A 56,797-nucleotide genomic window follows, 5' to 3' on the forward strand; every position below is an offset into this window, starting at 1 on the left:
GCCGTCGACGACGAGGCGCGCTGGCTCAGCGAGGACGAAGACGTCCAGACCCCCGGACCCATCCCGGCCCCGCACCTGAGCACCCCGACCCGGCCCAGCCGCGTCTACGACCTCGAGGCGGAGGGCGGCATCGCAGCCCCCACGCCCCGTCGTCGCGAGGGCGAGACCGTCGACCTCATGGCGGCGATGCGCGAGCGCAGCGCCCAGCGCGGTCGCCGCCGCCGACCGAAGTCCGCCGAGGTGCCGGGCATCGACTCGGTGCCCGAGGAGGCCCTGCCGCTCGAGGAGCTCGCGGGCGACCACCGCGACCAGCTGCCGCCACCGGCACACACCCACCCAGAGGACGACCCCGAGGTGGTCAAGACCGGGTCGGCCGAGGAGCGCGTGGGCCAGGAGGCTGTCGGGCGCCGCGCCCGCGCCACCGAGCGCACGCGACCGCTGCAGCAGGCACCGGCTGCGCCGGCGATCCCCGAGACCGCCGACGACGCCGACGAGACCGCCGACGAGATCGCGGACACCCGCGACCGCGGGGGAAAGGCCCCGGCGATCCGTGAGGACGCGGCTCCAGAAGCTGCCGAGGCTCTTGAGGTTGCAGGGATCTCCGACGAGCGCGACGCGCGCCCGAGGGCCGACGCCCCGGTCGCAGGCGACCGCGGCGGGCAGCAGGACGAGCCCGACGACGAGCCCGACGACGAGGACGACGACTACCGCGACGTCATCGCGCAACGGGCAGCCGCACCCGAGGCCCGGGCGACGCCGACGCCGAAGCCGGCGCCGCCTGCACGCAAGTCCGGCCGGCCGAGCGTCCCCAGCTGGGACGACATCATGTTCGGTCGCAAGACCGACTGACCACCCCCTGGCGTATGCCGTCAGTCGGCCTGCGTGATCGGCAGCGGCGGGAGGGGGCACACGTCGAGGTCGAAGGGCAGCACCTCGGGCGAGATGGCGGCGGCCTTCGCGGCGTGCGAGGTCATGCGCCGCATGTAGTGCCGGCGGCAGAGCACCTCGTACTCGACGAGTCCGGTCGTGCCCGGCTTGGTGTCTCCGACCACGACCTGCTCCCCCTCGACGACCATGACGCCGTCGAGCACACGGGCGTTGGTCGTGGCTCGGCGACCGCACCAGCAGAGCGCCTCGACCTGGAGCACCTGCACGCGGTCGGCCAGCTCGATGAGCCGCTTGCTGCCCGGGAACAGCTCGGTGCGGAAGTCGGCGGTGATGCCGAACGCGAAGACGTCGACGTCCATCTCGTCGACGATGCGGGCGAGCTGCTCGACCTGGTCGCAGGTGTAGAACTGCGCCTCGTCGCAGATGAGGTAGTCGATGCGGGTGCCCGCCGTCGCGCGACCCACGATCTCCTCCCAGAAGTCGAGGTCGTCGCCGACCTCGAGCGCACCCGTCGACAGCCCCAGACGGGAGCTGAGCACGTTGGTGCCGGCACGGTCCATCTTCGTGAAGATGAGGCCGACGCGGCCGCGTGCACCGTGGTTGTGGTCCATCTGCAGGGCGAGCGTCGACTTGCCGCAGTCCATGGTTCCGGAGAAGAAGACGAGCTCAGCCACGAGGCACCACCCTAGGTGTCACGACGGGGTGGCACCACGACCACGGGCACGGCGAGTTCCGCGTCGCTCGTCGAGCCGTGCAGGCCGAGCAGCGCGACGAGCTCCTTGCGCATCAGGCCCGAGTGGACGACGGCGAAAGACCCGCGCGTGACGACCACGAGGTCGCCGATGCGGCCCTCGACGCCGGCGCGCACCGGACCGAACCAGCCGTCGTCTACGGCCCCCTCACGGGTGAGGACCTGGACCCGGCCGCCGAGGCGCTCGGTCCAGGCCTGTCGCACGTGCTCGGTGGCGCCCGGCTCGGCATAGAGCTGGAGGTTGCGGGGCTCGCCGCCGAGGTGGCGGACCCCGTCCATGAGGGCCGGCTCGTCGACGAGGTCGATGCGGTCGCCGAAGGGGATGTCGACCATGCCGTGGTCGGCGGTCACGACGACCGAGGTGTCGTCGGGCACCCGGGCCGCGAGCTGGCGCAGCGCTGCGTCCACGGCCTCCAGCTCGTCGCCCCACTGCCACGACTGGCAGCCGTGCACGTGCCCGATCTTGTCGACCTCGCCCCAGTAGAGGTAGACGAGCGCGCGCGGCGTCGCCCGGACCGCGGCGACCGCCGCGTCGACGCGCTCGTCGAGGGTGCGCGCTGCGCGGAACTGGCCCCCGCGCAGGGTGGCGAGGGTGAGCCCGGAGCCGTCGAAGTAGTAGGGGCCGACCATCGTCACGGAGACCGCGGCGTTCTCGGCCGCCTCGAAGACCGTCTCGTTGGGCTGCCACGCCCGCGGGTCCGGTCCGTCCTCCCAGGACAGCTCGTTGAGCAGCCTGTCGGTGGCCGGGTCGAGCACCTGCATGCCGACGAGGCCGTGCGAGCCCGGCGGCAGCCCCGTGCCGAAGGTGCCCATCGACGTCGCCGTGGTGGTCGGGAAGCCGCAGGGCACCCGGTGCGCGGTGTCGAGGTGGCCGCGCAGGAAGGGGGCGTGGCCGCTGCGCTGGCGCAGCAGGTCGTGGCCGAGTCCGTCGACGAGGACGACGACGGTGCGTGGTGCCGCGGGCAGGTCGAAGACGTCGTGGCCGGCATACTTCTGCACCCCCAGCCGGTCGGCCACGGACGGGAGCACCGAGGCGAGCGTGCCACGCGACCAGTCGGTGGGACCGGGCACGTCGGCCGCCGAGGAGGCGGAGGCGATGTCTTCGGGCCCGACGGGAGTCGTCATCGGCAGCGGGTCAGTGCGCCGTGCCGCCGCCGATGCTGGCGGACAGCACCCGCGCGAAGCGCATGGCATTGCCCACGGCGCCCTCGCCGTCGGCGGCCGAGCTGATGCGCAGTGAGATGTCGTCGGAGGCGATGGTGCCCTCGAAACCGTGGTCGGCCGTGCAGTCGGGGTCGCCGCACTGGGCCGGGATCATGTCGAGGCGGCTCACGGCTCCCCACCCGAGGGTCAGCGTCAGGTCACGGCCGTGCGTGCCGGGCGTGAAGGTGTCGGGCTGCGCCACGACGTGGGTGAGCATGACGCCACGAACAGCCGCGAGCGGCACCGTCTCGGTGGTGGCGGTGGCCATGAGCTTGTCCTCCGACTCGGCGTGGTCGTCGGCGTGGGCGATGACGAGGCGCAGGGGTGTGACGACGAGGACCGTGACGTGGCGCCGCACCGTCTCGTGGTCGAAGGTCGTCTCCTGGTGCACCAGGTGCGACACGACCTCGTCGTCGGCGACCGCCGACTCGACGACGTCACAGACGAGGGACGGGTAGTAGCCGGCCCGGGTGATCGCCTCGGTGAGATCCTGGGGAAGGGCTTGGCCGGTGCCCTGGGTGGCGCGTCGCATGCCCCCCATCCTTGCACCCGTCGGCACCGGTCCCCTCCCCACAGCCCACAGGCGGCAGCCCGGACGGTCCCGGACGGCCCCGGACAGCCTCAGGTCATGCGACGACGACCGGGGTCCTTGCGCACGAGCGCGGGCCGGACCACCACCTCGGCACCCAGCACGTCGACCCCACCCGTCCACGCGTTGACGGGGTTGAGCTCGACGGACGACAGCTCCGGGTGGTCGTCGGCCATGACCGACAGGCGGGCGATGAGGTCGGCGAGCGCCGAGCGGTGCACCGGCGCCGCGCCCCGGTGGCCGTTCAGCAGCGGCGCGGCCTTGACGCCGTCCATGAGGTCGGTGACGTCGACGTCGGTCAGGGGCGGGATGCGGTGGGCCACGTCGTCGAGCAGCTCGGTGGGCGGACCCGCGACCGAGAAGCTGACGACGGGCCCGAAGAGCGGGTCCTCGCTCGCGCGGATGACGGTCGAGACGCCGGGCACGGCCATCCGCTGCACGACGAACCGGTCGGCGACGAGGGGGCCCAGCCGCTGGCTGAGCGACGCGTAGGCGTTGCGGACCGCGTCGGCGTCGACGAGGTCTCCGCGCACGCCCACCAGCCCCGGCTGGTGGCGTACGACGGGGGACGTCGACTTGAGGATGACCGGGTACGTCAGCTCGTCGGCCGCGGCCACTGCGGCGTCGGCGCTGGTGACCTCCACCGCCGGCCAGAGCCGTATGCCGTAGGCACCGAGCAGCTCGCGCGCCTCCTCACGCGTGAGGGCTCGCCCCTCGTGGCTGTCGGCGAGGTAGCCGTCGATGAGCGCTTCGGCACGCAGCCGGTCGATGCCGTTGGGGGCCACGGGCGTTCCCCGGTCGCGCTGGCGCCACAACGCGTACCTCGTGACCGCGTTGAGCGCACGGATGCCGTCCTCGGGCATGGCGTAGACCGGAACCGAGCGGCGCGTGCCGTCCTGGTCGTAGGAGAGGTCCTCACCGACACCGCGCATGCCAAGGAACGTTGCGACACATGGTTTTTCGTAGTCAGCGACGATGCTGCGCACGGCGCGGTGGACGTCTTCGTCCTGGGTGACCAGCGGCGGGATGAACGCCGCCACGACGCTGTCGACCTCAGGGTCGGCGAAGGCGGCGTCGAGCGCAGCGGCGAACTCCTCGGCCGAGGCCTGCGGCGGCAACGACACGGGACCGTGGGTCACCCGCAGCCCCCAGCTGACGCAGGCACTCGCGCTGAGCGCCCCCAGCGCGTCGGAGTTGCCGACGATCGCGACCCGGTCGCCCTTGGGCAGCGGTTGGTGCAGAGTGAGCTGCGCGACGTCGAAGAGCTGGTGCACGTTCTCGACGCGGATGACTCCGGCTTGCCGCAGCAGCGCGTCGAAAGCCTGCGGCGGCACGTTGGTGACCCGGGTGCGGTGCCCGGGCGGGGCCGCGAAGCTCGACACGCCTGAGCTGACGACCACGACCGGCTTGACCGCCGCGAGCGCCCTAGCGATGCGCGAGAACTTGCGGGGGTTGCCCATCGACTCGAGGTAGAGCCCGACGGTGTCGGTCTCCTGGTCGTCGATCCAGTACTGCATGAGGTCGTTGCCCGACACGTCGACCCGGTTGCCCGCGGAGGCGAAGACCGAGATGCCGAGTCCTCGCCTGGCCGCCGACGCGAGCACCGCGACGCCCAGGGCGCCGCTCTGCGCGAAGAGTCCGAGGCGGCCCGACTCCGGGATCACCGAGGCGAGGGTGGCGTTGAGCCGGACGGCGGGGTCGTTGTTGACCAGGCCGAAGCTGTTCGGTCCGACGATACGCATGCCGGCGCGGCGGACCCGGCGACGCAGCTTCTCCTGCAACAGGATTCCCTCATCGCCCGCCTCGGCGAAGCCGGCGGAGAGGACGAGCAGGGCCTTGACCCCGGCCCTGCCGCAGTCCTTGACGACGTCGATCGCCTGGGCCGCCGGCACGACGACGATCGCGAGGTCGACGGGGTGCGGGGTCTCGAGGATGCTCGGGTAGGCCTTGATGCCCTGGACATTCTCGGCCACCCGATGGATCGGGTAGAGCTCGCCCTGGTAGCCGGCGTCGAGGATGTTGCGCATGACCAGAGCCCCGATTGACTCCTCGCGCCGGCTCGCCCCGATGATGGCGACCCGCTCGGGAAAGAGGATGGTGCGCACGCTGCGCGACTCGGCGCGGTGCTCGCGGGACAGCTGGACGGCCTTGCTCTGCTCGGTCGGCTTGATGTCGAAGGCGACCTCGACGACGCCGTCCTCGATGTGGTGCGTCACCTCGTAGCCGGCCTCCTTGAAGACGGTCAGCATCTTGCGGTTCTGCGGCAGCACCTCGGCGACGAACCGGGTGATCCCCATCTCCTGGGCGATGGCGGCGAGGTGCTCGAGCATGACCGAGCCGATTCCCTTGCCCTGGAAGTGGTCCGAGATGTTGAACGCCACCTCCGCCGACGTCGGGTCGATGCGGTCGTAGCGCCCGATGCCCGTGATCTCGCCGTCGAGGGTCGCGACGAGGGCGACGCGGTCGTGGTGGTCGACGTGCGTGAAGCGGTGGACGTCGCGCTCGCTCAGCTCGCGCAGAGGCGCGAAGAAGCGCAGGTAGATCGACTCATCCGACTGCTTGCTGTGGAAGGCGCGGATGCCGTCCGCGTCGTCGGGCGTGATCGGGCGGATGTGCGCGACGGAGCCGTCGCGGAGCACCACGTCGGCCTCCCACTCGACGGGCGCGCCCGTCGCCCGGGCCGAGACGCGCTCCATCGCAGCGGTGTCGTCGAGCTCGCCACCCTCCATGGCCCACATCCTGTCACCTCGCCCAGGCGCGGCCCCGGGACCTGCCGGGACATGCGGGGACGTCCACCGGCGGGTGGCAGGCTGTTCGCATGGAGTTCACCGAGGTCGTCCGCGCCCGGCGCATGGTCCGCCGCTACGACCCGGACCGGGCGGTCCCCAGGGAGGTCGTCGAACGCTGCCTTGCCAACGCGGTGCGCTCCCCCAGCGCCGGCTTCAGCCAGGGCTGGGACTTCCTCGTCCTGTCTGCCCCGGAGGAACGGGGCGCGTTCTGGACGGCCACGACGGAGGCCGGCGGCCCGAGCGACCGGTGGCTCGACGGCATACGCAAGGCACCGGTTCTCGTGCTGTGCCTCTCGCACAAGGACGCCTACCTCGACCGGTACGCCGCGCCCGACAAGGGCTGGACCGATCGCGACGAGCGGCGCTGGCCGGTCCCCTACTGGGACGTCGACACGGGCATGGCGTCCCTGCTCATCCTGCTCACGGCCACCGACGAGGGCCTCGGCAGCCTCTTCTTCGGCGTACCCCCGGAGCGTCACGCCGACGTGCACGAGGCGTTCGGGATCCCGCGGTCGCGCACGATCGTCGGCGTCGTCTCCCTCGGGTATGCGGTCCCCGGGCCCAGGAGCCCCAGCCTCCGCCGCCACCGGCGGAGCGGTCGCGAAGTGGCGCACTGGGGCCGTTTCGGCGTGGCAGGTGAGGACGCGTGAGCGTCCTGCGCGAAGATGGGGCGTTGACCCGCTAGCGGCAAGGAGCACCACCCGGCATGGCCCGTCGAACGACCACCCCGCCTCCGCCCGAGGACTTCGAGGAGAAGATCGTCGGGATCGACGTCGAGGAGGAGATGCAGAACGCCTTCCTCGAGTACTCCTACAGCGTCATCTACAGCCGCGCCCTGCCCGACGCGCGCGACGGCCTCAAGCCGGTGCAGCGGCGCATCCTCTACGGCGCGAACGAGCTCGGGCTGCGCCCCGACCGCGGCCACGTCAAGAGCCAGCGCGTCGTCGGCGAGGTGATGGGCAAGTACCACCCGCACGGCGACCAGGCCATCTACGACGCCCTCGTGCGCATGGCCCAGCCGTTCACGCTGCGCCTGCCCCTCATCGACGGCCACGGCAACTTCGGCTCCCTCGACGACGGGCCGGCCGCGGCGCGCTACACCGAGGCGCGCATGGCCAGCTCCGCCCTGCTCATGGTCGGCTCGCTCGACGAGGACACCGTCGACTTCGTCCCGAACTACGACGACACGCAGTACCAGCCGAGCGTCCTGCCGGCCGCCTACCCGAACCTCCTCGTCAACGGGGCCGCCGGCATCGCGGTCGGCATGGCGACGAACATGCCGCCCCACAACCTCGTCGAGGTCATCGGCGCCGCCCGCCATCTCATCGCCAACCCCACGTGCTCGCTCGACGAGCTGATGAAGTTCGTGCCGGGACCCGACCTGCCCTGCGGCGGCAAGATCGTCGGCCTCGAGGGCATCCGTGACGCGTACCTCACCGGGCGCGGCAGCTTCCGCACCCGCGCCACGGCGCGCATCGAGTCGATCACCCCCCGTCGCAAGGGCATCGTCGTCACCGAGCTGCCCTACCTCGTCGGCCCCGAGAAGGTCATCGACAAGGTCAAGGACCTCGTGCAGGGCAAGAAGCTGCAGGGCATCGCCGACCTCAAGGACCTCTCCGACCGGCAGCACGGACTCCGCCTCGTCATCGAGGTGAAGAACGGCTTCAACCCCGACGCCGTGCTCGAGCAGCTGTACAAGCTGACGCCGATGGAGGAGAACTTCGGCATCAACAACGTGGCCCTCGTCGACGGCCAGCCCCGCACGATGGGGCTCAAGGACCTGCTCAAGGTCTACGTCGACTTCCGCACCGACGTCGTGCGCCGGCGCTGCGACCACCGCATGCGCAAGGCACAGGAGCGCCTGCACCTCGTCGACGGCCTGCTGGTCGCGATCCTCGACATCGACGAGGTCATCCAGCTCATCCGCGGCTCCGACGACGCCGGCACCGCACGCACCCGGCTCATGGACGTCTTCGAGCTCTCCGAGGCACAGGCCAACTACATCCTCGAGCTGCAGCTGCGCCGCCTGACGAAGTTCTCTCGCATCGAGCTCGAGAAGGAGAAGGAGGAGCTCGAACGCACGATCGAGGAGCTTCGGGCGATCCTCGAGAACGAGAAGCTGCTGCTCAAGCTCGTGTCGACCGAGCTCGCCGACGTCGCCAAGGCGCACGGCACCCCGCGACGCACCGTGCTGCTCGAGGGCTCCGGCGCGAGCGCGACCGCCAGCGCGAGCTCCCCCCTCGAGATCGCCGACGACCCCTGCTGGGTGCTGCTGTCGTCCACGGGGCTGCTCGCACGCACCGGGTCCGCCGAGCCCGTCCTCGCCGACGGGTCCCGGTCCAAGCACGACGTCGTCATCGGCGCCGTGCCCACGACGGCCCGCGGCGAGTTCGGGCTCGTCACGAGCGCGGGGCGCATGGTGCGCCTCTCGGCCCTCGACCTGCCGACACTTCCGCCGACCAACGGCGCACCCAGCCTCTCCGGCGGAGCGCCGCTCGCGGCCTACGTCGACCTCGCCAAGGGTGAGGAGCCGGTGACGATCGTCCCGATCGGTGGCGACGCCCCCGTCGTCGCGCTCGGCACGGCCGCGGGCGTCGTCAAGCGCGTGACGCCCGACGCGCCCAGGGGCAACGACTGGGACGTCATCAGCCTCAAGGACGGCGACCGGGTCGTCGGCGCCGGGGTCGCCGACCGGGACGACCTCGACCTCGTGTTCGTGACGAGCGACGCGCAGCTGCTGCGCTTCCCAGCCAGGTCGGTGCGCCCGCAGGGCCGCTCGGCGGGCGGCATGGCCGGCATCAAGCTCGGCGCCGGCGCTCGAGCCGCCTTCTTCGGTGTCGTCGACCCGTCACGTGACGGCATCGTCGTCACCTCGTCCGGGTCGTCGGGCGCCTTGCCGGGCACCGAGGGCGGGTCGCTCAAGGTCACCCCGTACGCCGAGTACCCCGCCAAGGGTCGCGCCACCGGCGGGGTCCGGTGCCACCGGTTCCTCAAGGGCGAGGACACGCTCGTGCTCGCCTTCGCCGGCAACTCCCCCGCGCGCGCCGCGGCGGCCAACGGCGTCGCGATCGAGCTGCCGGCTGCGGATGGGCGACGCGACGGGTCGGGGGTGCCGACCACGACGGTCATCGCGCACGTCGCCGCCCCGCCGGCCACCGAACCCACGAGCGCCGGCTCCGGTGCAGGGTCACAGGACCCCGGGTCCTCGCCGGCCGTCGACGGGTCGGTCCCGGACGGTGAGCAGGCATGAGCGACTCCCGGCCCGCCCCCTCCGACAGCGCTGACGTCTCAGACGCTCCCGCGGTCGACGACTTCGACGAGCACCCTGCCACCAGCGGGCACGGTCGCCCTGCGTCCGACGCCTGCTCGGTCCAGTGGGACCGCGACGGCACGAGCGCCTACGGCACTGCCGCCACCGCCCGGTTCTTCGTGGTCGTCGAGCAGCCGGGGCCCTGGGGCCGCGACGCCGCTCGTGAGTCGCACCTCGACCGTGACCTCGGTGCGGAGCTCGACGCGCGCACGAGCCACGCCGGCGGACGCTTCATGCTCATCCGCCGTCCCGGGGGCCACCCCGCGCACGACGGCCCCAGGCGGGTCCTGCTCGCCCACGCCGGTGTGCGGCCCGCCGACGCCTGGCTGCTCTCGGCCGAGCTCGACGACATCGGCAGCCTGCTCGGCCTGGACTGGGGCGGTCTCGCCCGCGGCAGCCGTGCCCTCGTGCAGGCGTCCCTGCCGGGGTCACAGCCCGCCGAGCCCACCCTGCTCGTCTGCACGAACGGACGCCGCGACGTCTGCTGCGCCGTGAGGGGCCGTCCTCTCGCGGCACACGCAGCGCGGGTGGCCCCGGGGCGCGTCTGGGAGGTGTCGCACACCGGCGGACACCGGTTCGCCCCGACGGCGGTGCTCCTGCCCTGGGGAGTGAACCTGGCGCGGCTCGACGACCACGGCGCCGAGCTCGCGCTCTCCGCGAGCGACACCGGTCACCTCCCGGTCGAGCTCCTCGGGCCGCTGCACGACCGCGGACGCTCCGGCGTGGCCGGTCCGGCGCAGTGCGCCGAGTCGCACGTCCGGGTGGAGTCCGGCGAGACGCGGCTGGCGGCCCTGTGGGCCGACGAGCCCGTGTCGGTCGAGGACGCCGCGGCGTCGGGTGCGCACGGCAACGGCTGGGACGTCATCGTCAACCACGTCGACGGGCGGCGCTGGCGGGTCGCGGTCACCCGGGTGCCGGCCGACCGGACGCGGCCCGAGTCGTGCGGCAAGAAGGCGGTCGACGTGCTGGAGCACCGTGCCTCCACCGTGGAGGCGTGGTTCTAGCCACCCGACGCGGGGGCCGTCACCAGGGCTTGGGGTAGGACTGTGACCCGTCGCCCGGCACGGTCTGGTCGCCCTGCTGTTGCTGCTGGTTGCGCTCGATGGTGTTCTGGCGCTGCTGCTCCTGCAGGTAGTCCTGCTCCTCCTGGCTCGGGGTGTTGCCCGGGTCTGGTGCCGGCTGCGGGGGCTGGCTGGTCCCGGGCTGGGACTGCGGGTCCTCCTGCTGCGGCTGTGGGTCCTGTGGCGGCGCGTCCGAGCTCTTCTGCTCCATGCGCTGCTGGGCCTGCTGCAGCTCGTCGCCCGTCTGGCCCCCCTCGGGCGCGTCGCACAGGGGCGGGCGCTCCTTGGTGATCTTGATGCCCTTGTCGTAGAACTGCTTCCACTCGTCGGTGCGCTCGCGGGCCTTGGCGGCGTCGCCCAGGGCCTCGTAGGTGAGGCCGAGGTTGACGCGCACCCTGCAGTCGTCGATGCCGCCCTCGGGCACCTGTGCGAAGGCCTGCTCGAACCACGGCCGCGCTAGCTCGAAGTGGCCAGAGAGGACGTGGGCGTCGCCGATGGCGAACGGTGACCGGAACTGCTCGACGACGTTGACCCAGCCCTGCCGCTCGCCCCAGGCCAGAGTGCGGGGCTTGTCACCGGCCTCGTAGGCTGACAGCGTCTGGGCGTGGACGACGTTGAGCGAGAGCAGCCGTGCCGCCACGAGGACGAGGAGCACGACCACCGGCGCCGAGGCGAGCAGGAGACGGCGGCGACGACGCCGAAGGTGCGGCGGCAGCGGGTGCCGCGGGGTGCGGCCGAGCCGGAGCCGGCGGCGCAGCCGACCGCCGGGGCCACCCGGTGGCGGGTCGGTGTCAGCGTCGGTCATGCCGCGCGGCGCCGGTTCGGGACCGGCCGCGCGGTCGTCCAGGAGCGTCACGGGCGGGCCTCCTTGCGTCGGCGTGTCTGCAGCAGCGCAGTCGCGGCCGCCCCGACCTCCCACGCGGCGATCCCGGCGACCCCGATGAGCAGGGGCCAGTAGAGCTCACGCCGGGCTAGCACCTTCTGCTTCTCGATCTCCTCGCTCGTGCCGAACCGCTCGAGGTCGATCCCGGCGACGGCCGGGTCGATCGAGTCGCCCGACGTGCGGTGCACGTAGGGCACGCCGAGCTGCTCGGCGATCGCTCGCAGGGTGTCCTCGCCGATGACCGATCTCGCGTCCTCACCGGTCGCGGGGTCCTTGATGTAGTCGCGGGTGGAGTCGAACCGCGACCGCGTCGCCTTCATGCGACCGCCCTCGGTGGTGCCGTACCCGAGCACCGCTCCCCCGTTGACCAGCCCCTTGGCGATGTCGAAGGGCTGCGGCGGGTCAGCGGCGGTCTGCTCGCCGTCGCCCAGGTAGTACACGACCCGTCCCCGTTCGGGCGCTCGGGCAGCGGCCTGCTCCAGCAGGGACTTGAGCCGGTCCTTGGCCTGGCTCACCGACGTGCCGCGGGACACCTCGTACGACTCGGGCAGCAGCGTCTCGACCGCAGCATCGAGGGCGGTCGTGTCGGTGGTCAGCGGCAGGCGTACGCGGGCGTCCTGGTCGAAGGTGACGACCGAGTAGCGGGCGCCGGGCAGGGACTCCGCGATGGCGGCGATGTCCGCCGCCACGCCCTCGATGCGCGGCCGCTCGTCGCCGTAGTCCTCGGCGATGATGCTGCTCGTGGTGTCGACGACGAAGTAGACGTTGAGGTTGGCGGCCGTCGTGTCGACCTGCTCGCCGGCGACGGCCGGTCGCACCGCGGCGACGCCGAGCAGCAACGCTGCCGCCGTGAGCCGCCAGTGCGTCGCCCGGGACTCCCCCGGCACGGTGCGGGAGGTCGGGTTCCACCAGACGGCAGCGAGGGCCGCCACGAGCAGCACGAGCAGGACCGGCCACGGCGCGATCGGAAGGAAGGTCACGTCGCCCACCTCCGGCTGGCCCCGACCACCCCGAGGAGGCCGACACCGGCGAGGGCGATCGGCAGGGTCGGGTTGTCGGAGTAGAGGGAGCGGGAGGCCGCGTCGATGAGGGTGGCCTCCTGGGCCTGCACCGAGTCGACGATGCCCTTGATGGCTGACTGGTCGCCCATCGCGTAGTAGTGCCCGGCGGTGCCGGTCACGACCTCGCGCATCTCGAGGGCCTCGTCGTCGGGGCCGTCCTCCTCGGGGTTGAGCCCGTAGACGCGCACCCCCTTGGCCTTCGCGAGCTCGCCCGCCTCGTCGACGTCGATGATGGGGCGGCCGGCGAGGTGGTTGTCGGTGGCGAAGACGACGGAGCGCGCACGCTGCAGGTCGACCTTGTCGAAGCTCGACACGCAGGTGGCGAGCCCGTCTCCGATGAGCGAGGTGCCGCGCCCGTTGAAGGTGCCGGCGAAGAAGGACTCGAACTCCGGGTCGCCGCTCAGGGCCTTGGTGGCGGTGTCGAGCTCGTCGTTGATGAAGTCGTAGTCGTCGGTCAGGGGGAAGACCGTGGCCGCCGACGAGTTGAAGATGACGAGGCCGATGCGTTCGCCCTCGAAGCTCTTGACGAGGGACTTGAAGGTCGCGACGAGCGTGGCGTCGTAGGCCGCCATCGAGCCCGAGATGTCGAGGCACAGCATGATGTCGCGGCTGCGGGTCTGCGGCTTGTCGACGGTCGTGTCCAGCGGTCGTGCGGCACCGACGAGGGCGGCACCCCCGAGCAGCACGGCACTCAGGGCGAGCACCGCCATGCGGATGCGGTGCAGCCGCAGGGCCCGGCGGTACTCGGGCAGCTCGGTCAGTGCGGTGGAGTTGGCCACGGCCGCCGCGGCCCTGGCGGATCGCCGCGACACCATGCGGTGCACGAGGAAGGCCAGCGCCACGGCGACGAGGACGCCGAGCGACAGGACGCCGGGCCACTTGAGGTCGAGTCCGTTCAGCTCCACCGCGCCACCACCTGCTTCGCCACGGCGCCGGCTCCGACGAGCGTGGCGGTCTCACGGGGACCGAACTCGCCGGGGTAGAGCGTGCCGACGACCTCGGACACCGGGGTGAGCCGGGAACCTCGGGCGTTGAGCTCGGTGAGAGTCATGGTCGGGGCATGGATGCCCGAGACCTCCTGGACGAAGTGGCGCACGAGCACGCTGAGCTGCTGGTGGGCGCGGCGCTGGGTGATCTCGCCTGCCGCGGCCCGGGAGAGCACAAGGTCGATCTGCCGGGTGTAGTCGGCCCGGAGCCGGCTCAGGCGGTCGGTGGTGACCCGCGGTGGCACGACGACCTTCTTCTCGCGGGTCGACCACCACACCCAGGCGTACCAGGCAGCGACGACGGCGAGGACGCCGATGCCGATCCACAGCCACCGGGCGGCATACGGGTCTGGGGCGTAGAAACCCGGTGGGGGCGCGTCAGCGGCGGGCACGACGCTGCCTCTCCAGGAGCGCGAACATCGTCTGGACGACCTCGTCGGAGGACCCGAGCCGCGCATGGTTGATGCCGCGGCGGTCGAGCAGCTCGGTGGTTCGACGCACGCGCTCGGCCACCGAGGCGGCATAGGCCGCCCGCACCTTCGGGTCGAGGCGTACGAGCGTGGGCAGGGTGTACGTGTCGGAGACGTCGTATGCCGTGCGGTCGCCGCCGATGGCGGTCGGGTCGGCGTCCTCGACGGTGATCCAGAGGATCTCGTGCTGGACGTGCAGACGGCGCAGGAGGTCGTCGAGCGCTGGGTCGAGCTCCTTGTCGTCGGCGACGACGAGCAGCACGAGCCGGCGGCGCACGTTGCGCACGATCCAGCGCAGCTGGGTGGCGAGGTTGCTCTGGTCACCGTCGACGACGGTGGCCGAGTCGATCGCGCGGAGCAGCAGCTCGAGATGCGTCTCGCTGCCGCGCAGGTCGTGCGCGACGGTGGAGCCGGCGGTGCCCCGGACGAGGCCGACGAGGTCGCCGTGACGCTGGGCGAGGTATCCGACGAGCCCGGCCGCCGCCACCGCCACGGCCTTCTTCGGCTCACCGCTGCGGGTCGTGGCCGCCATGCCGCGCCCGGTGTCGATGACGAGCATGAGGTTCTGCTTGCGGTTGGCGACGTAGCGCTTGACGAGCGGTGCCTGGTGACGAGCGGTGGCCCGCCAGTCGATGTCGCGCACCTCGTCGCCGGGCACGTAGTCGCGCAGGTCGTCGTAGTCGAGGCTGCGTCCGTGGAAGACCGAGGCGTACTCGCCCTCCAGCAGGCTGCGCGACTTGCGGCGCGCGTGGACGAAGAGCTTGCTCTTCACCCGCGTCAGCAGCGTCGTCGTCATGTCGCGTTCCTCGTGAGTCCGGTCCGGCTCGTTCGTGTCGGGTCTATGGGGTCCTGATCCCGCCGACCATCGCGTCGATGATGTTCTCGACGGCCACCTCGTCGGCGGCGGCCTCGAACCCGAGCGTGACCCGGTGGCGCAGCACGCGGTGGGTCAGTGCCTTGACGTCGTCGGGGACGACGTGGTTGCGCCCGTCGACGAGGGCCCTGGCCCGGGCCGCGCTCGTGAAGGCGATGCTCGCGCGCGGGCTCGCACCGAAGTCCACGTAGCCGGCGAGACGCGGCTCGATGTAGTCGTGCGGGTGACGCGTGACGTAGCCGATGCCGACGATGTAGTTGATGATGGCGGGGTCGACGTAGACGCGGGCGACCAACGCCTGCAGTCGCTTGACGTCGGCGACGGACACCACCGGGTCGGCAGCCGTGGAGAAGATGCCGGAGTCGATGCGCCGCAGCACCTCGGCCTCCTCGGCGGGCGACGGGTAGTCGAGGACGTCCTTGAGCATGAACCGGTCCATCTGGGCCTCGGGCAGCGGATAGGTGCCCTCCTGCTCGATGGGGTTCTGCGTCGCCAGCACGAGGAACGGGTCGGGCAGCGCGTAGCTCTTGTCACCGATCGAGGTCTGCCGCTCCTGCATCGCCTCGAGCATCGCGGACTGGGTCTTCGCGCTGCTGCGGTTGATCTCGTCGAGCAGCACGAAGTTGGCGTGCACGGGGCCCAGCTGGGTCTCGAAGGTGCCCGAGTGCTGGTTGTAGACCTGGGTGCCGACGATGTCACTCGGCAGCAGGTCGGGCGTGCACTGGATGCGGTGGAACCGGCCGCCGACGGCTTGGGCGATGGTCTGCGCCGCCGTCGTCTTGGCCAGGCCGGGGACGCTCTCCAGCAGGACGTGCCCGCCGGTGAGCAGCGCGATCAGGAGGGTCTCCTGGAGGCGGGCCTGGCCCACGACCCTGGAGGCGAAGGCCGTCGAGATGGCCTCCACGGTCTCGGCGGCCCAGTGCAGCTCGTCGGGCGTCAGGTAGCGGGCCGGTGCAGGGACCGTGCGGTCGGGCGCGTTGTCGATGCCGGCGACCGCCACGTCGTCGTCGGGAGCCTCGGGCGGGCCGGCGAGCTGGTCGGGCTCCTCGGGGACGCCGGTGTCGTCGGTGTGACGGCCGGCTCGGGGCAGCTCGACGGTGAAGGTCTCTCCGTGCCCGTCGGCGCCCGCGACCGGGCCGTCGAGCCGGTCGTCGAGCCGGTGGTCGAGATCGCTCTCGGGCAGCCCCGATCGCTCGTCGGCGACCGACTCCTCGGCATTGACGTTGCCCACCATCGATCCCCTTCTCGACGTGTACCGGCGGAGGGAGTCGCGCCGGCAGGGACACATCGTAAGCACGGCATGCTGTGCCCCGTCGTGAGTCCCCTCAACCTCGGGACACCGCAGCGCGTCCCGACTGATGCGTCAGGCGTCGATGCGCTCGCGGTCGATCTCGGCCGCGGACTCGATGATGAAGTCCTTGCGCGGGGCGACCTCGTTGCCCATGAGCAGCTCGAAGACGCGCTCGGCGGCCTCGAGGTCGCGCATCGTCACCTTGCGCAGCGTGCGGTGGCGGGGGTCCATCGTGGTGTCGGCGAGCTGGTCGGCGTCCATCTCGCCGAGGCCCTTGTAGCGCTGCATCGGCTGCTTGATCTTCTTGCCCGACTTCTCGAGCCGCGCCACGGTGCGACGCATCTCGTTCTCGTTGTACGTGTAGATCAGCTCGTTCTTCTTCGCACCCGCGTTGATCACCTCGAGGCGGTGCAGCGGCGGCATCGCCGCGTAGACGCGCCCTGCGTCGACGAGCGGGCGCATGTAGCGGAAGAACAGCGTGAGCAGCAGAGTGCGGATGTGGGCGCCGTCGACGTCGGCGTCGGTCATGATGATGACCTTGCCGTAGCGGGCCGCCGCCAGGTCGAAGCTGCGCCCCGAGCCGGCGCCGATCACCTGGATGATCGAGGCGCACTCGGTGTTCTTGAGCATGTCGGAGACCGACGCCTTCTGGACGTTGAGGATCTTGCCGCGGATCGGCAGCAGCGCCTGGAACTCCGAGCTGCGGGCCTCCTTGGCGGTGCCCATGGCCGAGTCGCCCTCGACGATGAACAGCTCGGAGCGCTCGACGTCGGTGGTGCGGCAGTCGCGCAGCTTCGAGGGCAGCGTGGAGCTCTCGAGGGCGTTCTTGCGGCGCTGGGTCTCCTTGTGCATCCGCGCGCTGATGCGCGACTTCATCTCGGACACGACCTTCTCGAGCAGCAGCGCCGACTGCTGCTTGTCGCCACGCTTGGTCGACGTGAGCTGGGCCGTCAGCTCCTTCTCGACGACCCGGGCGACGATGGCGCGCACGGCGTTGGTGCCGAGGACCTCCTTGGTCTGGCCCTCGAACTGCGGCTCCGCCAGGCGCACGGTGACGACCGCCGTCATGCCGGCCAGGATGTCGTCCTTCTCCGGCTTGTCGTTGCCGACCTTGAGGCGGCGGGCGTTGACCTCGAGCTGCTTGCGGAACACCTTGAGCAGCGACTGCTCGAACCCCGTGACGTGGGTGCCGCCCTTCGGGGTGGTGATGATGTTGACGAACGACTGGACCTTGGTGTCGTAGCCCTGGCCCCACCGCAGGGCCACCTCGACGGCGCACTCGCGCTCGAGCTCGGTCGGCGTCATGTGGCCGTTGACGTCGAGCACGGGCACCGTCTCGGTGAACGTGCCCGAGCCCTCGAGACGCCACACGTCGGTGATCGGGGTGTCGGGCGCGAGGAACTCGACGAAGTCGGTGATGCCGCCGTCGTGCTGGAAGACCTCCTCGAGGGGGCCCTCCTCGCCGGCCGTGCCCTTGAGCCGACGCTCGTCGCGGATGACGAGGCGCAGCCCCGGCACGAGGAACGACGTCTGCCGTGCGCGCCCGAGAATGGCGGCGTAGTCGAGCTCGGCGTCCTTGAGGAAGATCTGGCGGTCGGGCCAGAAGCGGACGCGTGAGCCCGTGACTCCACGCTTGGCCTTGCCGACGACCGGGAGCGCACTCTTGCGCTCGTAGGGCGTGAAGGGGGCCTCCGGCGAGTGGTGTGCGCCCACGGCGTCGGTGAAGGTGCCGGGCTCACCCCGTCGGAAGCTCATGCCGTACGTCTTGCCGCCCCGGTCGACCTCGACGTCGAGCCGCGCGGACAACGCGTTGACGACCGACGCGCCGACGCCATGGAGACCACCCGTGGCCGCGTAGGACGCGCCACCGAACTTGCCGCCGGCGTGCAGCTTCGTGAAGACGACCTCGACGCCGGAGAGGCCCGTGCGGGGCTCGATGTCCACGGGGATGCCTCGGCCGTTGTCGCGCACCTCGATGGACCCGTCGGCGGCCAGGATGACCTCGATGCCGGTGCAGACGCCCGCGAGGGCCTCGTCGACGGCGTTGTCGATGATCTCCCAGAGGCAGTGCATGAGACCGCGCTGGTCGGTGGAGCCGATGTACATGCCCGGGCGCTTGCGCACGGCCTCGAGGCCCTCGAGGACCTGGAGGTGGCGGGCGGTGTAGTCGCCGTTGCCGGTGGGAGCGGGACGGGAGGCGGAGGCCACGGGTGTCGATCTCTTTCGGTCGGTGTGCGGCCAGCGGTCGGGCTGTGGAGAGGCTGGCAGTGGCAGCCTAGTCACCGGGGCTGACGGCCCCGTGGAGGCTCGCTGGGCCCGGCCCGAGCGCCTGCCGTCGAGCTCGGCGGGTATGGGAAGGGTGACCACCAATCCGTATCGCGGGCGCTCGGCGAATCTCTGACACGTAACGATGTTGGTCCGAAGGCGTCTCACTCACCGAGCCTGACCATCGGGAAGCATTCAGCGTGATTCACTGTTGGAACGTCCGCGAGGCGAGAGCGGTGCACCGAAAGGACCACTCGAGCGTCGTAGGTACATGGCAGGGTTTCCCTCCGGGGACCCCCGAGGGAGGAAAGAGGCGAAATACAAATGACGACAGCACTGGCACCCGAACTGACCGCTGCTGACCGCTGCGACCGATGTGGGGCTCAGGCCTACATCCGCGCCCGCCTCGTTTCCGGCGGAGAGCTGCTCTTCTGCGCGCACCACGGACGGGAGCACCTCCCGGCCCTGAAGGACAAGGCACTCGACATCCGCGACGAGACGGACCGGCTCAACGAGATCCCGGCCTCCGCCCCGGTCGACGAGCGCTGAGACCAGCAGAGACACCAGACCCGGCCCTTCCTGACCCCATCTCGACCCGAACGCCGCCGACGGCGCACCTGTGATCACCGCGACGAACGTCATCGTCCTGCTCGCGATGCTCGTGGGCACCGTGGGCATCGTCGTCCCGGTGCTACCGGGACTGTTCGTTGTCTGGGGGGCGACGCTCGTGTGGGCGTTCGAACGTCAGGACGGGCCGGGTTGGCTCGTCTTCGGCATCGCCACGCTCGCGTATGCCGTGGGCCTGGTCGGGCAGTACCTCCTCCCCGGGCGCCGGATGAGGTCGGCGGGGGTGCAGGGGTGGATCGTGGCGGTCGCGCTCGCTGTGGCCGTGGTGGGGTTCTTCGTCGTCCCGGTCGTCGGGGCGCCGCTGGGGTTCGTCGTCGCCGTCTACCTGCTCGAGCGGGCCAGGCACCGCGAGCACGCAGCGGCGTGGCGGGCCACCAGCCAGGCGATCCGCGCCGTGGCTCTCAACATCGGCATCGAGCTGGCCACGGCCTTCGCGATCATCGCGACGTGGGCGGTCGCGGTCTACGTCACCCGCCCCTAGCTGCCTGGGCGAGCGACACAGCCCGAGTCAGCCCGAGCGAGACAACCAGAGGCCCCGACACTCGTCGGGGTCCTCTCACGTCTGGGTGCGAACGTCTGGCCGAACGGTGGGGTCACCACTGGTCGCGGCGACGCTTCTCCCATCGCTCTTCGAGGCGTTCCATGAAACTGGCCTGCTTGGCGGAGGCCGCCTTGCTCTTGCCGGGACGCGGCTTGGGCGTGCCGTCGGCCGCCACCGCAGCGAGCTTGGTCTTCGAGGGCGTGATCGCGTAGACGATGCCGGCGACCATGATCGCGAAACCCACCGCACCGAGCCAGATGGCGCTGCTCATCGCCGAGAACACGACCAGGGCCAGCCCGGCCACGCCGGCGACGACACCCGCCACCACGCGACCTCGCCCGAGACCTCGAGACTTCGTCTTCTCGATGCGCGACGCAAAGCGCGGGTCTTCGGCGTAGAGGGCTTCCTCCATCTGCTGAAGGAGTGCTTCCTCGTGTTCCGAGAGTGCCACTCGGCACCTCCCTGGTGCGAAATCGACTGTGCCCGAATCGTATGTCGGAATCGGCCGACGCGGACTTCTTTACCTCAGGATAGGTCTCGCTGCGCGCGATTGGAACCCGAGGGTCGGTCGGGCATGAGGCTGGCCGGCCGCACGGATCCCGCACCGAACCGCGCACTCGCCCGGTCGACTGCGCGGTCGGCCTCACGCCACCCGTGCTCCGGCTCGTCGAGGGTCGCCTGGATGGGTGCCACGGCCGACGGGACGAGGCCCTCGAGGCGCACCCCGACGAGCCGGATGCGGGCCCGCTGGAGCCCGAGGCGGTCGTAGAGCTCGCGCGCGGTGGCGAAGATGTCGCGTGAGACGTCGGTGTGGTGACGCAGCGTCCTGGCGCGGGTGATCGTCGTGAAGTCGGCGAACCGCACCTTGATGCTGACGGTGCGCCCCATCATCCCGGCCGACCTGGCCCGCGCGGCGGTGCGGTCGGACAGGCGCAGCAGCTCGCGGTGGATGCGGACGGGGTCGTCGATGTCGTGGGCGAACGTCTCGTCCGCGCCGATCGACTTCTCGCGTCGCTCGGGCACGACGGAGCGTGGGTCGCGCCCCCAGGCGAGGTCGTGCAGGCTGCGGCCGGCGACGTCGCCGAGGGCCCGTTGGAGGGTCTCGACGGGCGTGTGCGCGAGATCGGCGACCGAGCGCAGCCCCAGCCGGTGCAGGTGCTCCTCGGTCTTGTCGCCGACGCCCCAGATGGCGCCCACGGGCAGCTGGTGCAGGAACGAGACCACCTCGTCGCGCGGCACGACGATGAGGCCGTCGGGCTTGGCGAGGTTGGAGGCGAGCTTGGCGACGAACTTCGTCGCGGCCACCCCGACCGAGCACGTGATGCCCTGCTCGTCGGCGATGGTGTCGCGCAGCTGCTCGGCGATCCGCGTCGGACGCCCCAGACGGCGTACGGCCCCCGACACGTCGAGGAAGGCCTCGTCGAGCGAGAGTGGCTCGACGCTGTCGGTGATCGTCGCGAAGGTCGCCATGACGGCTTCGGAGATCGCGGCGTAGCGGCGGTGGTCGGGCTCGATGATCACGGCCTGCGGGCACAGCCGCTGCGCCCTGGCCATGGGCATGGCGGAGGTGACGCCGAAGGCACGGGCCTCGTAGGTCGCCGAGAGCACGACCGAGCGACCGCTGGCGCCGCCGATGATGACCGGCTTGCCACGCAGGTCGGGTCGCGAGATGAGCGACGCCGACGCGTAGAAGGCGTCCATGTCGACGTGCAGGACGGTGCAGCCGGTGTCGTCGGGCGGCTCGGAGCTGCCCCGGGTCGGTGCGGTGAACTGGCGACGGCTCATGCGGCACGCGCTGTCTGGACGGGCCGGACGGGCGCGCTCGCCGGGTCAGTCGCGGCGGGCGACGACGTGCAGGGCATTGCCGAGGGTCCGGAGGAACTCGCGGCCCGGGCCGGAGACGAGCAGGTCGTCGAGCTCGGCCAGGGCGGCGCGGTCGGCCTCGGAGTCGATGAGCGAGGCCGGCACGAGGTGGCCGAGGATGTTGGTGCCGCGCACCACCACGTCGGTGAAGCCGGCGTCGGCGAGCAGGGTCTCGAGCTGCTCGACGTCGAATCGGCGCGGGAGCGGGTCGGTGCTGCCCCAGCGGCCGGACGGGTCGACGAGCGCTGCGCGCGCCTGGGCGAACTCGCCCGCGATGGCCTTGGCGAAGACGACGGCCAGTCGTCCGGAGACCAGGAGCGAGAGCACGCCACCCTGACCGAGGGCCTGTGCGATGGCGCGGAGCGTGGCCGCGGGGTCGTCGACGAACTCGAGCGTGCCGTGACAGCAGGCGAGGTCGACGTGCCGACCGGCGAGGATGCCGTCGAGGGAGTCGCCGTCGCCCTGCACGCCGATGACCCGGTCGACGATGCCGGCCTCACGGGCCCGGCGGGCGAGTGAGGCGAGCGCGTCGGGGCTGGGATCGACGACGGTGACCCGGTGACCGGCCTCAGCGAGCGGGACGGCGACGCCGCCGGTGCCGCCACCGAGGTCGAGCACCTCGAGCGGGCGGCCGAGTCGGGTCCCGCACTCGTCGGCGATGCGGCCCACGGCGGAGACGACAGCCGACGGTCGGGCCGCTCCGCGTCGCTGGCGGGGCTGGTCGTCGGGCACGGGATCCTCCGTCGGGGAGCGTGGTTCGCGCCGAGGCGCGTGGGGTTCGTGTGCATGCTCACCCTAGTGCCCCGAGCTTCCCGGACTCGCGTGCCACAGTTTGCGCGGTGGGCCTCCGACCGTGTCGGCCGGGACGAGACCGCTGGTGCCGCGGGCTCCCCTGACGTCGGCGCCGGCCGGCTTGATGTCGGCGTACGGCGACTGCTTGAACCCCGACGCGTGGACGAGCACCCGACGGCCGTGGGGTCCCTCTCCCACGCCGGCTGGCGCACCGTCGCGACCGGCCAGGGCGCCGGCCCGCTCCCAGGCGGCCCGGTCGGCGGCGTCGAGCGCGTCGCGCACCGCGGTGATGCCACCGGCGGTCCAGGCGTCCTGCAGGCCCGAGAGCTCCCACGCGCCGGTGGCCCGGATCGAGACGCCCTTGGGGCCGGTGCGCCGGACGAGCCCACGGCAGAGGAGCAGCCACGAGTGGAAGACGGTGGTGGCATACGGGCCCTGGACGTCCTCGAAGAAGGTGAGGTCGGCGGGGCCGGTGGCATCGTCGAGGGTGAGGAAGACGACGCGGCGACCGGTGCGGATGGGCGGGGTCTGCGTGGCGACCTTGACCCCGGCGACCCACACCTCGCGGCCGCTGCGACCCGAGAGCAGGTCTCGCGCCCGGGTGACGCCGAGCGCGTCGAGCATCGGGCCGTAGAAGTCGACGACGTGCCCGCTCGCGTCGAGGCCGAGCACCTCGAGCTCGGCACGGACCCGCTCGGGGCCGGTCATCTCGGGCAGCCCGCTCGTCGCGGTGAGGCGGGGGGTGTCACCGAGGTCGAGCGTCAGCTGGGTGGCGACGTGCTCGGGCGCCCCCGCGGAGGCCTGCGACTGGGCGGCGGCCAGGGCCCGGATGTCACCGGTGGCCGAGACGGACGTGACCCTCCCCCGTGACGACCGGGAACGGCTCGCCGCCGAGACCCTCGCCCGCGACGAACGCTGCGAGGCCGACCAGCGGTCGAGCTCGGCGACGTGGAGCAGCAGGTCTCGCCGGGTGACCCGTCCTCGCCGGCCGAGCCCGCTGCGGGAGTGCCCCATCACCTCCGGACCGCTCTCGTCGCGCCGGGGCGGGCTGCCGAGGTCGATGTCGTGCAGCGAGTCGAAACCGCCTGCGAGCACGAGCTTCTCGGCGACAGGTCGCGACACGTGGGCACGCTGCCAGAAGTCGGAGAGGCTGGAGTAGGGCTGGCCTGCGACGATCTGGGCCACCTCGGCCTCGCTGATGCCGTGGACGTCGGCGAGAGAGAGCCGGATCGCCTCACCGCCGTCGTCGGTGCGCTCGAAGCGGTAGCTGCCGGTCGAGACGTTGACGTCGAGCCCGAGGATCGCGATGCCGAAGGTGCGGGCGTCGTCGAGGATGAGCCGTTTGGGGTACATGCCGGGGTCGTGGGTCAGCACCCCGGCGAGGAAGGCGGCCGGGTGGTGCGCCTTGAGCCAGGCCGACTGGTAGGTCGGCAGCGCGAAGGCGGCGGCGTGCGCCTTGCAGAACCCGAACGACGCGAAGGCCTTGAGGACCTCCCAGATCTTGTCGGCGACCTCTGGCGTGTAGCCGCGGGCCAGGGCCGCCGGACGCCACCAGTGCTCGATCTGCCGCTGGCCCTCCGGGGTGCCGAGCGTGCGGCGCACCTCGTCGGCCTGCGCGAGGGTCACGCCGGTCGTCTCGGCGACGATCATGAGGACCTGCTCGTGGAAGACGACGACGCCCTCGGTCTCCTCGAGCGCGGGGACGAGCGTCGGGTGGAGGAAGGAGGGGTCCTTCCAGCCCTGCCGTGCGTTGAGGAACGGGATGATCATGTCGCTCTTGACCGGCCCCGGCCGGAAGAGCGAGATGTCGATGATGAGGTCGTCGAAGGTCTGCGGCCCGAACTTGCCGATGAGCTCGCGCTGGCCGGGGCTCTCGATCTGGAAGCAGCCCAGGGTCTTGGTCGAGCGGACGAGCTCGAAGGTCGGCTCGTCGTCGAAGGGCACCTGGCGCTCGTCGTCGAGGTCGATGGCCGTGCCGTCGACGCGCTCGACCTCGTCGATCGCGTGAGCCATCGCCGACTGCATGCGGATACCGAGGACGTCGAGCTTGAGCAGGCCCATCTCCTCGACGTCGTCCTTGTCGAACTGGCTCATCGGGAAGCCGAGCCAGCTCGCCTCGACGGGCGTGCGGTCGAGCAGGACCGAGTCGGAGAGCACGACCCCGCAGGGGTGCAGCGCGATGTGCCGGGGCAGCCCGTCGAGACGCTCGACGATGTCGAACATCAGCTGCAGGCGCGGCACGTCGAGCCCGCTCGCCCGCAGCTCGGGCAGCTCGGCCAGGGCGTTGCGCACGTTGCGGGCGGCGATGTGCGGGAACGCCTTGGCCATCGCGTCGACCTCGGGCGGGGGCAGTCCCAGCGCGGCGCCGGCGTCGCGGATCGCGTGACGCACCCGGTAGGTATCCATCATCGAGACACAGGTGACCCGCTCGCCACCGAAGTGGTCGAGGATGCGCTCGTAGATCTCGGTGCGCCGGGCCGACTCGACGTCGATGTCGATGTCGGGCAGCTCGGCTCGCAGCGGTGAGCAGAACCGCTCCATGAGCAGGCCGTGACGCATGGGGTCGACGCCGGAGATGCCGAGGAGGTAGTTGACGAGGGACCCGGCCCCGGAGCCGCGGGCCGCGACCCGCACCCCCATCTCGCGGATGAGGTCGCAGACCTGCGCGACGGTGAGGAAGTAGGTCGCGTAGCCGAGCGTCTCGATGACGCCGAGCTCGTCCTCGAGCCGGTCGCTGACGGCACGGAGCTCGCTCTCTGAGCGGCCGGGGTAGCGGGTCGCGATGGACTCGCGGCACCGGCGGGCGAGGACGTGGTGCGGGTTGGTGCCGGGGCGGATGCCGAGCACGCCGGGCTCGGGCAGGTGGACCGAGCCGATGCCGAGGTCGGAACGGGGGTCCTGGATGCACTCGGTGGCGAGCGCCGTGGTGCGGGCGAGCAGCTCGCGCGCCTGCTCGCGGGCGAGCGAGCCGCCGCCGACGAGCCCGGGCCCCGAGACCTGCACGACGTCGAGGGCGAGGGCGTGCATGAGCGGCGTCGGGGACAGGTGCCCCGCCGTGGTGACGCGGTCGAGGTGGCGCGCATCGAGGGCGACGAGCCGGCGTGCGGCGTCGAGGACGTCGACGATGGCGGCATCCTGCGGGTCGGCGTGGCGCACCGCCGCGGTGATGACGCTCGGCACACCGACCTCGCGGGCGAGGGCGAGCATCCGCCCGGCCTGGCCGAGGCTGCCGGGCTGGTGCTCGGGCCCGCCGTGGCAGACGACCTCGACGACGACGGCATCGCGTGGCAGCAGCGCGACCCAGCGTTCCAGCGCCGCCCTGGCCCGGTCGCGTCGCTTGGCGAGCACCTCGCGGCCGACGTCGGAGTCGGGCCCCAGGAGCACGACGAGCCGGGAGGGGCCGCCGGCCACCGGACGCGCGTGCTCGGCCACGAGGCCCGCGGTGGTGACCGGGTTGCCGCGCTCTCCACGCAGGTGGGTCGCCGTGACGAGCCGGCAGAGGGCGGCCCAGCCCTGCCCCGGTGCGAGGCCGGTGGCGCTGCCACGGGCCAGCACCGTGACGCGTGGCAGGCGGGGGTCGACGAGTGCCCCACCGCGGACCGGGGTGCGCACGGGTCGACGCTGTCGCTCGGGGTGCTCAAGCCCGAGGGCGAGGTCGACACCGAGGACCGGCGCGACGTCGTGCTCCATGCAGGAGCGCACGAACTTCACCGCGCCGTAGAGCCCGTCGCGGTCGGTCAGCGCGAGGGCCGGCTGCCCGAAGGCCGCGGCTCGCTCGACGAGCTGGTGCGGCTTGGCCGTGCCGTAGCGCATGGAGTAGCCGGACGCGACGTGCAGGTGCACGAAGCTCTCACCGTGACCTGCCGTGGAACGGCGGCGCGCCGGGCCGATGCCCTCCACCGGCGACGGTGCGGTGCCGGGTGCGGTGCCGGTTGCGGTGCCGGTTGCGGTGCCGGTGGTGCTGGAAGCGGTAGTGGTGGTCATGCTGCTCACGCGCTGTTCGCCCGGCTCCTCGGGACGGGGGTGGCCGAGACGGGGGTGATCGACTGCGGCAACGGCATGGTCGCCGGGACCCCGAGGAGGTCCTGGACGATCTCGAGGAACATCTCGGCCTGACGCAGCAGGTCGTCGGCCTCGCGGGCACTGATGTGACCGCCTCGGTCGATGACCGACCGGTGGGCCGAGCACGCGGAGAAGAAGGCGGCCCACTCCCCCAGCTCGGGGGCCACGCCGGGCAGCACCTGCCAGACGCTGCGCGGCCGGGAACGGGGCGACGGCACGGTGCGAGCGGCGACGAGGGCCGCCGCAGCCCGCAGGGCGCCGAGGTGGGAGTCGCGGTAGCGCTCGGACGCATCGCTCGTGCGGCACGCGGACTCGAGGGTCGCGCGGCCCCGCTCGAGCAGGTCGAGCACGGCGGCCGAGATGGGTGGACGTCGCAGGTCGTGGGCGGCTGTCATGGTGGTTGCTCTCCTCTCTCGTCTCATGTCGGTCTCAGTCGGAGACCCGGACGAGCGACCACTGGTCGCCCCTCGGGGACTCGTCGTGGGCGAGGTCGTAGACCCCGGGCGCGAAGGACCAACCCGGGCTCGCCTCGACCCGCCAGACGTGCTGCTCGGCCGCTGCTGCGACCAGCGTCTCGCCGGGGCGCACCTGCGCCTCGTCGGCCTCGAGCGCGTCGCGCCACCAGGCGCGCCGCTCGCGCCACTGGGCGAGGACGCCGCGCACGACGTAGAGGCGACCGCGCCAGATGAACGCCTCCGGCGCCTGCCCCGCGGGGGACCCGGGCGCCTCTTCCTCCCGGCCCTTCTCCCGCTCCTGCTCTCTTCTCCGAACCCTCACCTGGACGGAGTCACTGAACCTACGCACCACGACACGTCTCCCTCGGACACGTCGGGCCGGACATCACGACCCGGACCACCCGCGCCCCACACGGGCGGCCCGACAACCAACCGACGACTGACTGACGAAACCAACAAAGTTCGAACACTTGTTCGATGTGAAGAGCGTAACCCCCGGCGCCGACACCGTGTCAAGAACGGCCAGGACGCCCGGTCCACAACCGTCGCCTGCCGTTCACCCCGACGTGGCCGACGGGCAGAACCGGACCAACAGGGTGGAGGGCATGAGACTCAGACGCGTCCTCATCGTCCTCACCACGACCCTCCTCGTCACGGGAGGTGGCACCGCCACGGCGACGGCCCTCGAGGCCACCGGCAACCCGTACCGTGCCACCGGCAACCCGGACCGTGCCACCGCCCAGCCCCTGGAACGGGCCCACGCCCACAACGACTACGAGCACGCACGGCCGCTCACCGACGCCCTCGACCACGGCTTCACCTCGGTCGAGGCCGACGTCTGGCTCGTCGACGGCGAGCTCTACCTCGGCCACGACGGCCCGGACCTGACCCGGACCCTCCGGAGCCACTACCTGGACCCGCTCGTGAAGCGGTTCCGCGCCAACGGCGGGTCGGTCTACCCCGGCTGGGCCGGCGAGCTGCGCCTGCTCATCGACGTCAAGTCCGACGGCCCCGCCACCTGGCCGGTCATCGAGCGCCAGCTGGCGGCGTACCCCGAGCTGATGACCGTCTACCGCCAGGGTCGCGTGCAGCAACGAGCCGTCACCGCGGTCGTCTCGGGCAACCGCGACCTGCCGGCCATGCAGGCGGCCACGACGCGCCGGTCCTTCTACGACGGCCGCCTCACCGACCTGGGCAAGGGCATCTCCCCCACGCTCATGCCACTCGTCAGCAACAACTGGTCGGCCGTCGGCTACACGGGCGGACCGTTCACCGACGCCCACCGTGCCCTGCTCCGCTCGTACGTGAACCGAGCCCACGCGGAAGGTTTCCAGATCCGCTTCTGGGCCACGCCGGACGCCACCGGCGACACCCGTGACACGGTCTGGGCCGAGGAGCTCGCGGCCGGTGTCGACGTCTACAACACCGACGACCTCGCGGGGCTCCAGTCGTGGCTCCTCACCCACGACCCGCAGGAGAGCTGACCCCGCAGCCGGCCACCCGGCACACGTGCACGAAACGGGCGAACCTGAGTAACCGTGCTCAGGTTCGCCCGTCCGCGCCCCGGCAGGCTTGGGGCCGCGGGTCCGGTCCGCGAACGGAGAGGCGCAGGGGTCCTGTCCGCTCACGGATCGGACCCGTTCCGCTGCCCGCGGCCGGCCACCCTCCCGCCAGCGCGTCCCGTTGCACGCCGCGAGGGAATACGGGAGCGTCGGTGACGTTGGACCTGAGCTCGGCCGACCGGTCCGGGCACTGGATGCACCGGCGTACCTGCGACCGGCGCACGACCGAAGGAGCGCCGTGGGCGCCGAGCTCATCCCCATGGCCTTCACCACCGGGTGGGGCAGCGGGGTCAACGCGTATGCCGTCGTGCTCGTCCTCGGGCTGGCCGACAAGATCTGGGGCTTCAGCCAGGTCCCCGACGCCCTGGCCCGCACCGACGTCCTCATCGCCGCCGGCATCCTCTTCGCCGTCGAGATGCTCGCCGACAAGATCCCCTACGTCGACTCCGTCTGGGACTCCGTGCACACGGTCGTCAGGCCGGCCGTCGGCGCGACCATCGGCTACCTCATCGGCCACGAGACGGCCGGGCTCGACGCGGCGATCGGTGCCGCCACCGGAGGCGTCACGGCGCTGATCTCGCACGGCATCAAGGCCGGCCTTCGAGCCGCTGTCAACACCTCCCCCGAACCGGCGAGCAACGTCGTCGTCAGCACCACCGAGGACGTCACGGTCACGGGGGTCATGGCACTCGCGATCGCGCACCCGTGGTGGGCCGCGGCGATCGCCTTGCTCCTCCTGGCCCTCGGCGCGTTCCTCGTCTACAAGCTCGCGGCCCGCATCAGGCGTTACAAGCGGCGCTACGACGCCTGGGGAGAGCGGATGGGCATCGCCGCACCGTCGGCCGGAGCCGGCGGGCCGCGTCCCGAACCCGGGCGCCGACACGGGCGGGGCCTCGGCCGCGACCGCTCGTCCGGCGCTCCCCCGGTGCCACCGGCCGAGCGCGGCCCCGAACGACCCTTCGACCAGGAGACCTGACCGCCGGGTCAGGGCGACCGGGGACACCTCGCTGGATGGCTCACAGCAAGACGCACGAGCTCACAGGGCGCCCCCACGACCGCGAGGGCCTTGGCACAGGACCTTCTCCGACGGTGGATCCAGCTGGCACGAGGCCAGCCCCATCGAAGGAGTGGAACGCATGAAGAACAAGACCATCGCACTGGCCGGCGCCGGCATCGTGGCCGCGTCGGCGCTCGCGCTCGGCGGGGCCGCCCTCGCGAGTGCCGACGAGACCACCGGTACGAGCAGCGTGGCCGCGAACGGTGCCGTGTACGGCCAGCTCGGCGAGGGGACGGGCGGCGCCCCGGGTGACCGCGCGAACGGCAACGGCAACACCGACCCGGGCAAGCCGATGCGCTCCGACGAGGCGCTGCTCACCGGTGACACGGCCGACAGGGTGACGGCCGCGGCCAGGGCCAAGGAGCCGACCGCGACGATCGAGCGTGTCGAGACCGACTCCGACGGCGTCTACGAGGCGCACATGGTGCGCGCCGACGGGACGCACGTCATCGTGCAGATCGACGCCTCGTTCGCGGTGACCGCCGTCCAGGAGGGCGGCCAGGGCGGCGGCCGCGGCGGCGACCACGACGGTGACGGCCCGCAGGGCCAGACGGGCGGCGGCTCGACGCCGACCTCCCCCAACGGCTCGGCGACGCCGTCCAGCACCACCTGAGCAGCTCGAGACCGCGGACGGTCGACCCCCGGGGTCGGCCGTCCCGTCGTGGGCGGCCTCAGAGGTTGCCGAAGACCTCGAGCGTCGCCGACGAGCGGTTCATGGTGATGAAGTGGATGCCGGGAGCGCCCTCGTCGAGCAGCCGCTTCGACGACTCGGTCGCGATGGCCATGCCCTCGGCCCGCACCCCGGCTGCGTCGTCGCCGTGCCGGTCGAGCCGGTCGGTGACGGCGGTGGGCATGGGCTGGCCCGCGAGCTGGGCCATGCGCACGACCTGCCGTGCGTTGGTGATCGGCATGATCGCCGGCACCACGGGCATCCGGGACCCGCGACGGGCCAGCTCGTCTCGCAGGCGCAGGTAGTTGTCGACGTCGAACACCATCTGGGTGATGGCGAACTGTGCGCCGGCCCGCTCCTTGCGGATCAGCGTCTCGGCGTCCTCCTCGACGCTGCGCGACTCGGGGTGGCCGTCGGGGAACGCCGCGACCCCCACGGTGAAGTCACCCAGGCCCTTCACGAGCGCCACGAGCTGGTCGGCGTGGTCGAGACCTTCGGGGTGGGCCACCCACGGCCGGCCCAGGCCGCCCTGCGGGTCACCGCGCAGGGCCAGGATGTTGCGGACTCCCGCGGCGGCATACGACCCGACGATGCCGCGCAGCTCCGTGACGGAGTGGCCCACGCACGTCAGGTGCGCCATCGGTGTCAGCGAGGTGGCCTCGAGCACTCGCTGGGTGAGGCGCACCGTGCGGTCACGCGTGCCGCCGCCCGCGCCGTAGGTGATCGACACGAAGCTGGGTGAGACCTTCTCGAGCCGGCGGATCGCGTCCCAGAGCTGCGCCTCGGCCGCGTCGTCCTTGGGCGGGAAGAACTCGAAGCTGAAGGTCGGGGTGTCGGCCTCGATCATCGCCGGGATGGACCTGGTGAACCGTTCCGCCCGCGCCATCGAGGATGCCGTGCCGTGTGCCATGCCGCACACCTTAGGCCGAGCGTGCCCGCGGTGCGTGGGCTGTTCACGCGGCGACCGGCGCGCCGCGTAGGCTGACGACGATTCCCGCGACTCGATGGAGGACCTCGTGCAGACCCCCACCGACCTCGACGTGCTGCGCCGTCGGGTCCAGCAGGCGATCGACGAACAGATCGCCGGGGCCACGCAGTCGCTCGCCGCGATCGGTGCCGAGACGGAACCCCTCCTCTCCGCGGTGTCCGGGCTGCTCTCCGGGGGCAAGGGGCTTCGCGCCGGGTTCCTCTACTGGGGCTACCGCGCCGCCGGCGGCGGCGACTCCGACGCGCTCGTCCGCCTGGCCGCGAGCATGGAGTTCTTCCAGGGCGCCGCCCTGCTCCACGACGACGTCATGGACCGCAGCGACACCAGACGCGGTATGCCGTCCGCCCACCGGGCCGTGGCCGCCCTGCACCATGCGCGTGACTGGGCCGGCGACGCCGACCGCTTCGGTGAGGGCACCGCGATCCTCGCCGGCGACCTCTGCCTCACGTGGTGCGACGAGCTCTACGCCACGTGCGGGCTCCCCGGTGACGAGCTCGCCCGCGGACGCCGCCTCTTCGACCTCATGCGCACCCAGCTCATGGGCGGCCAGTTCCTCGACCTGCTCGAGTCGGCCCGCGGGTGGGACGGCCTCGACCTCGAGGCCCGGGTCGCCTCGGCCCGCAAGGTGATCCGCTTCAAGAGCGCGAAGTACACCATCGAGCACCCGCTGCTCATCGGTGCGCTCGTCGGGGGCGCCCCGAAGGAGTCCCTCGCCCCGCTCTCCGACTACGGACTGGCGCTCGGTGAGGCCTTCCAGCTGCGCGACGACCTGCTGGGAGTCTTCGGCGACCCCGAGGCGACGGGCAAGCCCGCCGGCGACGACCTGCGCGAGGGCAAGCGCACGGTGCTCGTGGCGTACGCCCTCGACGCGGCGTCACCCACCGACCGGGCCACCGTGGAGGCGCTGCTCGGCCGAGACGACCTCGAGTTCGCCGGGGTCGAGGCGATCCGTCAGGTGCTCGTCGGCACCGGCGCCGTCGACCGGGTCGAGGGCCTGATCACCGCGCTGGCCGACGACGCCCGCAAGGCGGTCGAACAAGCTCGGGAGACCGGCCACTACGACTCGTCCGCCCTGGACGTGCTCGAGGCACTGGTCGCGGTCTCGACGGCCCGCCACTCCTGACGCAGCAGGTGGGCCGAACCGTCCCGGGCCGCTAGAAGGCGAGCTCCTGGGCGCGCCGCCGGACCTCGGTCTTGTGGCCTGCGCGCAGGGCGTCGATGGGCGCGCCCTCGACCGGCAGGGTCGGGTCGGGCGTGAAGAGCCACTCGATGATCTCCGCGTCGTCCATGCCTCCGTCGGCGAGCACGGTGAACGTGCCCCGCAGCTCCGGCCGGGGACCGTTCTCGTCGACGAACTTGGCGGGGATCGCCGTGACCTTACGCTCACCGATGCGGGTTGCGATCACCTCGCGGTCGGCCACCATCTGCCGCACGCGTGACAGCGGCACCCCGAGGCGTTCGGCGGCGTCGGGCACGGTCAGCCACTCCCCGACCAACGTCTCGAGGTCCATGGTGTCCGGGGTGCTCTCGTCGGGCTGCGCGGCTGTGTCACTCACGGGCACGAGTCTGCCACCGTTCTCGGCACGGTCGGACACCTCGCGCCTGCGCGTCGGGGTGTGTCTCCGAAAGGTCTTCACGTGCCCGCGTCGAGCGTGAATTACACCGATGTACTTTTAGTTTAGCGCTCAAATGTGCGCTATCGTCACAGGCGCCCCAAATTTCACAGTTGCAACACCGGCCTCCACTGCTCACATCGCTTGATGCGCCGCACCCTTCCGAACGCCCCTCCACGTCTCCGCAGCATCGGGCTCCAGGAAAGGACTCCCACCCCATGCCCCTCGCCGACGTCGCCGCGCTCGCCGTGCCCGCCCACGCGGTCGTGGCCCCCGTGGCCGCCACGCCCTGGAAGACCGTCACGGTCCGGCCGGGCGACACGCTCTGGCACCTCGCCATCGCCAACCACACGACCGTGCGTGCCCTCGCCCAGAAGAACCGGCTGGCGCTCGGTGGCTCGCTCATCCACCCCGGGCAGAAGCTGCTCGTCCCCGGACGGGACTCCACAGCCGGGGCGACGCGGTCGAGCACCGCGGCGCACACCCGTGCAGCGACTCCCGCCAGGCCGTCGGCGCGCGACGCGGTCCACGTCGTGCGCGCCGGGGACACGCTGAGCGACATCGCGAAGAAGTACTCCGTCTCGATGACCAAGCTGCTCGCCGCGAACAAGGTGCGCAGCAGCGCCCTCATCCTCGTCGGCCAGAAGATCGTCGTCCCCGGTGGCGCTCCTGCTCCCGCACGCGCCACGCGCACGCCGAAGCCGGCCGCGCCGTCCGGGTACTCCGTGTCGGCCAAGACCGCGAAGGCCGTCGCCGCCAGCAAGGCGAGGCTGGCCGGCGCGAAGGTGCCCAGCCGCACCGAGACCGCCGCGATCATCCGGGCCACGGCCAGGCGCCACGGGGTCGACCCCAAGCTCGCGCTCGCGATAGGGTGGCTCGAGTCCGGTTGGCACCAGCGGGCCGTCTCGTACACGAACGCCGTCGGGGTCATGCAGATCATGCCGATGTCGCAGACCTGGGCCTCGGAGCTGGCCGGCCGCCGGCTCGACCGTTTCGACGCCCGCGACAACATCACCTCGGGCGTGCTCATCATCCGGTCGCTGCAGGCCAGCGCCGACTCGCGTGAGCAGGCCATTGCGGGCTACTACCAGGGCCTCTACTCGGTCCGCACCAAGGGCCTCTACGACGACACCAAGCGCTACGTGGCCAGCGTCCTGGCCATCTACGACCGCCTCTGACGGGGTGCCGCTCCGCGTGAGCGCGGAGCGCCGGCGGGTGGTCTCGCGGTGTCCTCGGCACGCCTCCGCGGCGGGCGGTGCGCCCGCGCCGCGAGACCCCTCCACGGCTGGCCTGCACGGGATGAGCCCGATCTGCCCGTAAACTCTGGTGCGTGACGTCCAGCGTGGCGGACGCCCTCGTCGGTCGGGTGATCGACGGCAGGTACCGCATCCTCTCCCACCTCGCAGACGGGGGCATGGCCTCTGTCTACGTGGCGCTGGACGCACGACTCGACCGCGAGGTCGCACTGAAGATCATGCGCCCCGGGCTGGCGGCCGACGAGGTGTTCGTCGAGCGGTTCCGGGCCGAGGCCCGTTCAGCGGCCCGCCTGAGCCACCCCAACGTCGTGGCCGTCTTCGACCAGGGCCAGGACGACGGCGAGGTGTTCCTCGCAATGGAGCTCGTCGAGGGCAAGACGCTGCGCGACGTCATCCACGAGGAGGCACCCCTCACGGGGCGCGAGGCGCTCGCGATCCTCGAGCCGATCCTGCTCGCGCTCCGGGCCGCCCACGCTGCGGGAATGATCCACCGCGACGTCAAGCCCGAGAACGTCATCGTCAGGCGCGACGGCGAGGTCAAGGTTGCCGACTTCGGTCTCGCCCGGGCCATCAACAACCAGACGGCCACGAGCCAGACGGGCGTGCTGCTCGGCACCGTCTCCTACCTCTCCCCCGAGCAGGTCGAGAGCGGCATCGCCGACCCCCGCAGCGACGTGTACGCCGCGGGGCTGCTGCTCTTCGAGATGCTCACGGGGCGCAAGGCGGTGACCGGCACCACGCCCATCCAGATCGCCTACAACCACGTGCACGGGTCCATCCCCTCCCCCTCGTCGGTCGTGCCGACCGTCCCTGCCGACCTCGACGCCCTCGTGGCCCGGGCCACCGCCGTCGAGCCCGACGACCGATTCGAGTCGTCCGCCTCGTTCGTCGCTGCCGTCAGGTCGGTGCGACGTGGGCTGTCCGCCGGCGAGCTCGACCGGCGCGGTGCCGCCACCGGGTCGGGTGCCGCTGACCCCGCCACCTCTGTGCTGCCCGCCCTGTCGACCACCAGCCGACTGCCCGCGACGTCGGGTGCTGCCGAACGCAGCCGCACCAGGCCCAACGACGTCCGCCGGGCAGCCGCCGGCGGCCTGGCCGGCCTGCCGGTGCACGACGACCCGCCCGGTCTCGAGCACACGGCCGCGATGCCGGTCGACCGACGCCCGCCGCGCCGCCGCAGGTGGCTGCTGTGGACGGCGGTCATCCTCCTCGTCGCCGGCGTCGGGTCCGGCGCGTGGTGGTTCACGGCCGGCCCCGGTGGGTCGACGCTCGTCCCGGGCGTGGTCGGGCAGCAGGTCAGCAGTGCCGAGACCGCCATGGAGCAGGCGTCACTGCGCATGGACACCACCGAGCAGTTCTCCGAGACCAGGGCGAAGGGCGTGGTGCTGCGCGTCGACCCCGCCCCGGGCAGCGAGCTCGGCAAGCAGTCCGTCGTTCGCGTCGTCGTGTCCAAGGGCAAGGAGCGCTACGCGGTCCCCCAGCTCGTCGGCACCAGGGTCGCCGATGCGGGCCCGGCCCTCACGCCCGTGAACCTGCGGCTCGGCGACACCCGCGAGGCCTGGAGCGAGACCGTGCCCGAGGGTGTCGTCATCTCCCAGGACCCGGCTGCGGGGGCGTCGGTCAGGCGCAATGCCGAGGTGGCCGTCGTCGTGTCCCGGGGACGCGAGCCGATCAAGGTGCCGACCGTGACGGGTGCCGGCTTCGACGCCGCGTCGGCAGCGATCACCAGGGCCGGCCTGGCCGTCGCTCGCGCAGAGGACGTCAACAGCGACACCGTCCCGGCCGGGCAGGTCGTCTCGCAGAACCCCGCGAGGGGCACGCTGCACCGGGGCGACACCGTCACCGTCGTCGTCTCCAAGGGCCCGGTCATGGTGCCGGTGCCCGACGTCGTCGACCAGCAGGACACCGTCGCCGAGAAGACACTGACCGACCTCGGGTTCAAGGTGCAGAAGCAGTACCCGTTCGGCGACCTCTTCGAGAAGAAGGTCCGCGCGCAGGACGTCCCTGCGGGCACTCCCGTGCCCAAGGGCAGCACGATCACGCTCACGATCGTCTGACGCCGCCGATGACCCCTGCGGCGCGCAGGCGCCTCGCCACGCTGCTCCTCGTCGCCCTCACGGCGGTGTGGGGCTCGACGTTCTTCCTCATCCGCGACCTGGTCGAGAGCGTGCCGCCGGTCGACTTCCTCGCCGTCCGCTTCAGCCTCTCGGCGGTCATCATGGTCGTCGTCTTCTGGCGTCCGTTGCGCGCCCTGACGCGTCGACAGGTCCTCGTCGGGGTCGGCCTCGGCGCTCTCTACGGCCTGGCGCAGATCTTCCAGACGCAGGGGCTCGCGACCACGCCTGCCTCCGTGTCGGGCTTCATCACCGGCACGTACGTCGTGCTCACACCGGTCTTCACGGCGGTGCTGCTGCGCGAACGCGTCGCCGGATCCACTTGGGCTGCAGTCGTTCTCGCGACAGCCGGCCTGGCCCTGCTGTCGCTCAACGGCTTCTCCGTCGGGGTCGGGGAGGCCATCACCCTGCTCGCCGCCGCCCTCTACGCGCTGCACATCATCGGGCTCGGCCGGTACAGCGCGTCGGAGATCGCGACAGGGCTCTCGGTCGTCCAGATGGTCGTCATCGCGCTGCTCTGCGTGGTGGGCGCCGCGCCCGGCGGCATCGTGCTGCCGGCGTCACCCGGCCAGTGGGCCTCGGTGCTCTACATGGTCGTCTTCGCGAGCATCCTCGCGCTGTGGGTCCAGACCTGGGCCCAGGCGCACATGCCCGCCACCCGCGCAGCGATCGTCATGACCCTCGAACCGGTGTTCGCGGCCTTGTTCGCCGTCACCCTCGGCGACGAGACGGCGACGTTGCGCATGCTGGCCGGCGGCGCGCTCGTGCTCACCGCCATGTATGCCGTCGAGCTCCTCGCGCGCCGGCGGCCGGGCGAGCTGCCCGCCGAGGCCCTCCACCACGAGGTCTGACCCTCGGGCCAGCTCGGCCGGCGCGGCCAGCACACCCACGGGTCCGAACGCCGAGTTCTGTGGCGAACGCGCCACCGAAGACGGCGTTCGGTGCAGCGGGGTCGACCGGGATCAGGCGGTGGGAGCCGACCGCAGCAGGGCGGTGAGGACGTCGATCGCGACGTCGGTGCCGGCGTCGTCGACGTCGAGGTGCCAGACGAGCCGCACGGCACCCGGCCCGACGGCATACGTGCGCACGCCGGCGGCCAGGGCTGCCTCGACGAAGGCCGCGGAGGTCCACCCGGCAGCCGCGACATCGACGATGACGATGTTCGTCTCGACGGTCGCGAGGTCGACCGACCCGGGCGCGACCTCGGCCATCGCCTCGGCCGCACGGCGGGCGCGGGCATGGTCGTCGGCAAGACGTTCGACGTTGTGCTCGAGGGCGAACAGGCCCGCGGCCGCGAGGATGCCGGCCTGGCGCATGCCGCCTCCGAAGCGCTTGCGCCAGATGCGCGACTCGGCCATGGCGTCGGCCGAGCCGGCGAGCACACTGCCCACGGGCGCACCGAGGCCCTTGCTGAGACAGACCGAGACGGTGTCGAACTCGCGGCCGTAGTCGCCGACCGAGACACCCGAGGCGACGTGCGCGTTGAAGAGCCGCGCGCCGTCCAGGTGCATCGCCACACCGCGCTCGCGCGTGACCGTGCGCGCCCGTCGGATCTCGTCGAGTGACTGGACCGTGCCGCCGCCGAAGTTGTGGGTGTTCTCGACGATCACGAGGGCGGTGCACACCTGGTAGGGGCCCGCGCCGGTGATCATGAGCGCGGCCGCGTCGTCGGCCCGGAAGCGGCCCCTCTCGGAGACCCACGTGCGCGACGAGATGCCCGACAGGACCGCAGCGGCACCGAGCTCGGCCCGGACCACGTGGGCCAGGGAGTCGCCGATCAGCTCCTCCCCCTGCCTGACGTGCAGGCGCACACCGAGCTGGTTGGCCATCGAGCCCGACGGCGTGAACAGCGCCGCCTCGTGACCCAGCAGGTCGGCCACGCGCTCCTCGAGGGCCCGCAGCGTCGGGTCCTCACCGAAGACGTCGTCGCCGACCTCCGCTCTGGCCATCGCGGCCCGCATGGCATCGCTCGGCCTGGTCAGCGTGTCACTGAGGAGGTCGGCCTTGAACGGGCTCGGGTTCGTCGTCGCGGCCGTCACGCTCAGGCCTGGCTGAGCATCTCGGCGACGACGAAGGCGAGCTCGAGCGACTGCTGGTGGTTCAGGCGCGGGTCGCACACCGACTCGTAGCGCTTCTCGAGGTCGGAGTCGATGATCTTCTCGGCTCCGCCGAGGCACTCGGTCACGTCGTTGCCGGTGAGCTCGACGTGGATGCCGCCGGGGATCGTGCCGAGCGACTGGTGCACCTCGAAGAAGCCGCGCACCTCCTCGACGATGTCCTCGAAGTCGCGCGTCTTGTAGCCGGTCGAGCTCTCGAAGGTGTTGCCGTGCATGGGGTCGCAGATCCACGTCACGGTGGCGCCGGAGCCGGTGACCTTGTCGACGATCGCGGGCAGCGCGTCGCGGATGGTGCCGGCCCCCATGCGGGTGATGAAGGTCAGGCGCCCCGGGGTGCGGTTGGGGTCGACCTTGTCGATGAGGCGAAGCACCTCGTCGATGTCGGCCTTGGGCCCGAGCTTGACGCCGATCGGGTTGCTGATGCGCGACACGAAGTCGACGTGCGCGCCGTCGAGCTGGCGGGTGCGCTCGCCGACCCAGACGAAGTGGCCCGACGTGTCGTACAGGCGGCCCGACCGGGAGTCGATGCGGGTCAGCGGACGCTCGTAGTCGAGCAGCAGCGCCTCGTGGGCGGCGAAGAACTCGACCGTGCGCATGGCGTCGAAGTCGGCGCCGCAGGCCGCCATGAAGCGCATCGCCTTGTCGATGTCCTTGGCGAGCTTCTCGTAGCGCGCGTTGGCGGAGTTGGCGACGAAGCCGCGGTTCCAGTCGTGGACGTGGCGCAGGTCGGCGAAACCGCCCGTGGTGAAGGCGCGCACGAGGTTCAGCGTGGCCGAGCTCGCGTGGTAGGCCCGCACGAGTCGCTGCGGGTCGGGGATGCGCGCCGTCTCGTGGAAGGCGAAGTCGTTGACCATGTCGCCGCGGAACGCCGGCAGGGTCACCCCCTCGCGGGTCTCGACGGTGGAGCTGCGAGGCTTGGCGTACTGCCCGGCCATGCGGCCGATCTTGATGACCGGCACCGATGCGCCGTAGGTCAGGACGGCGGCCATCTGCAGGATCGTCTTGATGCGGTCGCGGATGTTGTCGGCCGTCGCGGACGCGAAGGTCTCGGCGCAGTCGCCGCCCTGCAGCACGAACGCCTCACCGACCGCGGCCTTGGCCATGCGGTCGGTCAGGATGTCGCACTCGCCGGCGAAGACGAGCGGAGGATACGAGGCGAGCGTCTCGATCACCTCGGACAGCGCGGCGGTGTCGGGCCAGGCAGGCTGCTGCTGGGCCTCGAGCTCGGTGGCCGCGGCCGTGAGGGCGGCGAGGGCCTCGGACCCGTCAACGGGCTCGAGACCGACATCGGCGGTGACGGTCCTCATGTTCACTCCGCAAGCGTAGACGTCGTCACGCACGCCGCCCGCACGGGTCCGCATCCCGAAACCTCACGGGGCCCGGGGCGTATGCCGTCAGGCGGGCGATGTGGGATCGGCGAGGTCGAGTCCACGCTCCATGGCGAAGCGAGCCAGCTCGACCCGGTTGTGCATCTGGAGCTTGCCGAAGATGTTCTGCACGTGGTTCTGGACGGTGCGGTGCGACAGGAACAGCGTCGCGGCGATCTCCTTGTAGCCCATGCCGGTCGCGACGTACTTGAGGATCTCGGTCTCCCGGTCGGTCAGCTCGGGGACGGGTCGCTCCGGCGTGCCGCCGCCGGCTGCCTTGACGCGCCTGAACTCGCCGAGAACGAGACCAGCCAGGCCGGCGGTGAACACCGGCTCGCCCGCAGCGGTCGCCCGCACCGCGGCGAGGAACTCCTCACGACCGGCCGACTTGACCAGGTAGCCGAGGGCACCGGCCTTGACGGCGTCGAGGACGTCCTGGTGGTCGCCGCTCGCCGAGAGGATCAGGATGCGGCTGGGCACACGCGCCTCCGCGAGGGCGGCGCAGACCTCGGCGCCGGACAGCCCCGGAAGGTTCAGGTCGAGAACGAGCACGTCGGGCACGGTGGCCCGCGTGCGCGCGACGGCCGAGCGCCCGTCGTCGGCCGTGGCGAGCACCTCGAAGCCCGCGGCGGCGAGGTCGCGGGCGACGGCGTCGCGCCACATGGGGTGGTCGTCGGCGACGACGACGCTGATGTGTTCGGGCGGCGTGCTGCCGTCCTGGGGCATGGCGTCCTCCTGATGGGTCACGGTGTTCGTCGTCGGAGCGGGGTGTCCGGTTCGTCACCATGGTGACGGATGGGACGTCGGTTCGTCCGCTGGTTGGGGATGCGCAGCTCGACGGTCGTCCCGCCGGAGGGCCCAGAGGTGATGGTCGCGGTGCCCCCGAGGTCGGCGAGGCGTCCGCGGATGCTGGACGAGACGCCGAGCCGACCCTGGCCCACCGCCTCGTCGAGCCGGCCGGCCGCGACGCCCTTTCCGGAGTCACGGATCGTCACGGCGACATCCTTGCCGTCGTCGTCGAGCAGCACCCAGGCGCGGGCGTGCTGGCCGGCGTGCTGACGGACGTTGTCGAGAGCTGCCTCGACCGCGGCCACGACCTCGTCGGCCACCCGGCGCGGCAGCAGCACCGCGTCGGCGGGCGAGACGAGCTGGACACCCGTGACCTCGACGTGCCGCAGGAGCACCCGGAGGTCGGCGTCGCCACTGACGGCCCGCCCCACCTCGGCGAGGTCGCTCTGGCTGACGAGCGTTCGCAGGATGCGCTCCTGCTCACCTGCCATCGCCCCGAGCCGCGCGGCCTCGCCGCCGAGGTCGGCGGCGCGGCGGTTGATGAACGCCAGTGTCTGCAGCACCCCGTCGTGGACGGTGCGCGCCAGGCGGTCGCGCTCGTTGCGCGCGGCGTCGAGCCGCATGGCCTCGGCCAGGGCCTCGTGGCTTGCCCGCGCCAGGTCGACGCAGTAGCCGATGCAGCCGCCCAGCAGCAGCCCGAAGATCGAGTTGGAGACCGTGTTGGCCGTGGGGTGGACGACCTCGACGAACGAGGTCGCCGCCACCAGCGACGCGGCGGCGAGCCCGCCACGCCAGCCGCGCAGGACGGCGAACCCGACGACCGCGGCGGTCGGCCAGATCGACGGGATGGTCTTGGCGCCTCCGGTGATGACGGCCGGGTGGTCGACGAGGCGGGTGGCGAGGATCGCGCCGCAGCCGATGACGAGCTCTGTCGCGTAGGCGCGGACGGTGCGCATCGGGCGAAGCGTCTGCACGACCGTCCAGGCGGTGAGCGCCGCGAGGATGGCGACGGCGCCGACGAGGTGGGCGACCTGGGCGTGCCGCTCCCACACCGCCCACGTCGCGTACGCCAGGGCGAGCCATCGGAACACGTCGACCCCTCGCCACAGCCCGCGCACGAGCACGTGCTCGTCATCGAGGGCCGGTGCCGGTCGCTCGGTCTCGCCCACCATCGCGGGTTCAGGTGCCTCGGGTGCCTCAGGTGCCTCGGGGACGAACGCCGATGCCGGCTCGACGGAGTCCGAGCCGACGTCGTGGGGGGTGCTCATGGACTCAGGACGCGGCCACGACCGGACCGTCGCCCTCGTCGTCGTCCAGGGCAGGCTCGGAGGCCTTCGGTGCGTCGCCGGCGTCGACGGCCGGACGGGCCTTGCCCTCGGCCGCGTCGAGCGCCTCCTCGAGCTCGGGGGCGGCGCTGCCGGGCTTAGCGGCCTCCTGCAGCTCTCGCGCCTTGGCGCGGGCCGCGGAGACGAGGCGGTCCTTCATCGACGTGGCGTACATGTCGACGTACTCCTGGCCCGAGAGCAGCATCAGCTCGTACATGATCTCGTCGGTGATCGAGCGCAGGACGAACCGGTCGTCCTCCATGCCCTCGTAGCGCGAGAAGTCGAGCGGCTTGCCGACACGCACGCCGACGCGCATGATGCGCGGGATCACCTTGCCGGTGGGCTGCGCCTTGTCGGTACCGATCATGGCGACCGGGATGACGGTCACCTTGCCCTCGAGCGCCATGCGGGCCACGCCGGTGCGTCCCCGGTAGAGGCGGCCGTCGGGGGAGCGGGTGCCCTCGGGGTAGATGCCGAGGAGCTCACCGCGGCGCAGCACCTTCAGGCCCGAGCTGAGTGCGGCGTTGCTGGCCTTGCCCCCCGAGCGGTCGACCGGGAGCTGACCCACACCCTTGAAGAAGGCAGCCGTGAGCCTGCCCTTGATGCCACGGCCCGTGAAGTAGTCGCTCTTGGCGAGGAAGGTCACCCGGCGCGAGACGACGAGGGGCAGGAAGATCGAGTCGGAGAAGGACAGGTGGTTGCTCGCGAAGATCGCGGCCCCCTCGTCGGGGATGTTGTCCTCCCCTTCCACCCACGGACGGAAGAGGAGCTTGATGATCGGCCCGATGACGATCGTCTTGAGGAACCAGTAGAACAACCGCGTCCGCCTTCCAACGGTGACGGCTCGAACTCTACGACACTCGCGCACTCACATCCGCGCATGCGAGGATCGACAGGTCCAGCCGCTTCGCCCGAGGAGCCCCTCCGTGACCCATGCGACGGTCGTCCCGACGCGCCACCGGGCGTTCGTTCGTCCCTCGACACCAGTCGCCGGGAGCCGTCGTGGCTGACCGCGACCTCGACGCCGAGTTCGAGCGCATCATCGCCGGGTGGGACGACGAGGCCCCCGACCCACAGCGACGCGCGCCGTCGCCCGCGCCCGACGCTCCGGGCGCGGACGTCCCCGCCCGCGACAAGCCGGCCGACACGCTGACCGGCGGCGCCGACGCGGCCGGGTCGAGCGTGGCGCTCGACCCGTCGGCCGCCGAGACCGAGCGGTCCGAGAGCAGTACTTCCCCGGCCGGCACGTCCGAGACCGGCACTTCCGAGAGCAGTACGTCCGGGAACAGTACGTCCGAGACCCCCGACGCCGCCGAGCCCACGACGCCTCCCGCCACCTCTCCCGCCAACCCTCCCTCCAGCGGCGGCGCGGAGCTGCTGGAGCTGCCGATCGCCCCGACGACCTCCCACGCCTGGCGCGGTGGCGCCCCCCAGCGAGGCGACGCCGACGACCTGCTCGAGGCGTCCGACCCCGACGACGACCACTTCGTGCCGCCGTCGGAGATCGAGCTGCCGTCCGCCGAGACCGACCCGATGTTCTGGGCCATCGTCGGCGGCCTGGTGGGCGGCCCGCTCCTTCTTCTCTACGTGCTCTTCTTCGACCGCGACGGCAGCGGGTGGTGGGTCGTGACCGCACTCGCCATGGTCGTCGTCGGCTTCGTCCTGCTCGTGCTGCGGGGAGGCACCGAGCGGGACCCCTTCGACGACGGCACGAGGGTCTAGCCCCTCCCCTCCCCCGCGGCCGCACCCCTGAGGTCGAGGTCGACCCAGACCGGCCGGTGGTCCGAACCGCGGGCGAGGTCGCCGGGGTCGACCTCCGCAGGCGCACTCCCGGTGGCCGCCAGGTCGGGGCTCGCGAAGACGACGTCGAGCGCCGCGGTCGGGGTGCGGGCCGGGAAGGTGGCGACGTCACCCGACACGAGGCGCAGCGGTGCAGCCAGGACGGCGAACGCCCGACCGTGGCTGCCCTCGTTGAGGTCGCCCGCGACGACGACCGGGTCGGCCGAACCCGGTGCACCCGATGCGTACCTCTGGACCAAAGTCGTCGCGTGCCGCACCCGCTCGTCGGCGCGCAGGCCGAGGTGCACGCTGACGACCGTCACGACACGGGCGCGGGCGGTGCCGGGCAGCGCGACGGAGGCTGCGGCATACCCACGGGTGCGGTCGGGAAAGCGCACCGGAAGGCGGCCTCGGCTGCGTCCGACGAGGACGACGCGCGGGCCGAGGAGCACGGCCGTGCCCCCGGTGCCCGCCCGGCCCCGTCCCCAGGCCATTCCACACGCCCGGGCGAAACGCGGCAGCCGCACCTCGGTGGTGAGGCGGCGCGGCACCTCCTGGAGACAGAGGACGTCGGGTGCGACCGCCCTCACCACCCGCGCGGCGGCCGCGCGGTCGTCACGCAGGTCGTGCAGGTTGTAGCTCATGACCCGCAGCACGTGCTCCGGCCGGTTACCGGGCACGCGTCAGCGGCCCGCCCGAGCCAGCTCGGCCGCGCCGATGAGACCCGCGTCGCTGCCGAGCACCGCGCGCACGATCCGGGCCTCGGGGCGGTATCCGCGGCCGGGCAGCTGGCGCCGGAACGCCTCACGGGCCGGGCCGATCAGCATCTCGTCCGCAGCGCTGACACCGCCACCGATGACGAACAGACCGGGGTCGAAGGCCGACGCGAGGTTGGCCAGGCCGATGCCCAGCCAGCGGCCGATGTCGGCAAGCAGCTCGCGGGCGGTCGGGTCGCCGTCGCGGGCGGCCTCGGTGATGAACGGTCCGGTGAGCGCCGTCGCGTCGCCGCCCAGCCTGGACAGCAGGTCGGCCACGACCGGCGAGCCCGCCTCGATCATGGCGCGGGCCTCGCGCACGAGCGCGTTGCCGCTGGCGTACTGCTCCCAGCAGCCACGGTTGCCGCACTCGCAGCGCACGCCCCCCGGCATGATCTGCATGTGGCCGAACTCGCCGGCGATGCCGTGGCGGCCGCGCTGCACGTGCCCGTCGACGATGAGGGCGCCGCCGATACCCGTGCCGAGCGTGATGACCACGACGTGCGACTCGCCGCGGGCAGCGCCGAAGGTGGCCTCGGCCCACGCAGCGGCGTTGGCGTCGTTGTCGACGGTGATCGGCAGCGCGATGCGCTGGGCGAGGGAGGCACGCAGCGGCTCGTTGCGCCACGACAGGTGCGGGGCGAAGACGACGGTCGCACGGTCCTCGGCGACGAAGCCCGCCGCGCCGATGCCGACCGCCACGACGTCCTCGCCGTCCACCCGAGCGAGCAGCTCCTCGACGGACTCGACGATGGTGTTCTCGACCACCGAGGGCGAGGTCGAGCGATGGGGGGTGTCGCGACGGGTGCGGTGGGTGATGACACCGGTCTCGTCGACGATGCCGCCCGCCACCTTCGTGCCACCGATGTCGATGCCGATCGCGAGCCGCCTGCTCATGCGGGCCCCTCCCTTCGCGTCGTGCCGGTGTCGCCGTCGTCCGTCTCGGGGCGTCGTTCGCGCTGTGCCGTCGCGAGGTCGCGCAGTGCCGTGGCTGCGAAGCCGACGAAGTCGGCGACGCGGTCGATGGTGTCGGGGTTGACCTGCTGGACGAAGGCGATCAGCTGGCAGACGGGGCAGACCCGGCAGGCCGCCGGAGGTGTGCCCCCGCACGTGCACTCCTGCCGGGAGGTCTGGTCGTGACCTGTGCCGGTGGAACGCTCGTGCCGGGAGGTGCCGGGCTCGGAGGTGCCGGGCTCGGACGTGCCGGGCTCGGACGTGCCGGGCCCGGAGTGGCTGCTGCCGCGTGACGCGCTCGACGGCGTACGCGACGAGCCTCCCCAGCCGCGCTCGGAAAGCAGGTCGAGGAGCAGCGCCGCCTCCTCGGCGACGGTGCCCGGTTGGGGCGCGGACCCGGGCGCATCGTGGGACGTCACCGTCGCTCAGGCCTCGACGCGCTTCTTCAGCTCCTTGAGCGCGGTGTCGACGATGACCTTCTCCGCCTTGCGCTTGAGCAGCCCGATCATGGGGATCTTGACATCGACCGCGAGGCGGTAGGTGACCTTGGTGCCACTGCCGTCGCCGGCCAGCGTGTAGGAGCCGTTCATCGCCTTGAGCACCTGGGCCGACACGAGCGACCACGAGATGACGCCGGTGCCGTCCTCGACGACGTCCCACTCGTAGTCGAGCACGTAGGTGTCCTTGATGGCGCCGGCGTCGAGCGTGAACTGCACCTGGTCGGGCCAGCCGTCGCCCTCCTCGGCGAGCACCGAGACGTCCTTGACCTCGCCTGCCCACTCGGGGTAGGCCTCGAAGTCCGCGATGACGTCGAGCACCTCGCCGGGAGGGGCGTCGATGACGATGGAGGACTCGGTGCGATCGGCCATGCGCCGAAGGCTATCGCGTCGCCCGCAGCACGACGGTGCTTGACGGGACGCCTGTCACGGCGCGTCGTCCGCGTGGGAAGATGTGGTCGGCTGCGGCCTGCCACGCAGGCCACTCCTCCGGTCGCCGCTGTGACCTTCACGACGTGGCCCGGGCAGTTACCGCTCGGTAAGGTGCAGCACAGCTTCCCCACGCGATCAGGAGTGACAGTGAAGGACAACGTCGTCGCAGCACTCGCCCCCGTCACGACGGAGGGCAGCCTCGCCGACCTGCCGGGACGCAACGCCGCCGAGTCCGGCGGCGAGACCGCCTTCTCGCGCAAGACGCCCTCGGGTGGGTGGACGCACGTCACGTGGTCGCAGTTCGCCTCCGATGTCGCCGCCGTCGCCAAGGGGCTCGTCGCCTCGGGGGTCCGGCCCGGCGACCGCGTGGCCCTGATGTCACGCACGCGCTACGAGTGGACCCTTGTCGACTTCGCCGCCTGGGGAGTCGGTGCCGTCGTGGTGCCCATCTACGAGACCTCCTCGGCCGAGCAGGTGCAGTGGATCCTCTCCGACTCCGACGTGCACGTGGCCGTCGTCGAGTCCGAGGCGCACCGCTCCGTCGTCGAGCAGGTCCGGGGCGACCTGCCGTCCCTGCGTGACGTCGTCACCATCGAGGCCGGCGGCCTCGACGCCTTGCGCGACAAGGGCGCAGAGGTCACCGACGCCGACCTCGCTGAGCGCCGCGCCGGCCTCGACCGCGGCTCTCTCGCCACGATCATCTACACCTCCGGCACCACGGGACGCCCCAAGGGTTGCGAGCTGACGCACGGCAACTTCCTCGATCTCGCCGAGAACGCCATCGAGAAGCTGGGGCAGGTCGTCCTCACCGACAACGCCTCGACCCTGCTCTTCCTTCCCCTCGCCCACGTCTTCGCCCGGTTCATCGAGGTGCTCTGCGTGGCCGGCAAGGCGCGCATGGGGCACTCGGCGGACATCAAGACGCTGCTCGACGACTTCGCCGGCTTCCAGCCCACGTTCGTCCTGGCGGTGCCGCGGGTGTTCGAGAAGATCTTCAACTCGGCCGAGGCCAAGGCGTCCGCCGACGGCAAGGGCAAGATCTTCCTGCGCGCCGCGACCGTTGCCATCGCCTACAGCGAGGCCCTCGACGCAGGCGGCCCGGGTCTCGGGCTGCGTGTGCAGCACGCGATCTTCGACCGCCTCGTCTACGGCAAGCTCCGGGCCGCCATGGGCGGCAAGGTCCGCTACGCGGTCTCGGGCGGGGCGCCGCTCGGCACCCGCCTCGGCCACTTCTACCGTGGCATCGGCGTCGTCATCCTCGAGGGGTACGGGCTCACCGAGACCACCGCCCCCGTGGCGGTCAACACCCCCGACCGCATCAAGATCGGCACCGTGGGCCCGCCGCTGCCGGGCACAGCCATCCGCATCGGCGACGACGGCGAGATCCTGCTCAAGGGCGTCGGGGTCTTCGGCAACTACCACGGCAACCCGACGGCCACGGCCGACGCCCTCGTCGACGGTTGGTTCCACACCGGTGACCTGGGAGAGATGGACGACGACGGCTACCTGCGGATCACCGGGCGCAAGAAGGAGATCCTCGTGACCGCGGGCGGCAAGAACGTTGCACCGGCGGTGCTCGAGGACCGCCTGCGCGCCCACCCCCTCGTGTCGCAGTGCATCGTCGTCGGCGACCAGAAGCCCTTCATCGCCGTGCTGCTGACCCTCGACGACGAGATGTGGCCGCTCTGGGCCAGGACGCACGGGCTCGACGATGTCTTGCTCGAGCAGGCGAGGTCGCACCCCAAGGTCCTCGAGGCGCTCCAGGAGGCGGTCGACCGCGCCAACGAGGCCGTGTCGAAGGCGGAGTCGATCCGCAAGTTCGCCGTCCTGCCGGGCGACTTCACCGAGGCGAACGGCTACCTCACCCCGTCGCTGAAGCTCAAGCGCAACGTCGTCATGAAGGACTTCGCCGACGACGTCGAGGCACTGTACGCCTGAGCGACCTCGGCACCTCGCGGGCCGGCGTTCAGCGCAACAGGCCGCGAAGCCGGGCCTGCCAGTCCTTGACCAGTCGACCCCGCGTCGTGCCCACGGTGCTGCGCAGGGCGTCGTCGACGATGCCCTCGCGATCGTCGACGCGGTCGATCGGCACCGCCAGCCCACCGGCCGCGGCACGGTAGAGGTCGACGACGGCGCGGGTGCCGTGGGCGTCTGCCAGCGTGCGCAGGGCCAGCAGGGAGAGGCCGTATGCCGCCTGCAACGTCGGAGTGCCTGGCGCGAAGTCGTCGTCTGCAGGCAGGGCGGTCGGCATCCCCCGGGCGCGGACGAGTGCGAGGGCGGGAGCCACCACGGCCGTCTCGGGCAGGTCGATCGGCGTGTACGCGACGAGCTCGGCGAACCCCTCCGAGAGCCACACGGGCACTCCTCGGGTGGTCGACCCGCGGACGGTGACGTGGGTCAGCTCGTGCGTCATCACGACGTCACGCCCGTCGGGCCGGAGCGAGGTCCAGGCCTTGGGCACCAGGATGATGCGGTCCGCCCCGGCGCGTTCGCCGGGCGTCAGCGGACCGTCGGTGGCCGCGGCCACCCCGCCCAGGCCGGCCGGGCCGTCGGTGCGACCCAGCAGGCGGGCGGCGTCGGCGTCGTTGACGGGGGCGATCCAGACGGCGGGCCGGGCGCTCCCCCAGACGGTGGCAACTCGGGAGGCCGCCGTGCGTGCGCGGCGCGAGATCTCCTCGAGCCGGGCGTCGTCGCCGACGGCGAGCACGAGGGCGGTGGGCGACCGCCGGACCCGCAGGCCGGTGAGGTCCCACGGCTGCGGGCGCCCTGACGGAGCGCTCGCGGTGACCTCCGGACGGCGCGGGGACGCCGGGTCTGCCTTCAAGGTCAGGTCGAGGTCGAAGGCGCGCGGCGCCGTGTCGAAGCCGCGGATCCTGTAGGTCAGGCTGACCCTGACGTCCCAAGCCACGGACGTGCCGGCGGGCGCCGGCACGGGAGCGGTGGTCTCGCGCAGCGCGACGAGCTGCACGTCGTCGACCCCGATGGCGGTCATCCGGTCGAGTACTTCCGCCTGGCTCCGACGCAGCGCGGCCTTCGACGATCCGCCCAGCGGCGCCAGCCATCGCTGCAGGTCGTCGCGCTGCACAGCAGCCAACCGGTCGCGGAGCAGGGCCGTGACGGACTGCCGTCTGACGGCCTCCCACTGCTCGGGCGGGATCTCCTCAGCGCCCGGAGACGGTGTGCTCGTGGCAGCACGGGGGGAGGACGCGGGGGACGCGGACGACACGGACGACACGGACGAGGTAGCCGGGGCGTCCGCGCGTGTCGACGGCGCGGGCGTGCACGCCCCGAACGCCAGGGCGGACAGGGCCGCGAGGGCAGAGGTCGTGGCAGCCGACCGCCTCAGGGCCGCGGTCGGTCGCTGCGTCTGGCTCGGCACCGCGTCATCGTGTCACGGCCGCGACCGCGTGCAACCAACCCGGCGGTCAGCCCGCCCAGCGGGCGTCGTGAGGCCTCTCGGGAACGACGCGCACGTCCTGGGCGAGCTCGGCGCGAGTGGCGTTCGCGGTCGCGGTCGTGACCAGGCCCGCCGCGAGGAAGGCCGAGACGGCCCGACGCTCCGCACGGTCGAGCGGGACCGTGGCGGGCGGTGCCGCCGCAGGGTCGGTGAGCTCGGGGAGCCCACCACCAGACGGCCGCGTGCCGCCCAGCCGGAGTGGGGTCGCGGTCAGCGCCGTCACCATGCAGTCAGCGCAGTGGACGTCCCGCACCGGGCAGGTCTGGCAGTCGACGAGCATCATCGTTGTTTCCACCCTTCGTCTCTCGTTGCGATCTGTCGTGGAAGACGCTAAGGGCCTCCACCGACAACGCTCCCGGCCAGCCCTTTCGACGGGCGACGCCGCGCCTGCGGGGCGATGTCGGCGCACCCGCATACCGTCAGGGGCATGCAGGCGATCCAGGCGACGTTCGACGACCTCGGCACCTCCCTCGCCGGCGTCACCTTCGTCGTCGTCGACCTCGAGACCACAGGTGGCACGCCCGCGCAGTGCGGCATCACGGAGATCGGGGCCGTCAAGGTGCGCGGCGGCGAGGTGCTCGGCGAGTTCCAGACGCTGGTCAACCCCGCCGAGCCGATCCCCGCCTTCATCTCGGCGCTCACCGGCATCACCGACTCGATGGTGCGCGACGCGCCCCGCATCGAGAGCGCCCTGCCCGCCTTCCTCGAGTTCGCCGCAGGCAGTGTCCTCGTGGCGCACAACGCCGGCTTCGACATCGGCTTCCTCAAGGCCGCCGCCGCGCGCGTCGGCTCACCCTGGCGGGGGTTCGCCGTCCTCGACACCCTGCAGCTGGCCCGCCAGCTCGTCGTGCGCGACGAGTCGCCGAACCACCGCCTCTCGTCGCTGGCCCGGGTGTTCGGTTCCCCCACCACCCCCGACCACCGCGCGCTGCACGACGCCCGGGCCACGGTCGACGTGCTCCACGGCCTCATCGAACGTGTCGGCAACCTCGGCGTGCACACGCTCGAAGAGCTGTCCAGCTACAGCTCGCGCGTCACTCCTTCGCAGCGTCGCAAGCGCTTCCTCGCCGACCCCCTGCCCAGCTCCCCCGGGGTCTACCTCTTCAAGGACGGCAACGACCGCGTCCTCTACGTCGGCACGAGCCGCGACATCCGCACCCGGGTGCGCACCTACTTCACGGCCTCCGAGCAGCGCACGCGCATGGCCGAGATGGTGCGGCTCGCGCACGTCGTCCACCCGGTCGTCTGCCAGACCTCGCTCGAGGCCCAGGTCCGCGAGCTGCGCCTCATCGACGAGCACAAGCCCCGCTTCAACCGGCGGTCCAAGGACGGCCGCAAGGTGGTCTGGGTCAAGCTGACCCAGGAGCGCTTTCCCCGCCTGTCCATCGTCAAGCAGGTCCGCGACGACGACGCCCACTACATCGGCCCGTTCCGCTCCCGGGTCACCGCGCAGGCGGCCGTCGATGCGGTCCACGAGGTGGTTCCGCTGCGCCAGTGCACCGGCCGGGTCACCGGTCGCGGCACAGCCTGCGCGCTCGCGGACATGGGGCGCTGCGGCGCGCCGTGCACCGGGGCCCAGTCCGAGGGCGACTATGCAGTCGTGGTCGCCGACTGCCGGGCGATCTTCACCGGCAACGCCCGGCCGGGCGCCGAGCTGCTCCGCGCCCGACTCGAGGAGCTCGCCTCACAGGAGCGCTTCGAGGACGCCGCACGCGTCCGAGACCGGTTTCTGCAACTGGTGCGCGGCGCCGCCCGCGCGCAGCGGCTCGCACCGCTGACCCGCTCCCCTGAGATCGTCGCGGCCCGGCGCAGCGACCTCGGGGGCTGGGAGCTCGTCACGATCCGGCACGGACGCCTCGCCGGAACCTGCGTCAGCCCGCGCGGGGCCGACCCGATGCCCTACGTTGCCTCCATGCAGGCCACGGCCGAGGTCGTCCCGCCCCCGACGCCCGACCGTCCCGCCGCTCTGACCGAGGAGACCGAAATCCTGCTGCGCTGGCTGGAGGCACCGGGTGTGCGGATCGTCGAGCTCGACGGGTCCTGGACCTGCCCGGTGGGCGGAGCCGGATCGGTGCGCAGCGAGCTCGAGCCGGCGGTCGCGTCAGCCCGCGACGTCGTCGGTTTCGACGACGACGTGGCAGCGACGGCGACCTCCGGACGCACCGGCGGCGGCTCCGGCGGGCGTGAGGGTCATGGCGCGCGGGGTGGTCGTCGCGGCGGTCTGCGTCGCGCCGGGTAGCCGCCGGGGTGGTCGCCACATGGCCTCGGGGCGCTGCAGCTAGGGTGTCCTCGTGATCACCGCCATCGTCATGATCAGCTGCGAGGTCGACCGGATTCCCGAGGTGGCCGAGGCTGTCGCCGAGATCCCCGCTGTGTCCGAGGTCTACTCCGTGACCGGCGACGCCGACCTCATCGCCATGGTGCGGGTCAAGGCGCACGAGGAGTTCGCCGACGTCATCGCCGACCGGCTCAACAAGGTGCAGGGCATCGTGGGCACCTCGACCCACATCGCCTTCCGCACCTACTCCTCGCACGACCTCGAGGCCGCGTTCAGCCTGGGCCTCGAAGGCGAGTAGCCCCGGCGGCGAGTAGCCCCGGCGATCGGCCGAAGGGGCCGCACGGGGTGCTCGGCTCAGTCGGTGACCACAAGGTGTCCGACCACCTTGTAGTCCGAGTCCGAGAGCTCGTGCTCCGTGCCAGGGGCAAGCTCCATCTGCTTGAGGGCGCCGGCCCAGAAGCGCAGGATCCGGCCGACCTCCTGCTCCGGGTTCCCCGTGAGGGCGTCCAGGTCGATGTCGATGACGAACCGCATGCGCCTGACGCTAGACCCGACGGGCGGGGCGCAGGGTCGCCTTGCGGGGGTCTCCGCTTCCGGCCTTTCCTCCGGGCCTTGCCTAGGGCCCTGCCTTGCCTAGGGCCCTGCCTTGCCTACGGCCCTGTCGTGCCTCAGCGGCGGGTTGCCGCCACCCAGCGCTCCACGAGGGCCGTGGCGGCGCCACTGTCGATGGCGTGCGCCGCGAGATCCATGCCGGCCCGGAGGTCTGCGTCGAAGTCGGAGGGCGAGGTGCCCGAGTCGGGGCGGGTCAGGGCGAGGGCGATGCCCGCGTTGAGCAGCACGGCGTCGCGGACGGCGCCGTCGGCGCCGGCGAAGGTCTCACGCACGACCGCGGCGTTGTGGGCGGCGTCGCCGCCCCTCAGCGCCTCGATCGGATGCAGCTCCAGGCCGAGCCGGGTGGGGTCGACCGAGTGCTCGTTGACAGCGCCGGCGCGAACCCACCACACGCGGGTCGTGGTGGAAACGGTGACCTCGTCGAGGCCGTCGTCGCCGCGGAACACCGCCGCGTCCTTGCCGCGGTCGGCGAAGACCCCGGCGAGCAACGGCGCCATGCGTGCGTCGGCACAGCCCACGGCGGCATACGTCGGCTGCGCCGGGTTGGTGAGCGGGCCGAGGAAGTTGAACGCGGTGCCGACGCCGAGGTCGCGCCGCGGCACGGCCGTGTGACGGAAGGAGGGGTGGAACGTCTGGGCGAAGCAGAAGGTGATGCCCGCCTCCTCGGCGACCTCCACGACCCGCTCGGGCGGGAGCGACAGGTCGACCCCGAGCGCCTCGAGGACGTCGGCAGAGCCCGACGACGAGGACGCCGCCCGGTTGCCGTGCTTGATGAGGCGCACCCCGGCGGCCGCGGCCACCATCGACGACATCGTCGAGATGTTCACGGTGTGGGCGCGGTCGCCCCCGGTGCCGACGATGTCGAGGCTCGGGCCCGGGACCTCGATACGTCGGGCGTGCGCGAGCATCTGCTCGGCCAGGCCACGCATCTCGTCGATGCTCTCGCCCTTGGCCCGCAGCCCGATGAGGAAGCCTGCCACCTGTGAGGGGGTCGCCTCCCCCTCCATGATCCGGTCCATGGCCCACTCGGCCGTGGAGCGGTCCAGGTCACGACCCGAGATGAGGTCGGTGAGAAGGCCTGACCAGGTCGTGCCGTCCTGGCCCATCAATCAGGCCGTGGGCACGGCCGCGCGCGCCAGCGTGGCGATGGCCGACGTCAGCGCGATCGGGTCGAGTGGGTGCGGCACGGCCAGGTCGGCCTGCGACCAGGCCGCCAGCCAGCTGTCCTGAGGGCGGCCGGTGAGCACGATGATCGGCGGGCAGTCGAAGATCTCGTTCTTCAGCTGCCGCGCCAGCCCCAGTCCGCCCACCTTGGCCGCCTCGCCGTCGAGCACGAGGATGTCGAAGCGCTCGGAGTCGACCGACGCGACCACGGCGTCCGCGGTCGCGCACTCGTGCCACCGAATCACCTCGACGTCCTTGGCCGGCCGGCGACCGACGGCCGCACGCACGGCGTCACGCGTCGTGTAGTCGTCGCTGTAGAGCAGCACGCTCACCTGCGCCACCCGCGGCTTCGACGCGGCGGTGGTGGCGATCTCGGTGGACGATCCCTGTGCTGCGCTGTCGTTCGAGGCGGTCATGCGCCCGATGCTACCGGGCAGGCCACGCCCCGCCGCACCGACCTCCCGGCCCTCGGGACGGCGCCGTGAGCCCCCGTCGAGGGCCGCACCGGGGGGCGTGGGAGGCTGGCTCCCGGACGGCCCCGAGCACGGCTGTTCAGGGTTCGTGTCGGAATGGTCACGAATCCTCTACACCCGCGCGAGAAACCGCCCCGTAGCGGGGGGTCCCTCGCACAGCCGGACAGGAATGTGGGAATAATGTCCAACGTGGCGACAGCATCAGCAGTTCCTTCAAGCGCAGTAGCGGCTTCGGCCCACCACGGGCCGGCGACCCGCCCGAACATGGTTGCCGTCGGCACCATCGTGTGGCTCTCCTCCGAGCTCATGTTCTTCGCGGGACTGTTCGCCGTCTACTTCCAGCTCCGCTCGGTGCGCGGCGACCTCTGGGCCGCGCAGACCGAGAAGCTGAACCTGCCGTTCGCGAGCGTCAACTGCCTCGTGCTCGTCATCTCCTCGGTGTGGTGCCAGCTCGGCGTCTGGAAGGCCGAGCGCGGCCAGAAGGCCCGCACCGGAAGGCTTTTCGACCTCAAGGGCTGGGGCATGCGCGAGTGGTACGTGCTCACGTACCTCTTCGGCGCCTTCTTCATCGCCGGCCAGGTCATGGAGTACTCCGAGCTCGTCCACGAGAACGTGACGCTGAGCTCCGACGCCTACGGCTCCGTCTTCTACATGGCGACCGGCTTCCACGGCCTGCACGTGACCGGCGGCCTCATCGCCTTCCTGCTCATCATCGCGCGCACGTTCACGACGCGTCGCTACACGCACGCCAACGCCACCGGCGCCGTCGTCACCTCGTACTACTGGCACTTCGTCGACGTCGTGTGGATCGCACTCTTCGCCACCATCTACCTCCTGCGCTGACCTGCGAGCCGGTTTCGCACCCATGAGCGCCCCGCTTCACCCGACCACCACCACCATGGACGACAGGACCCCACAGTGAACGCCTTGGCCGCCCGACGTCGACACCCCGCCGCAATCGCGGTGCTGCTGCTGATCGGCCTTCTCGTCACCGGTGGCGCCTACTCCTTCCTGGCGCCCAAGGATGCCAACGCCGCTGCCCCGGCCGCTGCAGCCGACGCGGTCGCCGAGGGCAAGGACCTCTTCGTGGCCAACTGCGCCACCTGCCACGGCATCAACGCCCAGGGCACGAAGTCCGGCCCGTCCCTGGTGGGCGTCGGCGCCGCGTCGGTCGACTTCCAGGTCGGCACCGGCCGTATGCCGCTCGCCGGGCCGAACGTCCAGGCTCCCCAGAACAAGGTGAAGTTCGACGACAAGCAGATCGCCGCTCTCTCCGCGTACGTCGCCTCCCTCGGGCCCGGCCCGTCCGTCCCCGAGAGCAAGTGGACGACCGTCATCGAGCCCGGCACGGCCGAGAACAACAAGGCGATCGCAGAGGGCGGCGAGATCTTCCGCGTCAACTGCGCCATGTGCCACAACTTCGCCGGCGCCGGTGGCGCCCTGACCCGCGGCAAGTACGCCCCGGCCCTCGACGACACGACGCCCAAGCACATCTACGAGGCCATGGTCAGCGGCCCGCAGTCGATGCCCGTCTTCAACGACACCAACCTGACGCCCGAGGCGAAGCAGAAGGTCATCTCCTACCTCAAGGCCCAGGAGTCGCAGACCAACGTCGGCGGCCTGACGCTCGGCAACCTCGGGCCCGTGTCCGAGGGCCTGTTCGCGTGGGTGTTCGCCCTCGGCATCCTCATCGCCTGTGCCGTCTGGCTCGGCAAGAAGGCCGCATGACCCCGCGCTGCATCGTCCCGATCACGTACGACGACAGGACCACTTCCCGATGAACGACCACGAGACCACGGACCACGGCACGAGCACCGCGCTCGTCCCGGTCGAGGGCGACGGGCACGACAGGCTCCCCGCCTCGCTGATCCGCGGCGCGGACCAGTTCGAGAACCCCGGCCTGCCGCCGCACGTGCACCGCGCGGCCGACGACCACCCCGACGCCGCCAAGCGCGCCGAGCGCCAGGTCGCGACGATGTTCGGTCTCTCGATGCTCGCGACGCTCGTGTTCCTGGTCAGCTACTTCGCAATCCCCGACGAGGCGACCTTCTTCTTCCCCGGCATCGGTGTGGCGAAGACCCAGAACGTCGTGCTCGGACTTTCGCTCGGGTTCGCCATCTTCCTCATCGGCATCGGGGCCGTGCACTGGGCCAAGACGCTGATGTCCGACGAGGAGATCGTCGAGGAGCGGCACCTGCAGGCCTCCACCGCGCAGGAGCGGGCCAAGGCCGTCGCGATGGTCACCGCGGGCGTCGAGTCGACCCAGCTCACGCGTCGTCCCATCCTCAAGTACTCCCTCGGCGGCGCGCTCGGCCTCTTCGCCCTGCCCCTCGGCCTTCAGGTGGCGGGTTCCCTGGGCCCGGTCACGGTCGAGGAGCTGAAGCACACCATCTGGGACCCCAAGGAGAACGGCGGAAAGCCGATCCGCCTCATGCGAGACCCGGAGATGACGCCGATCCGCTTCGACGAGGTCACCACGGGTTCGGTCTTCCACGTCATGCCCGAGACCCTCCAGAAATACATCGACGAGGGCAAGCACGTCCTCGAGGCCAAGGCCAAGGCCGCGGTCATCCTCATCCGTCTCGACCCCGACCTGATCAAGGTGCCGAAGGCGAAGGAGTGGGGCGTCGACGGCGTCGTCGCCTACTCCAAGATCTGCACCCACGTCGGCTGTGCCGTCGGCCTGTACGAGCAGCAGACCCACCACCTGCTCTGCCCGTGCCACCAGTCGACCTTCGACCTCACCGAGGACTGCGCAGTCATCTTCGGCCCGGCCA

Annotated in this window: 52 protein-coding genes and 1 pseudogene (2 of these 53 running past the window's edge); 20 read left to right on the plus strand and 33 right to left on the minus strand. The window is 71.8% G+C overall.

Going from position 1 to position 56,797, the window contains the following annotated elements:
* Positions 1-849: the 3' portion of a septation protein SepH gene (sepH, locus tag ACFQ2V_RS06720; RefSeq protein ID WP_386051888.1), read on the plus strand. It extends 534 nt beyond the left edge of the window; only the last 849 of its 1,383 coding nucleotides appear in the window; its start codon lies off the left edge, out of view; it ends in the stop codon at positions 847-849.
* Positions 850-869: 20 nt separating this feature from the next.
* Here the strand turns inward: sepH and ACFQ2V_RS06725 are convergent, their stop codons facing one another.
* From ACFQ2V_RS06725 to ACFQ2V_RS06740, 4 genes are all read right to left on the minus strand, one after another.
* Positions 870-1,562, minus strand: a complete 693-nt coding sequence (locus tag ACFQ2V_RS06725; protein WP_386051889.1) for a thymidine kinase — start codon at positions 1,560-1,562, stop codon at positions 870-872.
* A gap of 11 nt (positions 1,563-1,573) precedes the next feature.
* Positions 1,574-2,764 (minus strand): alkaline phosphatase family protein, encoded by a 1,191-nt coding sequence (locus ACFQ2V_RS06730; RefSeq protein WP_386051890.1) that lies wholly within the window; start codon positions 2,762-2,764, stop codon positions 1,574-1,576.
* A gap of 10 nt (positions 2,765-2,774) precedes the next feature.
* Positions 2,775-3,374 (minus strand): DUF5998 family protein, encoded by a 600-nt coding sequence (locus ACFQ2V_RS06735; protein WP_386051891.1) that lies wholly within the window; start codon positions 3,372-3,374, stop codon positions 2,775-2,777.
* 89 nt (positions 3,375-3,463) lie between these two features.
* Positions 3,464-6,160 carry a bifunctional acetate--CoA ligase family protein/GNAT family N-acetyltransferase gene (locus ACFQ2V_RS06740; RefSeq protein ID WP_386051892.1) on the minus strand — a complete coding sequence of 899 codons (2,697 nt, stop codon included), beginning with the start codon at positions 6,158-6,160 and terminating at the stop codon, positions 3,464-3,466.
* A gap of 89 nt (positions 6,161-6,249) precedes the next feature.
* On the opposite strand from ACFQ2V_RS06740, the gene ACFQ2V_RS06745 reads away from it, so the two are divergent.
* From ACFQ2V_RS06745 to ACFQ2V_RS06755, 3 genes are read left to right on the plus strand one after another with little or no spacing between them, the layout of a single operon-like run.
* On the plus strand, positions 6,250-6,870 hold the full coding sequence (locus tag ACFQ2V_RS06745) for a nitroreductase family protein (protein WP_386051893.1): 621 nt from the start codon (positions 6,250-6,252) through the stop codon (positions 6,868-6,870).
* 56 nt (positions 6,871-6,926) lie between these two features.
* Positions 6,927-9,470: a DNA gyrase/topoisomerase IV subunit A gene (locus tag ACFQ2V_RS06750; protein WP_386051894.1), complete on the plus strand. Its 2,544-nt coding sequence runs from the start codon at positions 6,927-6,929 to the stop codon at positions 9,468-9,470.
* Positions 9,467-10,534, plus strand: coding sequence for a sucrase ferredoxin (locus ACFQ2V_RS06755; RefSeq protein WP_386051895.1), 1,068 nt, complete (start codon positions 9,467-9,469; stop codon positions 10,532-10,534). The genes ACFQ2V_RS06750 and ACFQ2V_RS06755 overlap by 4 nt, the downstream gene beginning before the upstream one ends.
* Positions 10,535-10,553: 19 nt before the next feature.
* Here the strand turns inward: ACFQ2V_RS06755 and ACFQ2V_RS06760 are convergent, their stop codons facing one another.
* The 7 genes from ACFQ2V_RS06760 to ACFQ2V_RS06790 form a co-directional block, all read right to left on the minus strand.
* Positions 10,554-11,447, minus strand: coding sequence for a tetratricopeptide repeat protein (locus ACFQ2V_RS06760; RefSeq protein WP_386051896.1), 894 nt, complete (start codon positions 11,445-11,447; stop codon positions 10,554-10,556).
* Positions 11,444-12,454 carry a vWA domain-containing protein gene (locus ACFQ2V_RS06765; protein ID WP_386051897.1) on the minus strand — a complete coding sequence of 337 codons (1,011 nt, stop codon included), beginning with the start codon at positions 12,452-12,454 and terminating at the stop codon, positions 11,444-11,446. Before ACFQ2V_RS06765 ends, ACFQ2V_RS06760 begins: the two co-directional genes overlap by 4 nt.
* Positions 12,451-13,440 carry a VWA domain-containing protein gene (locus ACFQ2V_RS06770; protein WP_386051898.1) on the minus strand — a complete coding sequence of 330 codons (990 nt, stop codon included), beginning with the start codon at positions 13,438-13,440 and terminating at the stop codon, positions 12,451-12,453. Before ACFQ2V_RS06770 ends, ACFQ2V_RS06765 begins: the two co-directional genes overlap by 4 nt.
* Entirely contained in the window at positions 13,431-13,913 is a 483-nt protein-coding gene (locus ACFQ2V_RS06775; protein WP_386051899.1) for a hypothetical protein, read from the minus strand. Before ACFQ2V_RS06775 ends, ACFQ2V_RS06770 begins: the two co-directional genes overlap by 10 nt.
* Entirely contained in the window at positions 13,900-14,787 is an 888-nt protein-coding gene (locus ACFQ2V_RS06780) for a DUF58 domain-containing protein (RefSeq protein WP_386051900.1), read from the minus strand. Before ACFQ2V_RS06780 ends, ACFQ2V_RS06775 begins: the two co-directional genes overlap by 14 nt.
* A 43-nt stretch (positions 14,788-14,830) precedes the next feature.
* Complete coding sequence (locus tag ACFQ2V_RS06785; RefSeq protein ID WP_386052049.1) at positions 14,831-15,850, minus strand: AAA family ATPase; 1,020 nt, start codon at positions 15,848-15,850, stop codon at positions 14,831-14,833.
* A gap of 378 nt (positions 15,851-16,228) precedes the next feature.
* A complete protein-coding gene (locus ACFQ2V_RS06790; RefSeq protein WP_386051901.1) occupies positions 16,229-18,364 on the minus strand; it encodes a DNA gyrase/topoisomerase IV subunit B in 2,136 nt (711 codons plus the stop codon).
* Between the two features lie 381 nt (positions 18,365-18,745).
* On the opposite strand from ACFQ2V_RS06790, the gene ACFQ2V_RS06795 reads away from it, so the two are divergent.
* Positions 18,746-18,970 (plus strand): DUF7455 domain-containing protein, encoded by a 225-nt coding sequence (locus ACFQ2V_RS06795; RefSeq protein WP_045192518.1) that lies wholly within the window; start codon positions 18,746-18,748, stop codon positions 18,968-18,970.
* Between the two features lie 70 nt (positions 18,971-19,040).
* Positions 19,041-19,529: a DUF456 domain-containing protein gene (locus ACFQ2V_RS06800; protein WP_386051902.1), complete on the plus strand. Its 489-nt coding sequence runs from the start codon at positions 19,041-19,043 to the stop codon at positions 19,527-19,529.
* Between the two features lie 112 nt (positions 19,530-19,641).
* Here the strand turns inward: ACFQ2V_RS06800 and ACFQ2V_RS06805 are convergent, their stop codons facing one another.
* From ACFQ2V_RS06805 to ACFQ2V_RS06830, 6 genes are all read right to left on the minus strand, one after another.
* Positions 19,642-20,040, minus strand: a complete 399-nt coding sequence (locus ACFQ2V_RS06805) for a DUF3040 domain-containing protein (RefSeq protein WP_386051903.1) — start codon at positions 20,038-20,040, stop codon at positions 19,642-19,644.
* A gap of 74 nt (positions 20,041-20,114) precedes the next feature.
* Positions 20,115-21,374, minus strand: coding sequence for a DNA polymerase IV (dinB, locus tag ACFQ2V_RS06810; protein WP_386051904.1), 1,260 nt, complete (start codon positions 21,372-21,374; stop codon positions 20,115-20,117).
* Between the two features lie 45 nt (positions 21,375-21,419).
* Entirely contained in the window at positions 21,420-22,184 is a 765-nt protein-coding gene (locus ACFQ2V_RS06815; protein WP_386051905.1) for a class I SAM-dependent methyltransferase, read from the minus strand.
* 63 nt (positions 22,185-22,247) lie between these two features.
* Positions 22,248-26,228, minus strand: a complete 3,981-nt coding sequence (locus ACFQ2V_RS06820) for a DNA polymerase III subunit alpha (RefSeq protein ID WP_386051906.1) — start codon at positions 26,226-26,228, stop codon at positions 22,248-22,250.
* 5 nt (positions 26,229-26,233) lie between these two features.
* A complete protein-coding gene (locus ACFQ2V_RS06825; protein WP_386051907.1) occupies positions 26,234-26,701 on the minus strand; it encodes an SAV_6107 family HEPN domain-containing protein in 468 nt (155 codons plus the stop codon).
* Between the two features lie 34 nt (positions 26,702-26,735).
* The gene (locus ACFQ2V_RS06830) at positions 26,736-27,113 is read right to left on the minus strand and encodes a DUF6504 family protein (RefSeq protein ID WP_386051908.1); all 378 of its coding nucleotides are present in this window, start codon (positions 27,111-27,113) and stop codon (positions 26,736-26,738) included.
* A 253-nt stretch (positions 27,114-27,366) separates the two neighbouring features.
* Here ACFQ2V_RS06830 and ACFQ2V_RS06835 point away from each other — a divergent pair, with 253 nt between their 5' ends.
* From ACFQ2V_RS06835 to ACFQ2V_RS06845, 3 genes are all read left to right on the plus strand, one after another.
* Positions 27,367-28,245, plus strand: coding sequence for a phosphatidylinositol-specific phospholipase C/glycerophosphodiester phosphodiesterase family protein (locus ACFQ2V_RS06835; protein ID WP_386051909.1), 879 nt, complete (start codon positions 27,367-27,369; stop codon positions 28,243-28,245).
* A 316-nt stretch (positions 28,246-28,561) separates the two neighbouring features.
* Positions 28,562-29,299, plus strand: a complete 738-nt coding sequence (locus ACFQ2V_RS06840; protein ID WP_386051910.1) for a DUF4126 domain-containing protein — start codon at positions 28,562-28,564, stop codon at positions 29,297-29,299.
* Positions 29,300-29,459: 160 nt separating this feature from the next.
* Positions 29,460-29,993 carry a hypothetical protein gene (locus ACFQ2V_RS06845; RefSeq protein ID WP_386051911.1) on the plus strand — a complete coding sequence of 178 codons (534 nt, stop codon included), beginning with the start codon at positions 29,460-29,462 and terminating at the stop codon, positions 29,991-29,993.
* A gap of 58 nt (positions 29,994-30,051) precedes the next feature.
* On the opposite strand, the gene ACFQ2V_RS06850 is transcribed toward ACFQ2V_RS06845, so the two are convergent.
* Entirely contained in the window at positions 30,052-30,960 is a 909-nt protein-coding gene (locus tag ACFQ2V_RS06850) for a methylenetetrahydrofolate reductase (RefSeq protein ID WP_386051912.1), read from the minus strand.
* A 106-nt stretch (positions 30,961-31,066) separates the two neighbouring features.
* Here ACFQ2V_RS06850 and ACFQ2V_RS06855 point away from each other — a divergent pair, with 106 nt between their 5' ends.
* A complete protein-coding gene (locus ACFQ2V_RS06855; protein WP_386051913.1) occupies positions 31,067-32,161 on the plus strand; it encodes a polyprenyl synthetase family protein in 1,095 nt (364 codons plus the stop codon).
* 31 nt (positions 32,162-32,192) lie between these two features.
* On the opposite strand, the gene ACFQ2V_RS06860 is transcribed toward ACFQ2V_RS06855, so the two are convergent.
* Positions 32,193-32,549 carry an Rv2175c family DNA-binding protein gene (locus ACFQ2V_RS06860; RefSeq protein WP_386052050.1) on the minus strand — a complete coding sequence of 119 codons (357 nt, stop codon included), beginning with the start codon at positions 32,547-32,549 and terminating at the stop codon, positions 32,193-32,195.
* Between the two features lie 320 nt (positions 32,550-32,869).
* Between ACFQ2V_RS06860 and ACFQ2V_RS06865 the strand changes: the two genes are divergently transcribed.
* The 3 genes from ACFQ2V_RS06865 to ACFQ2V_RS06875 all read left to right on the plus strand — a co-directional run bounded on the left by ACFQ2V_RS06865 (position 32,870) and on the right by ACFQ2V_RS06875 (position 36,872).
* The gene (locus ACFQ2V_RS06865) at positions 32,870-33,829 is read left to right on the plus strand and encodes a lytic transglycosylase domain-containing protein (protein WP_386051914.1); all 960 of its coding nucleotides are present in this window, start codon (positions 32,870-32,872) and stop codon (positions 33,827-33,829) included.
* Positions 33,830-33,981: 152 nt separating this feature from the next.
* Positions 33,982-35,964, plus strand: a complete 1,983-nt coding sequence (pknB, locus tag ACFQ2V_RS06870) for a Stk1 family PASTA domain-containing Ser/Thr kinase (protein WP_386051915.1) — start codon at positions 33,982-33,984, stop codon at positions 35,962-35,964.
* Positions 35,965-35,972: 8 nt separating this feature from the next.
* Positions 35,973-36,872: a DMT family transporter gene (locus tag ACFQ2V_RS06875; protein ID WP_386051916.1), complete on the plus strand. Its 900-nt coding sequence runs from the start codon at positions 35,973-35,975 to the stop codon at positions 36,870-36,872.
* Between the two features lie 111 nt (positions 36,873-36,983).
* Here ACFQ2V_RS06875 and ACFQ2V_RS06880 read toward each other — a convergent pair whose 3' ends face one another.
* The 5 genes from ACFQ2V_RS06880 to ACFQ2V_RS06900 all read right to left on the minus strand — a co-directional run bounded on the left by ACFQ2V_RS06880 (position 36,984) and on the right by ACFQ2V_RS06900 (position 42,436).
* Entirely contained in the window at positions 36,984-38,060 is a 1,077-nt protein-coding gene (locus ACFQ2V_RS06880) for a threonine aldolase family protein (protein ID WP_386051917.1), read from the minus strand.
* A gap of 2 nt (positions 38,061-38,062) precedes the next feature.
* Entirely contained in the window at positions 38,063-39,445 is a 1,383-nt protein-coding gene (locus ACFQ2V_RS06885; RefSeq protein ID WP_386052051.1) for a class II 3-deoxy-7-phosphoheptulonate synthase, read from the minus strand.
* A gap of 87 nt (positions 39,446-39,532) precedes the next feature.
* Positions 39,533-40,231 carry a response regulator gene (locus ACFQ2V_RS06890; protein ID WP_386051918.1) on the minus strand — a complete coding sequence of 233 codons (699 nt, stop codon included), beginning with the start codon at positions 40,229-40,231 and terminating at the stop codon, positions 39,533-39,535.
* A 17-nt stretch (positions 40,232-40,248) separates the two neighbouring features.
* Positions 40,249-41,562, minus strand: coding sequence for a MacS family sensor histidine kinase (macS, locus tag ACFQ2V_RS06895; protein WP_386051919.1), 1,314 nt, complete (start codon positions 41,560-41,562; stop codon positions 40,249-40,251).
* A gap of 4 nt (positions 41,563-41,566) precedes the next feature.
* The gene (locus ACFQ2V_RS06900; protein WP_386051920.1) at positions 41,567-42,436 is read right to left on the minus strand and encodes a lysophospholipid acyltransferase family protein; all 870 of its coding nucleotides are present in this window, start codon (positions 42,434-42,436) and stop codon (positions 41,567-41,569) included.
* A gap of 185 nt (positions 42,437-42,621) precedes the next feature.
* On the opposite strand from ACFQ2V_RS06900, the gene ACFQ2V_RS06905 reads away from it, so the two are divergent.
* Positions 42,622-43,341, plus strand: coding sequence for a hypothetical protein (locus ACFQ2V_RS06905; RefSeq protein ID WP_386051921.1), 720 nt, complete (start codon positions 42,622-42,624; stop codon positions 43,339-43,341).
* Here ACFQ2V_RS06905 and ACFQ2V_RS06910 read toward each other — a convergent pair.
* The 4 genes from ACFQ2V_RS06910 to ACFQ2V_RS06925 are packed head-to-tail and all read right to left on the minus strand — an operon-like array spanning position 43,338 to position 45,976.
* Positions 43,338-44,042: an endonuclease/exonuclease/phosphatase family protein gene (locus ACFQ2V_RS06910; protein WP_386051922.1), complete on the minus strand. Its 705-nt coding sequence runs from the start codon at positions 44,040-44,042 to the stop codon at positions 43,338-43,340. The two genes, ACFQ2V_RS06905 and ACFQ2V_RS06910, sit on opposite strands and share 4 nt — an antisense overlap.
* A gap of 39 nt (positions 44,043-44,081) precedes the next feature.
* Positions 44,082-45,050: an ROK family glucokinase gene (locus tag ACFQ2V_RS06915; protein ID WP_386051923.1), complete on the minus strand. Its 969-nt coding sequence runs from the start codon at positions 45,048-45,050 to the stop codon at positions 44,082-44,084.
* The gene (locus ACFQ2V_RS06920; protein ID WP_386051924.1) at positions 45,047-45,526 is read right to left on the minus strand and encodes a hypothetical protein; all 480 of its coding nucleotides are present in this window, start codon (positions 45,524-45,526) and stop codon (positions 45,047-45,049) included. Before ACFQ2V_RS06920 ends, ACFQ2V_RS06915 begins: the two co-directional genes overlap by 4 nt.
* Before the next feature lie 6 nt (positions 45,527-45,532).
* Positions 45,533-45,976 (minus strand): SRPBCC family protein, encoded by a 444-nt coding sequence (locus ACFQ2V_RS06925; protein WP_386051925.1) that lies wholly within the window; start codon positions 45,974-45,976, stop codon positions 45,533-45,535.
* A gap of 207 nt (positions 45,977-46,183) precedes the next feature.
* On the opposite strand from ACFQ2V_RS06925, the gene ACFQ2V_RS06930 reads away from it, so the two are divergent.
* Complete coding sequence (locus tag ACFQ2V_RS06930) at positions 46,184-47,974, plus strand: AMP-dependent synthetase/ligase (protein WP_386051926.1); 1,791 nt, start codon at positions 46,184-46,186, stop codon at positions 47,972-47,974.
* A gap of 28 nt (positions 47,975-48,002) precedes the next feature.
* Here the strand turns inward: ACFQ2V_RS06930 and ACFQ2V_RS06935 are convergent, their stop codons facing one another.
* Entirely contained in the window at positions 48,003-49,415 is a 1,413-nt protein-coding gene (locus tag ACFQ2V_RS06935) for a hypothetical protein (RefSeq protein WP_386051927.1), read from the minus strand.
* 46 nt (positions 49,416-49,461) lie between these two features.
* Positions 49,462-49,788: a hypothetical protein gene (locus tag ACFQ2V_RS06940; RefSeq protein WP_386051928.1), complete on the minus strand. Its 327-nt coding sequence runs from the start codon at positions 49,786-49,788 to the stop codon at positions 49,462-49,464.
* Positions 49,789-49,833: 45 nt separating this feature from the next.
* Between ACFQ2V_RS06940 and ACFQ2V_RS06945 the strand changes: the two are divergent.
* Positions 49,834-51,732 (plus strand): annotated as a pseudogene (locus ACFQ2V_RS06945) (DEDD exonuclease domain-containing protein); the annotation flags it as partial.
* 52 nt (positions 51,733-51,784) lie between these two features.
* Positions 51,785-52,069 (plus strand): Lrp/AsnC family transcriptional regulator, encoded by a 285-nt coding sequence (locus tag ACFQ2V_RS06950; RefSeq protein ID WP_045192538.1) that lies wholly within the window; start codon positions 51,785-51,787, stop codon positions 52,067-52,069.
* Between the two features lie 56 nt (positions 52,070-52,125).
* Here ACFQ2V_RS06950 and ACFQ2V_RS06955 read toward each other — a convergent pair whose 3' ends face one another.
* The 3 genes from ACFQ2V_RS06955 to ACFQ2V_RS06965 form a co-directional block, all read right to left on the minus strand.
* The gene (locus ACFQ2V_RS06955) at positions 52,126-52,305 is read right to left on the minus strand and encodes a hypothetical protein (RefSeq protein ID WP_386051929.1); all 180 of its coding nucleotides are present in this window, start codon (positions 52,303-52,305) and stop codon (positions 52,126-52,128) included.
* Positions 52,306-52,439: 134 nt separating this feature from the next.
* Entirely contained in the window at positions 52,440-53,489 is a 1,050-nt protein-coding gene (trpD, locus tag ACFQ2V_RS06960) for an anthranilate phosphoribosyltransferase (protein WP_386051930.1), read from the minus strand.
* A 3-nt stretch (positions 53,490-53,492) separates the two neighbouring features.
* Positions 53,493-53,963 carry a response regulator gene (locus ACFQ2V_RS06965; protein ID WP_386051931.1) on the minus strand — a complete coding sequence of 157 codons (471 nt, stop codon included), beginning with the start codon at positions 53,961-53,963 and terminating at the stop codon, positions 53,493-53,495.
* A 237-nt stretch (positions 53,964-54,200) separates the two neighbouring features.
* On the opposite strand from ACFQ2V_RS06965, the gene ctaE reads away from it, so the two are divergent.
* The 3 genes from ctaE to qcrA form a co-directional block, all read left to right on the plus strand.
* Positions 54,201-54,863 carry an aa3-type cytochrome oxidase subunit III gene (gene ctaE, locus ACFQ2V_RS06970; RefSeq protein WP_386051932.1) on the plus strand — a complete coding sequence of 221 codons (663 nt, stop codon included), beginning with the start codon at positions 54,201-54,203 and terminating at the stop codon, positions 54,861-54,863.
* A gap of 75 nt (positions 54,864-54,938) precedes the next feature.
* Positions 54,939-55,748 carry a cytochrome bc1 complex diheme cytochrome c subunit gene (gene qcrC, locus ACFQ2V_RS06975; protein WP_386051933.1) on the plus strand — a complete coding sequence of 270 codons (810 nt, stop codon included), beginning with the start codon at positions 54,939-54,941 and terminating at the stop codon, positions 55,746-55,748.
* A 49-nt stretch (positions 55,749-55,797) separates the two neighbouring features.
* Positions 55,798-56,797, plus strand: the 5' portion of a protein-coding gene (gene qcrA / locus ACFQ2V_RS06980; protein ID WP_386051934.1) for a cytochrome bc1 complex Rieske iron-sulfur subunit. The gene runs 110 nt beyond the window's last position; the window shows 1,000 of its 1,110 coding nt (coding positions 1-1,000); the start codon lies at positions 55,798-55,800; its stop codon lies beyond the right edge, outside the window.

This window comes from Terrabacter terrigena (assembly GCF_042676085.1).
Lineage (GTDB): Bacteria > Actinomycetota > Actinomycetes > Actinomycetales > Dermatophilaceae > Terrabacter > Terrabacter terrigena.

What these genes read in the sequence shown, in the direction of transcription:
- ACFQ2V_RS06845 (WP_386051911.1), top strand. Translation starts at nt 29,460, where the DNA reads ATGAAGAACAAGACCATCGCACTGGCCGGCGCCGGCATCGTGGCCGCG.
- ACFQ2V_RS06910 (WP_386051922.1), bottom strand. Translation starts at nt 44,042, where the DNA reads ATGAGCTACAACCTGCACGACCTGCGTGACGACCGCGCGGCCGCCGCG.
- ACFQ2V_RS06875 (WP_386051916.1), top strand. Translation starts at nt 35,973, where the DNA reads ATGACCCCTGCGGCGCGCAGGCGCCTCGCCACGCTGCTCCTCGTCGCC.
- ACFQ2V_RS06755 (WP_386051895.1), top strand. Translation starts at nt 9,467, where the DNA reads ATGAGCGACTCCCGGCCCGCCCCCTCCGACAGCGCTGACGTCTCAGAC.
- ACFQ2V_RS06730 (WP_386051890.1), bottom strand. Translation starts at nt 2,764, where the DNA reads ATGACGACTCCCGTCGGGCCCGAAGACATCGCCTCCGCCTCCTCGGCG.
- ACFQ2V_RS06735 (WP_386051891.1), bottom strand. Translation starts at nt 3,374, where the DNA reads ATGCGACGCGCCACCCAGGGCACCGGCCAAGCCCTTCCCCAGGATCTC.
- ACFQ2V_RS06885 (WP_386052051.1), bottom strand. Translation starts at nt 39,445, where the DNA reads ATGAGGACCGTCACCGCCGATGTCGGTCTCGAGCCCGTTGACGGGTCC.
- ACFQ2V_RS06850 (WP_386051912.1), bottom strand. Translation starts at nt 30,960, where the DNA reads ATGGCACACGGCACGGCATCCTCGATGGCGCGGGCGGAACGGTTCACC.
- dinB (WP_386051904.1), bottom strand. Translation starts at nt 21,374, where the DNA reads ATGAGCCGTCGCCAGTTCACCGCACCGACCCGGGGCAGCTCCGAGCCG.
- ACFQ2V_RS06890 (WP_386051918.1), bottom strand. Translation starts at nt 40,231, where the DNA reads ATGCCCCAGGACGGCAGCACGCCGCCCGAACACATCAGCGTCGTCGTC.
- ctaE (WP_386051932.1), top strand. Translation starts at nt 54,201, where the DNA reads ATGTCCAACGTGGCGACAGCATCAGCAGTTCCTTCAAGCGCAGTAGCG.
- ACFQ2V_RS06955 (WP_386051929.1), bottom strand. Translation starts at nt 52,305, where the DNA reads ATGCGGTTCGTCATCGACATCGACCTGGACGCCCTCACGGGGAACCCG.
- macS (WP_386051919.1), bottom strand. Translation starts at nt 41,562, where the DNA reads ATGAGCACCCCCCACGACGTCGGCTCGGACTCCGTCGAGCCGGCATCG.
- ACFQ2V_RS06795 (WP_045192518.1), top strand. Translation starts at nt 18,746, where the DNA reads ATGACGACAGCACTGGCACCCGAACTGACCGCTGCTGACCGCTGCGAC.
- ACFQ2V_RS06915 (WP_386051923.1), bottom strand. Translation starts at nt 45,050, where the DNA reads ATGAGCAGGCGGCTCGCGATCGGCATCGACATCGGTGGCACGAAGGTG.
- ACFQ2V_RS06825 (WP_386051907.1), bottom strand. Translation starts at nt 26,701, where the DNA reads ATGACAGCCGCCCACGACCTGCGACGTCCACCCATCTCGGCCGCCGTG.
- ACFQ2V_RS06740 (WP_386051892.1), bottom strand. Translation starts at nt 6,160, where the DNA reads ATGGAGGGTGGCGAGCTCGACGACACCGCTGCGATGGAGCGCGTCTCG.
- ACFQ2V_RS06865 (WP_386051914.1), top strand. Translation starts at nt 32,870, where the DNA reads ATGCCCCTCGCCGACGTCGCCGCGCTCGCCGTGCCCGCCCACGCGGTC.
- ACFQ2V_RS06745 (WP_386051893.1), top strand. Translation starts at nt 6,250, where the DNA reads ATGGAGTTCACCGAGGTCGTCCGCGCCCGGCGCATGGTCCGCCGCTAC.
- ACFQ2V_RS06860 (WP_386052050.1), bottom strand. Translation starts at nt 32,549, where the DNA reads ATGGACCTCGAGACGTTGGTCGGGGAGTGGCTGACCGTGCCCGACGCC.
- ACFQ2V_RS06965 (WP_386051931.1), bottom strand. Translation starts at nt 53,963, where the DNA reads ATGACCGCCTCGAACGACAGCGCAGCACAGGGATCGTCCACCGAGATC.
- ACFQ2V_RS06835 (WP_386051909.1), top strand. Translation starts at nt 27,367, where the DNA reads ATGAGACTCAGACGCGTCCTCATCGTCCTCACCACGACCCTCCTCGTC.
- ACFQ2V_RS06780 (WP_386051900.1), bottom strand. Translation starts at nt 14,787, where the DNA reads ATGACGACGACGCTGCTGACGCGGGTGAAGAGCAAGCTCTTCGTCCAC.
- ACFQ2V_RS06820 (WP_386051906.1), bottom strand. Translation starts at nt 26,228, where the DNA reads ATGACCACCACTACCGCTTCCAGCACCACCGGCACCGCAACCGGCACC.
- ACFQ2V_RS06925 (WP_386051925.1), bottom strand. Translation starts at nt 45,976, where the DNA reads ATGGCCGATCGCACCGAGTCCTCCATCGTCATCGACGCCCCTCCCGGC.
- ACFQ2V_RS06750 (WP_386051894.1), top strand. Translation starts at nt 6,927, where the DNA reads ATGGCCCGTCGAACGACCACCCCGCCTCCGCCCGAGGACTTCGAGGAG.
- trpD (WP_386051930.1), bottom strand. Translation starts at nt 53,489, where the DNA reads ATGGGCCAGGACGGCACGACCTGGTCAGGCCTTCTCACCGACCTCATC.